The organism is Aminobacter sp. DSM 101952, from assembly GCF_001424795.1.
Classification (GTDB): Bacteria; Pseudomonadota; Alphaproteobacteria; order Rhizobiales; family Rhizobiaceae; genus Aminobacter; species Aminobacter aganoensis.
In genome coordinates, this window is record NZ_LMCL01000033.1 from 164,484 (window position 1) to 220,319 (window position 55,836).

At 65.3% G+C, this 55,836-nt stretch carries 53 protein-coding genes and 1 pseudogene (2 of these 54 running past the window's edge); 17 read left to right on the forward strand and 37 right to left on the reverse strand.

Annotation, left to right across the window (positions count from 1 at the left end; genetic code table 11):
* Positions 1-42: the final stretch of an SH3 domain-containing protein gene (locus ASC75_RS22585; RefSeq protein WP_055980806.1), read on the forward strand. The gene continues 516 nt to the left of window position 1, outside the view; only the last 42 of its 558 coding nucleotides appear in the window; the start codon falls outside the window, past its left edge; its stop codon occupies positions 40-42.
* A 111-nt stretch (positions 43-153) separates the two neighbouring features.
* Here the strand turns inward: ASC75_RS22585 and irrA are convergent, their stop codons facing one another.
* On the reverse strand, positions 154-579 hold the full coding sequence (gene irrA / locus ASC75_RS22590; RefSeq protein WP_055980811.1) for an iron response transcriptional regulator IrrA: 426 nt from the start codon (positions 577-579) through the stop codon (positions 154-156).
* A gap of 249 nt (positions 580-828) precedes the next feature.
* On the opposite strand from irrA, the gene fabA reads away from it, so the two are divergent.
* From fabA to ASC75_RS22610, 4 genes are all read left to right on the forward strand, one after another.
* Positions 829-1,350 carry a 3-hydroxyacyl-[acyl-carrier-protein] dehydratase FabA gene (gene fabA / locus ASC75_RS22595; protein WP_055980813.1) on the forward strand — a complete coding sequence of 174 codons (522 nt, stop codon included), beginning with the start codon at positions 829-831 and terminating at the stop codon, positions 1,348-1,350.
* Between the two features lie 30 nt (positions 1,351-1,380).
* Positions 1,381-2,604 carry a beta-ketoacyl-ACP synthase I gene (gene fabB / locus ASC75_RS22600; RefSeq protein WP_055980816.1) on the forward strand — a complete coding sequence of 408 codons (1,224 nt, stop codon included), beginning with the start codon at positions 1,381-1,383 and terminating at the stop codon, positions 2,602-2,604.
* A gap of 10 nt (positions 2,605-2,614) precedes the next feature.
* Positions 2,615-3,427: an enoyl-ACP reductase FabI gene (gene fabI, locus ASC75_RS22605; protein WP_055980819.1), complete on the forward strand. Its 813-nt coding sequence runs from the start codon at positions 2,615-2,617 to the stop codon at positions 3,425-3,427.
* Positions 3,428-3,619: 192 nt separating this feature from the next.
* Positions 3,620-5,158, forward strand: a complete 1,539-nt coding sequence (locus ASC75_RS22610) for a bifunctional diguanylate cyclase/phosphodiesterase (protein WP_055980822.1) — start codon at positions 3,620-3,622, stop codon at positions 5,156-5,158.
* Between the two features lie 2 nt (positions 5,159-5,160).
* On the opposite strand, the gene ASC75_RS22615 is transcribed toward ASC75_RS22610, so the two are convergent.
* The 10 genes from ASC75_RS22615 to rimP form a co-directional block, all read right to left on the reverse strand.
* Positions 5,161-6,177: a class I SAM-dependent methyltransferase gene (locus ASC75_RS22615; protein WP_055980825.1), complete on the reverse strand. Its 1,017-nt coding sequence runs from the start codon at positions 6,175-6,177 to the stop codon at positions 5,161-5,163.
* Between the two features lie 87 nt (positions 6,178-6,264).
* A complete protein-coding gene (gene pnp / locus ASC75_RS22620) occupies positions 6,265-8,412 on the reverse strand; it encodes a polyribonucleotide nucleotidyltransferase (protein WP_055980828.1) in 2,148 nt (715 codons plus the stop codon).
* A 370-nt stretch (positions 8,413-8,782) separates the two neighbouring features.
* Entirely contained in the window at positions 8,783-9,157 is a 375-nt protein-coding gene (gene rpsO / locus ASC75_RS22625; protein WP_280137974.1) for a 30S ribosomal protein S15, read from the reverse strand.
* A gap of 57 nt (positions 9,158-9,214) precedes the next feature.
* Positions 9,215-10,303, reverse strand: coding sequence for a magnesium/cobalt transporter CorA (gene corA, locus ASC75_RS22630; RefSeq protein WP_055980830.1), 1,089 nt, complete (start codon positions 10,301-10,303; stop codon positions 9,215-9,217).
* 62 nt (positions 10,304-10,365) lie between these two features.
* Positions 10,366-11,313 carry a tRNA pseudouridine(55) synthase TruB gene (gene truB / locus ASC75_RS22635; RefSeq protein WP_055980833.1) on the reverse strand — a complete coding sequence of 316 codons (948 nt, stop codon included), beginning with the start codon at positions 11,311-11,313 and terminating at the stop codon, positions 10,366-10,368.
* 1 nt (position 11,314) lies between these two features.
* The gene (gene rbfA, locus ASC75_RS22640; protein ID WP_055980836.1) at positions 11,315-11,722 is read right to left on the reverse strand and encodes a 30S ribosome-binding factor RbfA; all 408 of its coding nucleotides are present in this window, start codon (positions 11,720-11,722) and stop codon (positions 11,315-11,317) included.
* Between the two features lie 114 nt (positions 11,723-11,836).
* Positions 11,837-14,455: a translation initiation factor IF-2 gene (gene infB, locus ASC75_RS22645; RefSeq protein WP_055980839.1), complete on the reverse strand. Its 2,619-nt coding sequence runs from the start codon at positions 14,453-14,455 to the stop codon at positions 11,837-11,839.
* On the reverse strand, positions 14,452-15,102 hold the full coding sequence (locus ASC75_RS22650; protein ID WP_055981041.1) for an RNA-binding protein: 651 nt from the start codon (positions 15,100-15,102) through the stop codon (positions 14,452-14,454). The genes infB and ASC75_RS22650 overlap by 4 nt, the downstream gene beginning before the upstream one ends.
* 32 nt (positions 15,103-15,134) lie before the next feature.
* The gene (gene nusA, locus ASC75_RS22655) at positions 15,135-16,727 is read right to left on the reverse strand and encodes a transcription termination factor NusA (RefSeq protein WP_055980841.1); all 1,593 of its coding nucleotides are present in this window, start codon (positions 16,725-16,727) and stop codon (positions 15,135-15,137) included.
* Positions 16,728-16,778: 51 nt separating this feature from the next.
* A complete protein-coding gene (rimP, locus tag ASC75_RS22660) occupies positions 16,779-17,411 on the reverse strand; it encodes a ribosome maturation factor RimP (protein ID WP_055980844.1) in 633 nt (210 codons plus the stop codon).
* Between the two features lie 273 nt (positions 17,412-17,684).
* On the opposite strand from rimP, the gene ASC75_RS26530 reads away from it, so the two are divergent.
* Entirely contained in the window at positions 17,685-17,849 is a 165-nt protein-coding gene (locus tag ASC75_RS26530) for a hypothetical protein (protein ID WP_184117403.1), read from the forward strand.
* A 205-nt stretch (positions 17,850-18,054) separates the two neighbouring features.
* On the opposite strand, the gene ASC75_RS22665 is transcribed toward ASC75_RS26530, so the two are convergent.
* The 4 genes from ASC75_RS22665 to ASC75_RS22680 all read right to left on the reverse strand — a co-directional run bounded on the left by ASC75_RS22665 (position 18,055) and on the right by ASC75_RS22680 (position 22,443).
* Positions 18,055-19,611 (reverse strand): tripartite tricarboxylate transporter permease, encoded by a 1,557-nt coding sequence (locus tag ASC75_RS22665; protein WP_055980847.1) that lies wholly within the window; start codon positions 19,609-19,611, stop codon positions 18,055-18,057.
* 29 nt (positions 19,612-19,640) lie between these two features.
* Positions 19,641-20,129 carry a tripartite tricarboxylate transporter TctB family protein gene (locus ASC75_RS22670; protein ID WP_055980850.1) on the reverse strand — a complete coding sequence of 163 codons (489 nt, stop codon included), beginning with the start codon at positions 20,127-20,129 and terminating at the stop codon, positions 19,641-19,643.
* Positions 20,126-21,070 carry a tripartite tricarboxylate transporter substrate-binding protein gene (locus ASC75_RS22675; RefSeq protein ID WP_055980853.1) on the reverse strand — a complete coding sequence of 315 codons (945 nt, stop codon included), beginning with the start codon at positions 21,068-21,070 and terminating at the stop codon, positions 20,126-20,128. Before ASC75_RS22675 ends, ASC75_RS22670 begins: the two co-directional genes overlap by 4 nt.
* 308 nt (positions 21,071-21,378) lie before the next feature.
* Positions 21,379-22,443, reverse strand: coding sequence for an ABC transporter substrate-binding protein (locus ASC75_RS22680; protein ID WP_055981044.1), 1,065 nt, complete (start codon positions 22,441-22,443; stop codon positions 21,379-21,381).
* Positions 22,444-22,571: 128 nt separating this feature from the next.
* On the opposite strand from ASC75_RS22680, the gene ASC75_RS22685 reads away from it, so the two are divergent.
* On the forward strand, positions 22,572-23,246 hold the full coding sequence (locus ASC75_RS22685) for a response regulator transcription factor (RefSeq protein ID WP_055980856.1): 675 nt from the start codon (positions 22,572-22,574) through the stop codon (positions 23,244-23,246).
* Positions 23,246-24,637, forward strand: a complete 1,392-nt coding sequence (locus ASC75_RS22690; protein WP_055980859.1) for a sensor histidine kinase — start codon at positions 23,246-23,248, stop codon at positions 24,635-24,637. Before ASC75_RS22685 ends, ASC75_RS22690 begins: the two co-directional genes overlap by 1 nt.
* A 137-nt stretch (positions 24,638-24,774) precedes the next feature.
* On the opposite strand, the gene ASC75_RS22695 is transcribed toward ASC75_RS22690, so the two are convergent.
* From ASC75_RS22695 to ASC75_RS22765, 15 genes are all read right to left on the reverse strand, one after another.
* Complete coding sequence (locus tag ASC75_RS22695) at positions 24,775-25,476, reverse strand: tRNA (guanine(46)-N(7))-methyltransferase TrmB (RefSeq protein ID WP_055980862.1); 702 nt, start codon at positions 25,474-25,476, stop codon at positions 24,775-24,777.
* Between the two features lie 16 nt (positions 25,477-25,492).
* A complete protein-coding gene (metK, locus tag ASC75_RS22700; RefSeq protein ID WP_055980866.1) occupies positions 25,493-26,776 on the reverse strand; it encodes a methionine adenosyltransferase in 1,284 nt (427 codons plus the stop codon).
* A 257-nt stretch (positions 26,777-27,033) separates the two neighbouring features.
* Positions 27,034-27,453 carry a helix-turn-helix domain-containing protein gene (locus ASC75_RS22705; RefSeq protein WP_055980869.1) on the reverse strand — a complete coding sequence of 140 codons (420 nt, stop codon included), beginning with the start codon at positions 27,451-27,453 and terminating at the stop codon, positions 27,034-27,036.
* A gap of 140 nt (positions 27,454-27,593) precedes the next feature.
* Complete coding sequence (gene lnt, locus ASC75_RS22710; RefSeq protein WP_055980870.1) at positions 27,594-29,186, reverse strand: apolipoprotein N-acyltransferase; 1,593 nt, start codon at positions 29,184-29,186, stop codon at positions 27,594-27,596.
* Between the two features lie 85 nt (positions 29,187-29,271).
* Positions 29,272-30,342 (reverse strand): hemolysin family protein, encoded by a 1,071-nt coding sequence (locus tag ASC75_RS22715; RefSeq protein WP_055980874.1) that lies wholly within the window; start codon positions 30,340-30,342, stop codon positions 29,272-29,274.
* 27 nt (positions 30,343-30,369) lie between these two features.
* Entirely contained in the window at positions 30,370-30,882 is a 513-nt protein-coding gene (ybeY, locus tag ASC75_RS22720) for an rRNA maturation RNase YbeY (protein ID WP_055980877.1), read from the reverse strand.
* A gap of 18 nt (positions 30,883-30,900) precedes the next feature.
* Positions 30,901-31,938, reverse strand: coding sequence for a PhoH family protein (locus ASC75_RS22725; protein ID WP_055980880.1), 1,038 nt, complete (start codon positions 31,936-31,938; stop codon positions 30,901-30,903).
* Positions 31,939-31,967: 29 nt separating this feature from the next.
* The gene (miaB, locus tag ASC75_RS22730; RefSeq protein WP_055980884.1) at positions 31,968-33,368 is read right to left on the reverse strand and encodes a tRNA (N6-isopentenyl adenosine(37)-C2)-methylthiotransferase MiaB; all 1,401 of its coding nucleotides are present in this window, start codon (positions 33,366-33,368) and stop codon (positions 31,968-31,970) included.
* A gap of 48 nt (positions 33,369-33,416) precedes the next feature.
* Positions 33,417-34,217, reverse strand: coding sequence for a lysophospholipid acyltransferase family protein (locus ASC75_RS22735; protein ID WP_055980887.1), 801 nt, complete (start codon positions 34,215-34,217; stop codon positions 33,417-33,419).
* A 32-nt stretch (positions 34,218-34,249) separates the two neighbouring features.
* Complete coding sequence (locus tag ASC75_RS22740) at positions 34,250-34,738, reverse strand: N-acetyltransferase (RefSeq protein ID WP_055980890.1); 489 nt, start codon at positions 34,736-34,738, stop codon at positions 34,250-34,252.
* Positions 34,735-35,418, reverse strand: a complete 684-nt coding sequence (gene tsaB, locus ASC75_RS22745; protein ID WP_055980892.1) for a tRNA (adenosine(37)-N6)-threonylcarbamoyltransferase complex dimerization subunit type 1 TsaB — start codon at positions 35,416-35,418, stop codon at positions 34,735-34,737. Before tsaB ends, ASC75_RS22740 begins: the two co-directional genes overlap by 4 nt.
* A 287-nt stretch (positions 35,419-35,705) precedes the next feature.
* Positions 35,706-37,877 (reverse strand): malate synthase G, encoded by a 2,172-nt coding sequence (locus ASC75_RS22750; protein WP_055980896.1) that lies wholly within the window; start codon positions 37,875-37,877, stop codon positions 35,706-35,708.
* A gap of 150 nt (positions 37,878-38,027) precedes the next feature.
* On the reverse strand, positions 38,028-40,052 hold the full coding sequence (locus ASC75_RS22755) for a hydantoinase/oxoprolinase family protein (protein ID WP_055980898.1): 2,025 nt from the start codon (positions 40,050-40,052) through the stop codon (positions 38,028-38,030).
* An 89-nt stretch (positions 40,053-40,141) separates the two neighbouring features.
* Entirely contained in the window at positions 40,142-40,516 is a 375-nt protein-coding gene (locus ASC75_RS22760; protein ID WP_055980900.1) for a hypothetical protein, read from the reverse strand.
* 719 nt (positions 40,517-41,235) lie between these two features.
* Complete coding sequence (locus ASC75_RS22765; protein WP_055980903.1) at positions 41,236-41,418, reverse strand: hypothetical protein; 183 nt, start codon at positions 41,416-41,418, stop codon at positions 41,236-41,238.
* Positions 41,419-41,563: 145 nt separating this feature from the next.
* Here ASC75_RS22765 and ASC75_RS22770 point away from each other — a divergent pair, with 145 nt between their 5' ends.
* Both ASC75_RS22770 and ASC75_RS22775 read left to right on the forward strand, forming a co-directional pair.
* A complete protein-coding gene (locus ASC75_RS22770) occupies positions 41,564-42,028 on the forward strand; it encodes a hypothetical protein (protein WP_055980906.1) in 465 nt (154 codons plus the stop codon).
* Between the two features lie 108 nt (positions 42,029-42,136).
* Entirely contained in the window at positions 42,137-42,730 is a 594-nt protein-coding gene (locus ASC75_RS22775; protein WP_055980909.1) for a hypothetical protein, read from the forward strand.
* Positions 42,731-42,732: 2 nt separating this feature from the next.
* Here ASC75_RS22775 and ASC75_RS26235 read toward each other — a convergent pair whose 3' ends face one another.
* Positions 42,733-43,047, reverse strand: a complete 315-nt coding sequence (locus ASC75_RS26235; protein WP_156381362.1) for a hypothetical protein — start codon at positions 43,045-43,047, stop codon at positions 42,733-42,735.
* A 651-nt stretch (positions 43,048-43,698) separates the two neighbouring features.
* On the opposite strand from ASC75_RS26235, the pseudogene ASC75_RS22780 reads away from it, so the two are divergent.
* Positions 43,699-43,977 (forward strand): annotated as a pseudogene (locus ASC75_RS22780) (GIY-YIG nuclease family protein); the annotation flags it as partial.
* 495 nt (positions 43,978-44,472) lie between these two features.
* Here ASC75_RS22780 and lepA read toward each other — a convergent pair.
* Both lepA and ASC75_RS22790 read right to left on the reverse strand, forming a co-directional pair.
* On the reverse strand, positions 44,473-46,281 hold the full coding sequence (lepA, locus tag ASC75_RS22785) for a translation elongation factor 4 (RefSeq protein WP_055980912.1): 1,809 nt from the start codon (positions 46,279-46,281) through the stop codon (positions 44,473-44,475).
* A 52-nt stretch (positions 46,282-46,333) separates the two neighbouring features.
* Positions 46,334-46,978: a TetR/AcrR family transcriptional regulator gene (locus ASC75_RS22790; RefSeq protein WP_055980915.1), complete on the reverse strand. Its 645-nt coding sequence runs from the start codon at positions 46,976-46,978 to the stop codon at positions 46,334-46,336.
* A 235-nt stretch (positions 46,979-47,213) separates the two neighbouring features.
* On the opposite strand from ASC75_RS22790, the gene ASC75_RS22795 reads away from it, so the two are divergent.
* Positions 47,214-48,155, forward strand: a complete 942-nt coding sequence (locus ASC75_RS22795; protein ID WP_055980918.1) for a homocysteine S-methyltransferase family protein — start codon at positions 47,214-47,216, stop codon at positions 48,153-48,155.
* Between the two features lie 45 nt (positions 48,156-48,200).
* Here ASC75_RS22795 and ASC75_RS22800 read toward each other — a convergent pair whose 3' ends face one another.
* Together ASC75_RS22800 and ASC75_RS22805 are read right to left on the reverse strand one after the other, a co-directional pair.
* The gene (locus tag ASC75_RS22800) at positions 48,201-48,521 is read right to left on the reverse strand and encodes a hypothetical protein (protein ID WP_244487916.1); all 321 of its coding nucleotides are present in this window, start codon (positions 48,519-48,521) and stop codon (positions 48,201-48,203) included.
* 48 nt (positions 48,522-48,569) lie between these two features.
* On the reverse strand, positions 48,570-48,884 hold the full coding sequence (locus tag ASC75_RS22805; RefSeq protein WP_055980921.1) for a hypothetical protein: 315 nt from the start codon (positions 48,882-48,884) through the stop codon (positions 48,570-48,572).
* A gap of 275 nt (positions 48,885-49,159) precedes the next feature.
* On the opposite strand from ASC75_RS22805, the gene ASC75_RS22810 reads away from it, so the two are divergent.
* The 4 genes from ASC75_RS22810 to ASC75_RS22825 all read left to right on the forward strand — a co-directional run bounded on the left by ASC75_RS22810 (position 49,160) and on the right by ASC75_RS22825 (position 51,677).
* Positions 49,160-49,756 carry a GNAT family N-acetyltransferase gene (locus ASC75_RS22810; RefSeq protein ID WP_082496718.1) on the forward strand — a complete coding sequence of 199 codons (597 nt, stop codon included), beginning with the start codon at positions 49,160-49,162 and terminating at the stop codon, positions 49,754-49,756.
* Positions 49,757-49,793: 37 nt separating this feature from the next.
* Positions 49,794-50,543 carry a hypothetical protein gene (locus tag ASC75_RS22815; protein WP_055980924.1) on the forward strand — a complete coding sequence of 250 codons (750 nt, stop codon included), beginning with the start codon at positions 49,794-49,796 and terminating at the stop codon, positions 50,541-50,543.
* A 319-nt stretch (positions 50,544-50,862) separates the two neighbouring features.
* On the forward strand, positions 50,863-51,174 hold the full coding sequence (locus ASC75_RS22820) for a hypothetical protein (protein ID WP_055980927.1): 312 nt from the start codon (positions 50,863-50,865) through the stop codon (positions 51,172-51,174).
* A gap of 164 nt (positions 51,175-51,338) precedes the next feature.
* A complete protein-coding gene (locus ASC75_RS22825; RefSeq protein ID WP_055980930.1) occupies positions 51,339-51,677 on the forward strand; it encodes a hypothetical protein in 339 nt (112 codons plus the stop codon).
* Between the two features lie 56 nt (positions 51,678-51,733).
* Here the strand turns inward: ASC75_RS22825 and ASC75_RS22830 are convergent, their stop codons facing one another.
* Entirely contained in the window at positions 51,734-52,720 is a 987-nt protein-coding gene (locus ASC75_RS22830; RefSeq protein WP_055980933.1) for a carbon-nitrogen hydrolase family protein, read from the reverse strand.
* 270 nt (positions 52,721-52,990) lie between these two features.
* Positions 52,991-54,976: a PhoX family phosphatase gene (locus ASC75_RS22835; protein WP_055980936.1), complete on the reverse strand. Its 1,986-nt coding sequence runs from the start codon at positions 54,974-54,976 to the stop codon at positions 52,991-52,993.
* A gap of 239 nt (positions 54,977-55,215) precedes the next feature.
* Between ASC75_RS22835 and ASC75_RS22840 the strand changes: the two genes are divergently transcribed.
* Positions 55,216-55,836 carry the 5' portion of a phosphatase PAP2 family protein gene (locus tag ASC75_RS22840; protein WP_055980940.1) on the forward strand. The gene runs 66 nt beyond the window's last position, so the window shows 621 of its 687 coding nt (coding positions 1-621); it begins with the start codon at positions 55,216-55,218; its stop codon lies beyond the right edge, outside the window.

Below are 55,836 nucleotides of genomic sequence, written 5' to 3' on the forward strand. Positions count from 1 at the left end.
CAGGTCTGGGGGGCATACCCCGGCGAAAGCATCGAGAACTGACCGCCAGGCTCCGGTCATGCCGCGCGTTCTCGGAACGCGCGGCAATGCGATGCCCGCGAAGAAACCTGCCGATTATGAAGAAAGGCCCCGAAAACCGGGGCTGCCCGGAGATCAGGCCGGGCGCTTGGGCCGCAGCCTCACCACGATATCGACATTGGCGATCTCCATGCCTTCCGGCGGTTCCGGCAGGTTGGTGACGCAGACCGAATTCGATTCGATGTCGAAGATGCGGTTCTCACCCTCGACATAGAAATGGTGGTGGTCCGAGGTGTTAGTGTCGAAATAGGTCTTCGAGCCTTCGACCGCGAGGATGCGCAGCAGACCGGATTCGGTAAACTGGTGCAGCGCGTTGTAGACAGTCGCCAGCGACACCGGCACGCCGGCGCCGAGCGCCTCCTCGTGCAGCTCTTCCGCAGAAAGATGGCGATCGCCCTTGGCAAACAGCAGTTCGGCCAACGCAATACGCTGCCGCGTGGGCCTCAGGCCCGCATCGCGCACACGCGTTTCCACAGCAATACTGGCCTTGCGGGAATCCACTCGGTTTGCCTCGTCGAAGGTTGCCTTCGCCTCAAAAAAATCCGCCGGGCGCTTCTAGATCCGAATAGAACGCCGGCAAGCTATGCCTGACATATATTCTGTCGTTCAAATGCGATCAATAGCGCGCATTGACCCAGGCGGATGGGCGCGTTAATCGCAAACGCCGGTTTCCGGCTGCAAACAGTCTGTGCTAGTGAGAGCACACAGGAAGGGCGGCACCGCCCGAGAACTTATACGGGGAAGGTGTTCATGGCCGATCAGAAATCCAGCTACGGCTACGAAGAATTGCTGGCATGTGCCCGCGGCGACTTGTTCGGCCCCGGCAATGCCCAGCTTCCGGCCCCGCCGATGCTGATGTTCGATCGCATCACCGAGATCAGCGAAACCGGCGGCGAGTTCGACAAGGGCTTCGTCCGCGCCGAGTTCGACATCAAGCCGGACCTGTGGTTCTTCCCCTGCCACTTCATCGGCAACCCCATCATGCCGGGCTGCCTCGGCCTCGACGCCATGTGGCAGCTGACCGGCTTCTATCTCGGCTGGCTCGGCGAACAGGGCAAGGGCATGGCGCTCTCCACCGGCGAGGTGAAGTTCAAGGGCATGGTCACGCCTTCGGTCAAAAAGGTCGAATACGGCATCGACTTCAAGCGCGTCATGCGCGGCCGCCTGGTGCTCGGCATCGCCGACGGCTGGTTGAAGGCCGACGGCGAACCTATCTACAAGGCTACCGACCTGAAGGTCGGGCTCTCGAAGCAGGAAGCCTCGGCCGTCTGATCGGCCCCATACACTGGACCGGAGATTCTCATGAGACGTGTCGTCGTAACTGGCCTTGGCATCGTATCGTCCATCGGTAACAACGCCTCCGAGGTTCAAGCTTCGCTGCGTGACGCCAAGTCCGGCATCAGCTTTTCGGAGTCCTTTGCCGAGCACGGCTTCAAGTGCCAGGTCTGGGGCGCGCCGAACCTCGACACGACCGAGCTCGTCGACCGTCGCGCCGCCCGTTTCCTGTCGCAGGGCGGCATGTGGAACCATGTCGCCATGAAGCAGGCGATCGCCGACAGCGGCCTCGAAGAGAGCGTCATTTCCGGCAATCCGCGCACCGGCATCATCATGGGTTCGGGCGGTCCTTCGACCCGCACCATCGTCGAAGCCGCCGAAATCACCCAGAAGAACAACAGCCCCAAGCGCATCGGGCCGTTCGCGGTGCCGAAGGCGATGTCGTCGACGGCGTCCGCCACGCTCGCCACCTGGTTCAAGATCCACGGCGTCAACTATTCGATCTCCTCGGCCTGCTCGACCTCGGCGCATTGCATCGGCAACGCCGCCGAGATGATCCAGTGGGGCAAGCAGGACGTCATGTTCGCCGGCGGCCACGAAGACCTCGACTGGACGATGTCGAACCTGTTCGACGCCATGGGTGCCATGTCGTCCAAGTACAACGATCGCGCCCCGGTCGCCTCGCGCGCCTATGACGTCAACCGCGACGGCTTCGTCATCGCCGGCGGCGCGGGCGTGCTGGTGCTCGAAGAGCTCGAGCATGCCAAGGCGCGCGGCGCCAAGATCTATTGCGAACTGGTCGGCTACGGCGCCACCTCCGATGGCTACGACATGGTCGCCCCGTCGGGCGAAGGCGCCATGCGCTGCATGCGCCAGGCGCTGTCGACGGTGAAGGGTTCGGTCGACTACATCAACACCCACGGCACCTCGACGCCGGTGGGCGACAGCAAGGAAATGGGCGCGATCCGCGAAGTCTTCGCCGGGAATTTGCCCAACATCACCTCGACCAAGTCGCTGACCGGCCACTCGTTGGGTGCGGCGGGCGTGCAGGAATCGATCTATTCGATCCTGATGATGCAGGGCGGCTTCATCGGCGAGAGCGCCCATATCGAAGAGCTCGACCCGGAGTTCGAAGGCATGCCGATCGTGCGCAAGCGCATCGACAACGCCAAGATCGACACGGTGCTGTCCAACTCCTTCGGCTTCGGCGGCACCAACGCCACGCTCGTTTTCCAGCGCCTCTCCGCATAGGGACACCGACATGGACGGATTGATGAAGGGCAAGCGCGGGCTCATCATGGGCGTCGCGAACGACCACTCGATTGCCTGGGGCATCGCGCAGAAGCTCGCCGAACACGGTGCCGAGCTTGCCTTCACCTACCAGGGCGAGGCCTTCGGCCGCCGCGTCAAGCCGCTGGCCGAGAAGGTCGGTGCCGACATACTGGTGCCCTGCGATGTCGAGGACAGCGCTTCGGTGGCGGCCGCTTTCGAGACGCTCAGGGAAAAGTGGGGCGGCATCGACTTCCTGGTCCACGCCATCGGCTTTTCCGACAAGAACGAGCTCAAGGGCCTCTACGCCGACACCACGCGCGACAACTTCGTGCGCACCATGGTCATCTCGTGCTTCTCGTTCACCGAGGTCGCCAAGCATGCAGCAGCCCTGATGAACGACGGCGGCTCGATGATCACGCTGACCTACGCAGGGTCGGTGCGCGTCATGCCCAACTACAACGTCATGGGCGTCGCCAAGGCCGGCCTCGAGGCCAGCGTGCGTTATCTCGCCAATGACTACGGCCCGCGCGGCATCCGCATCAACGGCATCTCGGCCGGTCCGGTGCGCACGCTGGCAGGTGCCGGCATCGCCGATGCCCGCCACATGTTCTCCTACCAGCAGCGCAACTCGCCGCTCAGGCGCACAGTGACCCTCGACGAGGTCGGCGGTTCGGCGCTGTACCTGCTCTCCGACCTGTCGTCGGGCGTCACCGGCGAGATCCACTACGTCGATTCGGGCTATCACATCGTCTCGATGCCGACGCTGGACGAACTCAAGCAGATGGATGGCGGGCGCGATTGACGCGCCCGGGAATCGGATTCGATTTCCGCGAAGCCCCATGCGCCAGTTCACGCCCCTACAGCGTCTTTTGCGCGTCCGGGCGGACATGCGGCGCTGTAAAATCTCTCCCGACGTTAAAATTGTAGACAATCGCCGTAAGCGATCTTAACGAGCGAATCGGTAGTGATGCCACGCAAGTTAGGAAATTCACGCATGCCTGCCGTCAGGAATCCCCGTCGAAGCCCGTTGTTTCGGCTCGTCACCATCGCCAGTGCGGGGTTGGGCAGTTTCGTATTCGGCATGTGGGGGCTGAGGTTCGCCCTCGGCGCCAATGTCGGCGGCATGCCCTCGGATGTCGCTGCCACGATCATCGCCGCGCTTTGCGCGCTCGCCGCATCGATCGCGGCGATGTCGTTCTTTGCCGGCATCGACGAATCGGCCGACTATGTCTTCAACGAGACCCATTTCGACAAGCTGACCGGGCTTCTGGCGCGGACCGCGATGGTCGGCAAGATCGCCGAGGCGGCGTCAGCCACGGCGCGAACCGGCAAGCCGGTGTTCCTCATCGACGTCGACATCGACCGCTTCAAGCAGATCAACGACGCCATCGGCTACAGCAATGGCGACGCGCTGATCCGGGCCTTCACCGCGCGCCTGAAGGCCGCGCTGCCGCGCGACGTGGTGATCGGCCGCATCGGCGCCGGCGAGTTCGCCATCCTCAGTCCCGACCCAGCCTTGCAGGGCTCTCTCGAAGCCCTCATCGACCGCCTGATCCACGACCTGATGCGGCCCTACCCGCTGCCGTCGCACCTCCAGTCGGTCAACGTGTCTGTCGGCGTCGTCGCCATGCCCAAGGACGGCTACGACCCGGTGACGCTGCTGCGCCGCTCCAACCTGGCGCTGCAGAACGCGCGGGCCAGCGGCATCGGCGACTGGGCCGTGTTCCAGCCCGAGATGGGCCGCGTCGCCGATCACCGCCAGTGGGTCGAGTCGGAACTGCATGTCGCCTTCGAGCGCGGCGACTTCGACCTGCACTACCAGCCGCAACTCGACCTGCCGACCGGCCGCGTCGTCGGCTACGAGGCGCTGATCCGCTGGCATCACCCCGAGCGCGGCACGATCCCGCCGGGCGAGTTCATCTCGGTCGCCGAAGAAACCGGCATGATCGCGCCGATCGGCGAATGGGTGCTGCGCAAGGCCTGCACCGATGCCCGCCTGCTGCCGGAGGACTGCTTCGTGGCGGTCAACATCTCGCCGGTCCAGTTCATGACCCGCGACTTCGTCGGCATCGTCGAGAGGATCATCAAGGAAACCGGCATCGCGCCCAAGCGGCTCGAGCTGGAGCTGACCGAATCGGCGATGATGCAGGACCGCGACCGCGCCGCCCAGATCCTGAAGCAACTGACAGCGATGGGCATCTCGGTGGCGGTCGACGATTTCGGAACCGGCTATTCGAACCTCGCCTACCTGATCGACTTCTCGTTCCACAAGCTCAAGATCGACCGCTCCTTCGTCAGCCGCATGGAGACCGACAGCAATTCCGGCGCCGTGGTCTCGACCATCGTCGGCCTGTCCAGGGCGCTCGGCGTGCGCACCATCGCCGAGGGCGTAGAGACGGAAAACCAGGCCACCCTGCTCAGGGCGGCGGGCTGCCAGGTGGTGCAGGGCTATTTCTTCGGCCGTCCGGCGCCGCTGGTGCTCGGCGATGCCGGGCTTGTCGTTCCCGCCGACCGCACGGCCAGTGTACACTGAGGTCAGCGCTTGGCGGCGTAGACCCTGAAGGCGCTGTCGACGGCGATTTCCTGAACCGACGAGAATGTCGCCGCCAGCACTGGCTGGTAGGGCAGATGGCGGTTGGCCACCATGAACAGCCGCCCGCCCGGCTTGAGCGCGGCAGACGCCGCCCGGATCATGCGCTGGCCGATCTCGGGATCGGCATCGCGGTCGAGGTGGAAGGGCGGGTTCATCACCACCATGTCGTAGCGCCGCTCGACCGGCTCCTTGACCAGGTCCTGCCAGTGGAAGGCAGCCGCGACAGGTCCGTCGGGCACGTTGGCCCTGGCTGCCTCGAGCGCATCGAAATCGGCCTCGAACAGGTCGAGCGCCGTGAGGCCCGGGGCCCGTGCCGCAACCTCGGCGGCGACATAGCCCCAGCCGGCGCAGAAATCGGCAACCTTGCCCTTGATGTCGGAAGGCAGGTTGTCGACCAGCAGGCGCGAACCGGCGTCGACGCGTTCGAACGAGAACATGCCCGGTGCGGTGCGGAAGCGGCCCTCGACCAGTTGCCCGGGATTGTCCGCGCGCAATATTGCGGACGTGGCCTCAGCCTGTGCCGTGCGGCGGAACCAGAGCGCTGTCCCATGATACTTGGGCAGGTGGTCCTCGATCTCGACCAGCGAGCCCAGCCGCTTGCGCAGGCTGGCAATGCCGTCGTCCTTGCCGCCGGCAACCACGATCAGGCCCCCCGCCGCCACGCGCTCGATCGCCTCGGCGACACGCAGTTCGTTGAGGCCGCGGTGCCTGCCGGCAAGCACGAGGGCAACGTCGTAGCCGTCTTCCTCGGCGCGCGCCGCAACATCGTGTCCAGCGGCTGCCAGCGCCAGCACATGCGGCCTGAAGCCCTGAACCAGGGAAAGCTTTGCGTCGAAGCCCTGCGGCTTCCTGAAGCCCGGCTCGGCGCCGATGAAGAGCGCACGGGCGCCCTGCCCCGGCATCGCCAGAACCTCGGCCTCGAAGGGGTAGAACAGCGTCTTCAGTGCATCGCGGGCCATGGCCGATTTCCGGTGTTGTCTGGTCTACTCAAACGAAACGGGCGCGACCTTTCGGCCGCGCCCGCGTCATAACAGCTGTCGAGCCTATCAGGCTGCGGTTTCTTCGCCTTCGGCCTTCTTTTCCTTGGCGATTTCCTTGCCGGTGGCCTGGTCGACGACCTTCATCGACAGGCGGACCTTGCCGCGCTCGTCGAAGCCCATCAGCTTGACCCAGACCTTGTCGCCTTCCTTGACCACATCCGAGGTCTTGGCAACGCGGTCGTTGGCAAGCTGCGAGATGTGGACGAGACCGTCGCGCGGGCCGAAGAAGTTGACGAAGGCGCCGAAGTCAGCGGTCTTCACCACGGTGCCTTCGTAGATCTCGCCGACTTCCGGCTCGGCCACGATGGTGTGGATCCACTTCTTGGCCGCCTCGATCTCCTTGGCGTTCGACGAAGCGATCTTGACCGTGCCGTCGTCCTCGATGTTGATCTTGGCGCCGGTCTTTTCGACGATCTCGCGGATGACCTTGCCGCCCGAGCCGATGACTTCACGGATCTTGTCGGTCGGGATGTGCATGACCTCGATGCGCGGAGCGAACTCGCCGAGCTCCGAACGGCCTTCCGACAGAGCCTTGGCCATTTCGCCGAGGATGTGGAGGCGGCCGTCCTTGGCCTGGCCGAGCGCGATGTTCATGATCTCTTCGGTGATGCCGTCGATCTTGATGTCCATCTGCAGGGCGGTGATGCCGTTGGTCGTGCCGGCAACCTTGAAGTCCATGTCGCCGAGGTGATCCTCGTCGCCGAGGATGTCGGAGAGAACGGCGAAGCGCTCGCCTTCCTTGATCAGGCCCATGGCGATGCCGGCAACCGGCTTCTGCAGCGGAACGCCCGCATCCATCAGCGCCAGCGAGGTGCCGCAGACGGTGGCCATCGACGACGAGCCGTTGGACTCGGTGATCTCGGAGACGACGCGCAGCGTGTAGGGAAACTGCTCGGCAGCCGGCAGCATCGGACGCACGGCGCGCCAGGCGAGCTTGCCGTGGCCGATTTCACGACGGCCGGGCGAACCCATGCGGCCGGTCTCGCCGACCGAGTAGGGCGGGAAGTTGTAGTGAAGGAGGAACTTCTCCTTGTACATGCCGGTCAGCGCGTCGACATACTGCTCGTCTTCGCCGGTGCCGAGCGTGGCAACGACCAGCGCCTGGGTCTCGCCGCGGGTGAACAGCGACGAACCGTGGGTGCGCGGCAGGACGCCGACTTCGGAAACGATCTGGCGGACCGTCGAGAGGTCGCGGCCGTCGATGCGCGAACCGGTGTCGAGGATGTTCCAGCGCACGATCTTGGCCTGGAGTTCCTTGAACACGGTGGCGACCTTGTCGGACGACCACTTCGGAGCTTCGTCGCCTTCGGCGGCAAACGCTGCCTTGACCTTGGACTTGACCGCGTCGACGGCGGCGTAGCGGGCCTGCTTGTCGATGTTCTTGTAGGCGTCGCGCAGTTCGCCTTCGACGATCTTCAGCATCTCGGCTTCGAGATCGGAATTGTCGGGCGAGGTAAAGTCGCGCGGGTCCTTGGCAGCAACTTCGGCCAGCTTGATGATGGCGTCGATGACCGGCTGGAAGCCGCGATGACCGAACATGACGGCGCCGAGCATGACGTCTTCGGCCAGTTCCTTGGCTTCCGACTCGACCATCAGCACGGCGGCATCGGTGCCGGCGACGACGAGGTCGAGCTTCGATTCCTGCATCTCGTCGATGTGCGGGTTGAGCACGTATTCGCCGTTGATGTAGCCGACGCGCGCGCCGCCGATCGGGCCCATGAAGGGCACGCCCGAGAGCGTCAGGGCAGCCGAGGTGGCGACGATCGACAGGATGTCCGGATCGTTTTCGAGGTCGTGCTGGACGACGGTGACGACGACCTGGGTGTCGTTCTTGTAGCCGTCGGCGAAGAGCGGACGGATCGGACGGTCGATCAGGCGGGAGACCAGCGTCTCCTTCTCGCTCGGACGGCCTTCACGCTTGAAGTAGCCACCGGGGATCTTGCCGGCTGCGTAGGTCTTTTCCTGGTAGTTGACGGTCAGCGGGAAGAAATCGAAGCCCGGCTTCGGCTCCTTGGCCGAAACGACGGTGGCGAGAACGACGGTCTCGCCATAGGTGGCGAGCACGGCGGCGTCAGCCTGACGCGCGATCTTGCCGGTCTCGAGGATGAGCGGACGGCCGGCCCATTCGATTTCGACTTTGTGGTGATTGAACATATTTTGTCCTTCGTAGCGGGAGTGGCAAACACCGCTTTGCGGCGCGCCCATTCCCTGGTGTTAGGCACGGATCCCGGAAAACCACTGGGCTTTCCTGATGGATCATGTGCCTGGCTTCGGTTTGGCCAGCCACGGGCAAGACAACAAGAAGCTCGGTGGTGGATGTGGGCCGCGAAGGCGGCCGACCGAACGTCCTGCAATCCTGCCCCATGACCGTCCATGGGCGGTTCGGGCGCTTCCCTTTGGCGCTCCAAAACCTTTTCGACGCGACCGCACCCCTGTGGCAGGATCGGGCCGAGGGACCACCCGGTTGATGGCCCTGAATGCGCGACCGGCGGGCCCCCACAAGGAGAGCCCGCCGGTCAATTCGTCAGCGGCGCAGACCGAGCTTCTCGATCAGCGACTGATAGCGCGAGTCGTCCTTGCGCTTGAGGTAGTCAAGCAGCGAACGACGCTGGGAGACGAGCGCCAGAAGACCACGACGGGAGTGGTTGTCCTTCTTGTGGTCCTTGAAGTGCTCGGTCAGGTTCTTGATGCGCTCGGAGAGGATGGCAACCTGGACTTCCGGAGAACCGGTGTCGCCCTTGACGGTTGCGAATTCGCTCATGAGTTCCGACTTGCGCTCGGCAGTGATCGACATCGTGTTTTTCCTTTCGATCTTGAGGAAACGGGACGCCCACGGCCGGGATGTCGTCCAGCTGGGGCCGATGAACAAAGCGGCAAAAGACGCAATGTTGCGGCGCATATAGTGGAATTTGGCGGCAAATGCCAGCTATTTCGCAAGCCGGCTCCCGGCCGGGGTTCAGAGCCACTTGCGGCGTTTGAAAATCACCACCAGCGCGACGGCCACGAGGGCCATGAAGCCGAGTGCCGCCGGATAGCCATAGGCCGACTTGAGTTCCGGCATATGGTCGAAGTTCATGCCCCAGATGCCGGCAAGGAAGGTCAGCGGGATGAAGATCGCCGACACGATGGTCAGCACGCCGATGATCTCGTTGGTGCGCGCCTGCGACAACGACAATTGCATTTCGATCAGCCCGATCATGGTCTCGCGTTGCGACTCGACGGTTTCGGTGAGCCGGATCGCGTGGTCGAGCGTGTCGTTGAGGTAGACCTTGGTCTCGGCCGAGATGAAGGCCGCATCGGACCGGATGAGGGTCGTCAGGGCATCGCGCAGCGGCCAAAGCGTGCGCTTGAGCAGGTTGGTCGCCCGACGCAGGCCGTGCAGCTCGCCGATATGTTCCTTCGGCCGCGGCTGCGGCTGCGCGTTGAGCAGCTCGTTCTCGATCGCATCGACCTTGTCGCCGGTGGCATCGACGATCGGGAAGTAGCTGTCGACCACGGCATCGATCAGGGCATAGGCGAGATAGTCGGCCTTGCGATGGCGCAGCCGGCTTGGATTCGAGATGCGGATGCGCTGCCTGACAGGCTCGAACGGATCGCCCTCGCGCTCCTGGAAGGTGACGACGAAGTTCTCGCCGAAGAAGAATGAAATCTGCTCGTAGCGTGCGCTCTTGGCATCGTCGATCATCGAGAGCACGAAGAAGGCATGATCGTCGAAGAATTCGGCCTTCGGGCGCTGGCCGGCGTTGACCACATCCTCGAGCGCCAGCGTGTGCAGGCTGAAGATGTTGCCGATTTCCTCGATCAGCGCGATGTCGGCGAGGCCGACGCAGTCTAGCCAGATCAGCGGCCATTGCTCGCAAGCGGCTGCCACGTCGTCGAGGCTGGCGTTGTTGATGAATTCGCACGCGTCGGGCGAAATCAGCGTCAGGTTGAGGGCCGATTGCTTGGCGGACGGATCCGCGATCAACGTTCCGGGCGAGGCCCCCACGGGGGCCCGCCGCGCGTGTCGCGATGGACGTGTTGCTATTGTCTCAGCCTCTGCCATCGCGCTTCGCCTGCGGAATCATCTGGGACGATCCAATCGGAAACGGCGATTGCAGACAAGTGTCAGGCGGTGAAGACGCGCTTGGGCTTGAACATGCCCTGCTCGATGGCACCTATCGCCACCAGCCTGCCGCGCGCGATGGCACAGGCCTCCTCCGCCTCGACGGGGGCGTCGCGGCCGCGCACGATGACCGGGTTGCCGAGCCTGATCTTGTTGGCGGCCTCGTCGGTCACCGCGACCTGCGGCAGACAGTCGAGGGCGGCGGCAGTGTCGACCACGAACTCATCGATGGCGGTGAAATCCCAGCTGCCCTCCTCGCCATCCGGCTGGCCGGCGGCGCGAGCGGCTTCCAGCTCGGCGATGGTGACGAAGTCCTCGGCGGTGAAGGGATCGACTTCGGTGCGGCGGAGTTCGGAGATATGGCCGAAGCAGCCGAGATCGCGGCCCATGTCGCGGGCGAGCGAGCGGACATAGGTGCCCTTGCCGCATTCGATTTCGAAGACGGTGCGGTCGGTGGAGTTTTCGACGATGTCGAGCCGGCCGATCTCGACCTCGCGCGCCGGGATGTCGACCGTCTCACCCTCGCGGGCGAGATCGTAGGCGCGCTCGCCGGCGATCTTGATCGCCGAAAACTGAGGCGGCGTCTGCATGATGACACCGGTGTAGTTCGGCATGATGGCGCGGATCTCGTCCTCGGAAGGACGCTTGTCGGAGCTCTTGGTCACCGGGCCCTCGAGGTCGTCGGTGGAGCGCTCCTCGCCCCAGGAGACGGCAAAGCGGTAGACCTTGGCACCGTCCATGACATAGGGCACGGTCTTGGTGGCCTCGCCCAGCGCGATCGGCAGCATGCCGGAGGCGAGCGGGTCAAGCGTGCCGGCGTGGCCGGCCTTCTCGGCATTGAACAGCCACTTGATCTTGGAGACGGCCTCGGTCGAGCCCATGCCCACGGGTTTGTCCAGCACCAGCCAGCCGGAGACGGGCCGGCCTTTCTTCTTGCCGCGACGCGACATGTCAGTCTTCCTTGTCTTCTTCGCCGTCGAGGTCGCGCGCCACTTCGGGCGAGCGCAGCAGATTGTTGATCTTGGCGAAATTGTCGTAACTGGTGTCCAGCCGGAAGCGGAATTCCGGCATGTATTTCATCTGCTTGAGGGCGTATGAAACGCGGCCACGGATGAACTTGGCGTATTTATTAAGCGCCTCGATGACCGCATCGGGATCCTTGGCGCCGATCGGCGACACGAAGGCGGTGGCGATCTTGAGGTCGGGCGACATGCGCACCTCGGTGATCGAAATGACGGTCGTCTCGATCACCGGATCGATGATCTCTCCGCGCGGGAGCATTTCGGACAGCGCATGGCGCACCTGCTCGCCGACGCGAAGCTGGCGCTGGGATGGGCCGGAACTCTGAAAACGCGACATGGTCCTGAAAATCCATATGTCGCAGGAGACGGAATGGGACCGCGCGTCCTGCTGCACGAAAACGGACGGCGGCCGAACGGCCACCGTCCAAACGACTGGGCAAATGCCGGAGGCCTAGAGCCTCCGGGTCACCATCTCCACGCGGAAGCACTCGATAACGTCGCCTGCGCGCATGTCTTCGTAGTTCTGGAAGGCCATGCCGCACTCCTGGCCGACCGGCACTTCGGAGACTTCGTCCTTGAAGCGCTTGAGCGTCTTGAGCGTGCCTTCGTGGATGACCACGTTCTCGCGGATCAGGCGGACGCCCGCACCGCGTTCGACCTTGCCTTCGGTGACGCGGCAACCCGCAACCTTGCCGGTCTTCGTGATGTTGAAGACTTCGAGGATCTCGGCATTGCCGATGAAGGTTTCGCGACGCTCCGGCGACAGCAGGCCCGACATCGCATCCTTAACGTCATCCACGAGGCTGTAGATGATGTTGTAATAGCGGATCTCGATGCCCGACTGTTCAGCGGCGTGACGCGCCTGCGCGTTGGCGCGGACGTTGAAGCCGATGATCGCCGCACCCGAGGTTTCGGCAAGCGTGACGTCGCTCTCGGTGATGGCGCCGGCGCCCGAATGGACGATGCGGGCGCGCACCTCGTCGGTGCCGAGCTTGTCGAGAGCCGCGATGATCGCTTCGACCGAACCCTGCACGTCACCCTTGATGATGAGCGGGAACTCCTTGAGGCCGGACGACTGCAGCTGCGACATCATCTGCTCGAGCGAGCCGCGCTGCGTGGCGTGCTTGGCGACAGCCTTGTCGCGCGCCAGGCGCTGGCGGTACTCGGTGATCTCGCGGGCGCGAGCCTCGTTGTTGACCACCGCGAAGCGGTCGCCAGCCAGAGGCGTGCCCTGGAGGCCGAGGATCTCGACCGGCATGGACGGCGGTGCTTCCTCGAGATGCGTGCCGCGGTCGTCGACCAGCGCACGGACGCGGCCCCACTGGTTGCCGGCGACGAGGATGTCGCCCGGCATCAGCGTACCGGTCTGGACCAGCACGGTCGCGACCGGACCACGGCCCTTGTCGAGCTTGGCTTCGATGACGACGCCCTCGGCCGTACGGTCGGGGTTGGCCTTGAGGTCGAGAACTTCGGCCTGCAGCAGGATCGCCTCGAGCAGCTTGTCCAGGTTGGTGCCGTTCTTGGCCGAAACCTCGACGTCGAGCACTTCACCGCCCATTGATTCCACGAACACCTCGTGGCGCAGCAGCTCGGTGCGGACCTTGTTGGCGTCCGCCGAAGGCTTGTCGATCTTGTTGATCGCCACGATGATCGGCACGCCGGCAGCCTTGGCATGGCTGATCGACTCGACCGTCTGCGGCATGACGCTGTCGTCGGCCGCAACCACCAGGATCGCAATGTCGGTCGCCTGCGCACCGCGGGCACGCATCGCCGTGAAGGCGGCGTGGCCGGGGGTGTCGATGAAGGTGATCTTCTGACCGTTCTTCTCGACCTGGTAGGCGCCGATGTGCTGGGTGATGCCGCCGGCTTCGCCCGACTGCACGTTGGCATTGCGGATGGCGTCGAGCAGCGAGGTCTTGCCGTGATCGACGTGGCCCATGATGGTGACGACCGGCGGACGCGAAATCAGCGTTGCGCTGTGGTCGGCGATGTCGAACAGGCCTTCCTCGATGTCGGACTCGGCAACGCGGCGAACCGTGTGGCCGAATTCGCCGGCCACCAGTTCAGCCGTATCGGCGTCGATGACGTCGCCCGGCTTCAGCATCTGGCCCTGCTTCATGAAGAACTTGACGACCTCGACGGCGCGCTCGGACATGCGCTGGGCCAGTTCCTGGATGGTGATCGTCTCAGGAAGAATGACCTCGCGCACGATCTTCTCGCGCGTCTCCTGGTGCATCGCACGCTTGAACTTCTCCTGGCGGCGACGCATCGCCGACAGCGAACGCGAACGCGCATCGCCATCCGCGGAAGACAACGCCGTGTTGAGCGTCAGCTTGCCGCGACGACGGTCGTCCTCGGTCTTGGTCTTGGCCGGGCGCGCGATCTCGGGGGTCGCAATGCGGCGGATCGGCGTTGCCGCGGCGACGCCGGGAACGACGCGGCCCTTCGGCTTGTCCTCGTCGGGCACGTTGGCTTCGAGAGCGGCGGCCGGCGCACGACGGCGCGCCTCGTCCTCGGCGCGACGGCGCGATTCAGCCTCGGTCTTGAGACGGGCTTCTTCCTCGGCCTGGCGGCGCGCGGATTCTTCGCGCTCCTTGCGGCGGCGCTCGTCTTCCTCGGCACGGCGACGTGCGTCTTCGGCAGCGCGCAGGCGATCTTCCTGCTCACGCGCGACGGAGCCCTCGAGCGCGCGGCGGCGTGCATCCATCTCGCTGCGCGACAATTCATTCAGCACCATGCCCGAACGCTCGGGCTGCGGCCGCGGCGTCTCGCGCACGACCGGCGCAGGCGCGGGCGCTGCGGCCACCGGAGCTGGAGCCACCGGAGCCGGGGCAACCGGAGCTGCCGACTGGGGCTTGGGCGCAAATACAGCTGCGGCCGGCGCAGGCTCGTGCTTGTCGCCGGGCATGGAGAACTTACGCTTCTTCGTCTCCACGACGACCTGCTTGGTGCGGCCGTGCGAGAAGTTCTGGCGTACGGTTCCCTGCTCCGAGCCCGGGCGCTTCAGCGTCAAGGTCTTCTTCGGAGTGACGCTCAACGTGTTGTCATCGCCCGATTTGCTATCGCTCATTCCATATCCTCTGCGGCATCATCGTCGTAGGCAATCGCCGCAATCATTGCCAGATCATCCGGGGATCCGCCCCGATATCGGTCAAGCGCAACCATGCGCTTTGCGACCGCCTTGCCCGCGTCTCCCGCGAGGACGGCAGCATGTATCACATTTGTTGCCCCCAATGCCAAACCCAATTCGGCTTCCGAAAAAAGTTTGTAGGCAGGCGTTGCAGGCCCGCCTATATGCACTGTGGCCTTGCGGGCCTGGGTGATCTTGCGGACGCCGTCCTCGGCGCCCTCATAGGCATGGAGTACCAGAAGGGCCTTGCCGGCGCGCACCGAGGAGTCGACCTTGGCGGAACCGAGAGCCACGAGCCCGGCCTTGCGGGCAAGCCCGAGCACGCCGAGCGCCGATTTCGCGAGCAGGCCGTCGACCATGGCGCCCAATTCGGGCGGCACGACGACCGGCTTCTTGAAGGCGCGGGCAAACGCGCCTTTGGCGGCGGCCTTGTCGATATGTAGGCGGTCGGCAGTCACCCAGCAACCACGGCCGGGCAGATTTCTCTTGAGGTCGGGAACGACGGCCGAATCCGGACCGACGACGAACCGGATCAGATCATCCGGTTCGGCGGTCTTGCGCGTGACGATGCAGGTGCGATCGTTCATCTCGTCCAAGGGATTCTCCGGCCCGCCTCACATCACTCACCGGCGACGTCGGCAGGCTCTTCCTCGGACGCAACTTCGTCCTCGGTGATCCAGCCGGCCATGCGACGGGCAGCAACGACCATCTGTTCGGCGTCGGTGCGCGAGACACCGAAGTCGGCAAGCACGCCGGGGAAGAACTTCGTCTCGCCGTCCTTGCGTTCCTTCCAGCCAACGAGATCGTCGGCGGCGTAGCCGGCGAAGTCCTCGATCGTCTTCACGCCGTCGTCGCCCAATGCCACCAGCATCGCGGTGGTGATGCCGGGGATTTCGCGCAGTTCGTCCTGCACGCCGAGCGTCTTGCGCTTCTCGTCGTGCTCGGCCTCGATCTTTTCGAGATATTCGCGGGCGCGGGTCTGGATCTCGGAAGCCGTGTCCTCGTCGAAACCGTCGATCGAGGCGATTTCGTCGGCATCGACATAGGCGACTTCCTCGACGCTGGTGAAGCCTTCGGAGGCGAGCACCTGGCCGACCATCTCGTCGACGTCGAGCGATTCCATGAACAGGGTCGAACGTTCGACGAATTCCTTCTGGCGGCGTTCCGATTCTTCCTGCTCGGTCAGGATGTCGATGTCCCAGCCGGTCAGTTGCGAGGCAAGGCGGACGTTCTGGCCGCGACGGCCGATGGCCAGCGACAGCTGGTCGTCGGGAACCACCACTTCGATGCGCTCTGCGTCCTCGTCGAGAACGACCTTGGCGACTTCGGCCGGCTGCAGGGCGTTGACGATGAACGAAGCTGCCGAGGGCGACCACGGAATGATGTCGATCTTTTCGCCCTGGAGCTCGCCGACGACTGCCTGGACGCGCGAACCGCGCATACCGACGCAGGCGCCGACCGGATCGATCGAGCTGTCACGCGAAATGACGGCGATCTTGGCGCGCGAACCGGGGTCGCGGGCAACCGACTTGATCTCGATGATGCCGTCGTAGATTTCCGGCACTTCCATGGTGAACAGCTTCGCCATGAACTGCGGATGGGTACGCGACAGGAAGATCTGCGGGCCGCGCTGCTCGCGGCGCACGTCGTAGACGTAGGCGCGGACGCGGTCGCCATACTTGTAGTTTTCGCGGGGGATCAGCTCGTCGCGGCGGATGATCGCCTCGCCACGGCCGAGATCGACGATGACGTTGCCATACTCGACGCGCTTGACGGTGCCGTTGACGATCTCGCCGATGCGGTCCTTGTATTCGTCGTACTGGCGGTCGCGCTCGGCTTCACGGACCTTCTGGACGATGACCTGCTTGGCCGACTGGGCGGCGATGCGGCCGAAATCCATCGGCGGCAGCTGTTCGGCGATGAAGTCGCCGAGCTGGGCGTCGGGGTTGCGCTCGCGTGCCGACGACAATGCGATCTGGGTGGCGTAGTCGTCGACCTTTTCGACCACTTCCATCAGGCGCTGCAGCTTCATCTCGCCCGTGTTCGGGTTGATGTCGGCGCGTATATTGGTCTCCTGACCGTAACGCGAGCGCGCGGCCTTCTGGATCGCATCGGCCATCGCAGCGATGACGATCGACTTGTCGATCGACTTTTCGCGGGCGACCGCATCGGCGATCTGCAGCAGTTCGAGCCTGTTGGCGCTTACAACCATTGTCTTTCTCCCCGAGCTTCCAGCCGGACCTGGCCCAGCCGCACGGCTCTATCAATCTTCCGTTTCGGTTTCTTCGTCTTCAGGCCCGTCTTCGGGCTCGCCACGACGCTTCCGTGCTTCCTTGCGCGCCTGATTGTCCTTGCTCAGGGCATCGCGAATGAGATCGTCGGTAAGGATCAGCCGGGCGTCCGAGATCGTCTCGAAAGGCACGCGCACGGTCGGCTCCTCGCCGTAGGCCGCCTGGTCACGCTGGATCAGGATGCCTTCGTCGTCCGCCTCGGCGATCTTGCCGCGGAAGCGCTTGCGGTCGGCAACCACGACCGAGGTTTCCATCTTCACGAGATGGCCAATCCAGGTCGAGAAATCCGACTTGCGCACCAGCGGCCGGTCGATGCCCGGCGACGACACTTCGAGATGATACGCCTTTTCGATCGGATCATCGACATCGAGGGCAGGCGAAACCGCGCGGCTCACCTCTTCGCAATCCTCGACGGTCATCGTTCCGTCGTCGCGCTCGGCCATGATCTGCAGCGTCAGCCCGTTCTGGCCGGACAGCCTGACCCGGACGAGGCGGAAGCCGATCGCACGAAGGACGGGCTGAACGATCAGGGCGATGCGGGCGTCGATGCCGGTCTCGCGGATGATGCGGTCATCGCCTGTCTGTTCGACTGCGTTTTCGGTCATTGGTTCTCCAGACGGTCGGCAGGTAACAAAAAAGAGCGGGACCGGGTGGACCCACTCTTCGTCATACCGACCAAGAATTTGAGGCTGATATAGCCGAAGGTGGCGCGGCTTTCAAGTCCTGAGGCCGGTTGCGTCCACGACCGGTGAATTAGCCGACCAATGCAGCGGATGCATGGCAAGCATGCGCAGATGCCCCTACCGCTTCCCTTTGCGTCACCTATATTTGTTGCGCTGCACAAGAAATGATGATGCAGCGCAAAAGAGGATAGAGAGATGAACACCCGCAAGCCCCTTGGCCGCATTGGCGTACTGGTCCGCACCTTTGGTAGCGCCGTCGCTGCCGCAGCAGCCGTCGAGCGCGGTCATCGCCCCACCAACCAGGATCTGGTGATGCTCGGCATCGATCCGCGCCACTTCGACCGCATCCGCAAATACTGATCAGGCACTCAGGGTAGAGAGCGCACACCGCTGGTCGCGTCATTGGCGTATGCCGAGACGCTGGGCAGTCGGACCGTGCTCCGGAGCGGCAGGTTGTCTTGACCGTCGCTCTGTCCCTGGAGAACCCGTCTCCCCTGCGAGGCAAAAAAAAGCCGAGGCCGGAAATCCGGGCCTCGGCTTTTTTCGTTTCAGAGGCGCTGCGACATCAGTCTTCGCTTGCGCCGAGCTGGGCCAGCACCTTGCCGCGTCCGCGGGCGCGCAGGTACAGCGGCAGCAGAACCGCCGTTGCCGCCAACAGCAGCAGCACGATCGCGATCGGCGAATGCACCAGGATCATCGGGTCGCCCTGGCTGATGGCCAGGGCCCGGCGCAGTTGCTGCTCGGCCATCGGCCCCAGGATCAGGCCCACCACGACAGGCGCGATCGGATAGCCGAAGCGGCGCAGGCCGTAGCCGAGCAGGCCGAACGCCAGGAGCATGCCCAACTCGAACGACATCGGCCAGCTGAACAAGCCGAAGACGTTGAGCTGGAACACGGCCGAGTTGGCGCCGATGGTGCCAAGGGTCGCAAACAGCAGGATGCCGGCATAGAGCCATGGCGTCGGGATGGTCAGAAGCTTGATCCACACGCCGATCAGCGGCAGGTTGAGCACCAGCAGCATCAGGTTGGCGACCAGCAGCGAGGCGATAAGGCCCCAGACGAGCTGCGGGTTGGTGGCAAACAGCAGCGGTCCGGGCTGCAGGCCGAACTGCTGGAAGCCGGCGAGCATGATCGCGGCCGTCGCGGTGGTCGGCAGGCCGAGCGTCAGTAGCGGAACCAGCGTGCCGGCGGCAGAAGCGTTGTTGGCCGCTTCCGGACCCGCGACACCTTCGATGGCACCCTTGCCGAACTCCTCGGGCTTGGTGGTCAGGTTCTTTTCCACCGAATAGGACAGGAAGGTGCCGATTTCGGCGCCGCCGGCCGGCATCGCGCCGATCGGGAAGCCGATCGCGGTGCCGCGGAGCCATGGCTTCCATGACCGGCGCCAGTCCTCGCGGGTCATCCAGACCGAGCCCTTGATCGCCTGGATAGTCGAATCGCCACCCTTGCTGGCAGCGACGCTGAGCGCTTCGCCGACGGCAAACAGCGCCACGGCAAGCGTCGTCACCTCGACGCCGTCGAGCAGGTCGGGGATGCCGAAGGCAAGGCGCGCCTGGCCGGTCTGCAGGTCGATGCCGATGAGGCCGAGCGCAAGGCCGATGAACAGCGCCGTCAGCCCGCGCAGCGTCGAATCGCCGAAGGCTGCCGAAACGGTCATGAAGGCCAGGATCATCAGCGCGAAATATTCGGCCGGTCCGAAGGACAGCGCCATCTTGACGACGGTCGGGGCAATGAAGGCGAGGCCGATGGTGGCGAGCAGGCCGGCCACGAAGGAGCCGATCGCCGCCGTCGCCAGTGCCGGGCCGCCACGCCCGTTGCGCGCCATCTTGTTGCCCTCCAGCGCGGTGACGATGGAGGCGCTTTCGCCCGGCGTGTTGAGCAGGATCGACGTCGTCGAGCCGCCATACATGCCGCCGTAATAGATGCCGGCGAACATGATCAGCGACCCGGCCGGATCGAGCTTGTAGGTGACAGGCAACAGCAGGGCGACGGTGAGCGCCGGGCCGATGCCAGGAAGAACGCCGACAGCGGTGCCGAGCGTGACGCCGATGAGCGCATAGAGCATGTTGATCGGCTCGAGAGCCGTCAGCAATCCCTGCGCCAGCAGACCGAAGGTATCCATTTAGAGCCGCGCTCCCTTGTAAGTTTTGCTCAGAACACCAGGTGTTCGAGCGGGCCGGCGGGCAGCGAGAGCTGCAATCCCTTGGCGAAGATGACGTAGACGACAAAGGCCAGCACGATGCCGAGCGGTATCGTCTTCCACAGCGGGCCGCGTCCGAAGGCGCGCGCCGTCGCTGCGAAGAGCAGTCCCGTGGCGATCGAGAAGCCTGCCACCTTGAGCAGCAGCATCTGCGCGGCGAGACCGCCGATGATCCACAGGATCGGGCTGATTTCTTGTTTCTCGCGCTCGGGGAAGTCGCCGCGCAAGGCCTCGATGGCTGTCCAGATCGACAGGCCGAAGAAGGCGATGGCGATCACATAGGGGAACGTGGTCGGGCCGACGCGGGCATAGTTGGCGCCGGCGCCATGGCTGGCGGTGCTCCAGGCGATGACGGCGGCCACCGCGAAAAGGGCGGCGGCGATGGCAAGCGCCGCCCAATCGGGGCGGCGCTTTTCTTGTTGCTGGTTGTCCAGGCTCATTTCACCAGGCCGATGTCTTTCAGGATCGCGGCGGTGGACTCGGTGTCCTTCTTCAGCTGCGCTGCGAATTCGTCGCCGGCGAGATAGGTGTTGGCCCAGCCCTTGTCGGCGAGGATCTTCGTCCACGAGGCCGAGGTGACCATCTTGTCGACGTCGGCTAGCACTGCTGCCTTCTGCTCGGCCGAGATGCCAGGAGCGGCGGCGACCATGCGCCAGTTCTGGATCGAGACGTCCACGCCGCCTTCCTTGAAGGTCGGTGCGTCGATGCCTTCGACCTTGGCGTCGGACGAGATGCCGATGATGCGGAGCTGGCCGGCCTTGATCTGCTCGGCGAATTCGCCGTAGCCGGAAATGCCGACCGTCACCTGGCCGCCGAGAATGGCGGCAAGCGCCTCGCCACCGCCGGAATAGGCGATGTAGTTGACCTTGGTCGGATCGACGCCGACGGCCTTGGCAATCAGCCCGGCGGTGATGTGGTCGGTGCCGCCGGCCGAGCCGCCGCCCCAGGACACAGCACCCGGATCAGCCTTCAGCTTGGCGACGAGGCCAGCCATGTCCTTGATGTCGGAAGCGGCGGGAACGACGAGCGCCTCATACTCGCCGGTCAGGCGGGCAATCGGGGTGACCTGGTCGAGCGTGACCGGCGAAGCATTGGTCAGGATCGCGCCGACCATGACGTAGCCGCCGACGATGAGCTGTGCCGGATCGCCATTGGCCTGGTTGACGAACTGGGCGAGGCCGATGGTGCCGCCGGCGCCCGGAACGTTGTTGACCTGGACCGAGGCGGAGATCTTCTCGTCCTGGAGCGCGGTCTGCATCGAGCGCGCTGTCTGGTCCCAGCCGCCGCCCGGGGCCGCAGGTGCCATGATCTTGTAGTCGGCGGCCGCGGCCGGCAGGGCGATCGCGCCTGCGACGATGGTTGCCAATACGAACTGCTTCATTGCTGTTCCTCCCTTGCCCGCATGCGCGGTGCAGATGCTTTTCAGTTTCGAGGCCCGCGCCTGGGCAGCGTCTCGGATTTTCGGGGGAAGGAACCAGCCGGCCCAGGGGCCTGCCATCATAGCAGCGTTTCCCGGCCCCTCTGCTCGGCGAAAGCATCGCCGCCGGGTAGCCGTTAGCGGAAACGTGTTCGAAATCCTCCCGAACTTTCCGAGCCTCGCCGCCTCCAACGGTTGGGCCAAAACTTCCCTATCGCAGCAACCTGACATCAGACTGACACCGATGCAACAGCTTGGGAACATCGCCTAAATCAGGGGCTGCGCAGCGCCTCGTTCCAGCGCTCGATGACCCGCAAGCGCTTGACCTGGTCGAGATAGACCATCAGGCCCGGGCTGACCGGAACCGGGCGCAACTGCCCGCCGAGAACCTCCTGCATGCGGTTGGCGGTGTTCTCGCCCGAGACCTCCGGATTGACGGCCGCGATATGCAACTGCCGCGCCATCACCGTCTGGCCCTCGGCCGACATGAAATATTCGAGATAGCGGCGGCCGAGATCGGGAGACTTCGCCGCCGCCGGCACCAGGCCGATGCGCGACATCACCACCGTGTAGTCCTTGGGCAGGACGATGCCGACATCGGGGTTCCGCGCCGCCCAGTCGGCGGCATAGGAGCCGAGGATGTTGTAGCCGAGCACGAAACGGCCGTCGGCGATGCGCTCGAGGATGGCGCCGCTGGTCGAATAGAGCTTCACGCCGGCCGAACCCATGGTGCGGATCACCGTCCAGATGTCGGGATACTGCTCCTGGTCGCGCGCCATGAACATGAAGCCGACGCCGGAGCGCTCGATGTCGTAGGTGGCGATGCGGCCGTAGAACTTGTCGCCCTGGGTCTTGAGGAAATCGACGAACTGGCCGCGCGTCGCCGGCGGCGACGCATCCTTGAAGCTCGGCTTGTGATAGACGAAGACCGCCGGCTCGAAGGTCAGCGCATAGGCGGTGTCGCGCCAATTGGCCCAGCGCGGCCAGCGGTCCGACAGCGGCAGCCGGCTTTCCTGGGCATAGCCGTCATTGGCGAGCTTGACCTGAAGGTCCATAGCCGAGGAAAAGGCGATGTCGGCGGTGCCCTTGCCCTCGTCGGTCTCGGCGACGACGCGGTCGTAGATGTCGACTGTCTGCAAATCCTCGTAGCGGACGGCGACGCCCGGGTTCGCCTTCTGGAAGCCCTCGATCATCGGCCTGGCCAATGGCGCGTCGAGCGACGAGTAGACGACCAGCGTGCGGGCATCCGCGGCGCCGTCGAGCGCCGGAAAGACGGTGACTTCGGCCCAGGCGGGCGATGAGAGGCAGGCAAGAACGGTGAGTATGGCCAGGCGCATGATCGCCAGACCATGCAACAGCCAAGCCTGCCGCACAACGGCGAAGCGCCATCGGGGCGCATGACGGGCTCTGGACGTTTGCCTGGCGAATGGGCATCGTCCGATCGGGGCGGGCAAGGAGAATTCGGGTGCGCATTCTGGTGGTCGAGGACAATACGACGCTGGCCGGGGGGCTGGCGGCGGTGCTCAAGGGCAGCGGCTATGCCGTCGATGTCGTCGGCGATGGCGCTTCCGCCGTGGCGGTGCTCGCCACCGAGCGCTTCGACCTCGTCATCCTCGACCTCAACCTGCCGGAGATGGACGGGCTCGACGTGCTGCGCACGATGCGCGGGCGCCAGCACGATGCGGCGGTGCTGATCCTGTCGGCGCGTCATTCGCTCGACGAGCGGGTCAAGGGCCTCGACCTCGGCGCCGACGACTACATGGTCAAGCCGTTCGACGTCGGCGAGCTGGAGGCGCGGGTACGCACGCTGTTGCGCCGCCGCGCCGGGCTCAAGGCATCGACGGTGTCGTTCGGCGAGGTGACGCTGGACCTCACCACCCGCAGCTTCTCCTCGCACGGCGCTGCCATCGACATCCCGGCACGGGAACTGGCGCTGCTTGAAACGCTGTTCATGCGCGCCGGCAAGGTGGTCGCCAAGCAGGCCATCATCGAATCGCTCGCCGGCTTCGACGAAGACCTCAGCGCCAACGCCATCGAGCAATATGTCAGCCGCCTGCGCAAGCGGCTGGCGCCCTACGGGCTGACCGTGCGCACCGCCCGCGGCATCGGCTACTACCTCGAAAGGCTGCCCAGCCCCTGATGGCCCGGACCAAGACCTATTCGCTGCGCCGCCGGCTTCTGCTGTGGCTCCTGGTGCCGCTCGTCGCGCTCGGCCTCGTCGCCCTGGCCGACACCTACAACGAGGCGGTCGACACCGCCAATGCCGTCTCCGACCGCGTGCTGGCCGGCTCGGCGCTGGCGATCGCCGAGCGGGTGGTGGTGGCCGAAGACGGCGCGCTGGAGGTCGACATCCCCTATGTCGCGCTGGAGATGCTGACCTCGGCGGCGCAGGACCGCGTCTTCTACCGCGTCGACGGCCCCGACGGCTTCATCACCGGCTACCAGACGCTGCCCCTCATCGAAGGGCTGGAGCAGGAGGAAAGCGGCTATACCGACGCCAGCTTCCGCGGCGAGCCGATCCGGCTGACCTCGCTGTCCCGCGCCGCCTCGACGGGGGCGAGTTCGATCCCCTTCGTCGTCACCGTGGCCGAGACGACGATCGCCCGCACCCATCTGGCCCAGACCATCCTGCTGCGCTCGGCACTCCGGCTCGCCATCCTGATCGGCAGCGCGGCGGCCATCGTCTGGCTCGCCGTCACCTTCTCGCTCGGGCCGCTCTACCGGCTGCGCGACGCCATCGCCGAGCGCAACCCCGACGATCTCCACCCGATCGAACAATCGGTGCCCAAGGAGGTGCGCGGCCTGGTCGACACGGTCAATTCCTTCATGGGCCGGCTCGGCTCGGCGCTCGGCGCGATGCGCCACTTCACCGGCAATGCCAGCCACCAGCTGCGCACGCCGCTGACCATCATCCGCACGCAGCTTGCGCTCGCCTCACGCGCCCATTCGCTGGAGGAAGCCCGGCAGGCGGCGCGCGTCGGCGATGAGGCTGTCGCGCATGCCGAACGCGTCATCGCCCAGTTGCTGCTGCTCGCCAAGGTCGACGAAGCCGCATCGGACCGACTGAAGAACCTCGGAGCGGTCGACCTCACCGCGCTTGCCCGACAGCTGACCTCCGACCGTGTCACCCAGGCCCATGCGGCCGGCATCGACCTGGGTTTCGAAGGCGAGCATGCGCTGTTGGTGCGCGGCGAACCGATGCTGCTCAGCGAAATGATCCGCAACCTGATCGAGAACGTGCTCGCTTATGCCGGCCAAGGCTCGGAAGCGACGGTCAAGGTGCTCGAGCAAGGCGCCGACGTGCTGCTTGAGGTCGAGGACACCGGTCCGGGCATTCCGGCGTCGGAACTGGAGAGCGTGCGCCAGCGCTTCGTGCGCGGGCGCGAGGGCGACAAGCCCGGTGCCGGCCTCGGCCTGCCCATCGTCGAGGAAATCGCCTCACTGTTCGGCGGCCGGCTCGCGCTCTCCGCCGGCGCGGACGGGCGCGGGCTCAGGGTGCGGGTGGTGTTTGCCGGGGTGGCAGCTTCCTAGAATTGCCCCTCATCCCCTGCCGGACCTTCTCCTTGTCACGACGGGGAAGAAGGAAGGTGGTCGTAACGCTGACGCCCCCCTCGCCCCGTCCTTCACGGGGAGAGGGTAAGGGTGAGGGGCAATAGAGTGAGGCAACCCTAAACCCTGGCGAAAGTCAGATACGCCGGCGTCCGGTTTTCGCGGATCGCCTTGGCTTCGTAGCGGGTGCGGGTCCAGCCTTCGTAGGGCGTGTGCCAGTCGGCGGCATCGGCCGCCTGCCACTCGAAGGCAGGATGGGCGCGGCAGTGCTGCAGCGTCCAGTTGACGTAGGTGTCGATGTCGGAGGCAAAGCGGAACTTCGCGCCGCTCTTCAGCACGCGGGCGAAGCGGTCAAGGTTGACCGGGCTGACGAACCGGCGCTTCCAGTGCCGCTTCTTGCGCCACGGGTCGGGATACAGCAGGTCGATGCCGGCGAGCGACGCCTCCGGCAGCCAATCGAGCAGCTGCGTCGCGTCCTCGTCGTACAGGCGGATGTTGGCAAGCGGCTTGTCGACGAGGGCGGTGGTCATCTTGGCCATGCCGTTGACGAAGGGTTCGATGCCGATGAAGCCGTCGTCGGCATTGTTCGCCGCGATATGGCGAAGATGCTCGCCGCCGCCGAAGCCGATCTCCAGCCTGACCTTCGAGACCGGCGCCGCAAACAGCGTGCGCAGGTCCTCTGGGGCCGGGGTCTTGATGTCGATGCCCAGGCGGGCAAGCCCGCTTTCAAGCGCGAGCGCCTGATGCGGGCGGACAGGCTTGCCGCGCCGCCGCCCGAAGAAGGCTTCCGTCGTGCGGCTGCGGCGCGGTTCCTGTTCCATCTAACTTACAGTCGCCTCAGGCGGCGACTGCTTCCTTGCTGGCGACGGCGTCCTTGATCGCCTTGACCAGGTCGGTCTTCTCCCAGGAGAAGGAACCGTCGCGACCAGCCTTGCGGCCGAAATGGCCATAGGACGAGGTCTTGGCATAGATCGGCTTGTTGAGGTCGAGATGGCGACGGATGCCCGACGGCGACAGGTCCATGACCTGGCGCAGCGCGTCTTCGAGCACCGCCTCGTCAACCTTGCCGGTGCCGTGCAGGTCGACATAGACCGACAGCGGCTGGGCAACGCCGATGGCGTAGGACAGCTGGATCGTGCAGCGGTCGGCAAGCCGGGCGGCAACGACGTTCTTGGCGAGGTAGCGCGCGGCATAGGCTGCCGAACGGTCGACCTTGGTGGTGTCCTTGCCGGAGAAGGCACCGCCGCCATGCGGGGCTGCGCCGCCATAGGTGTCGACGATGATCTTGCGGCCGGTCAGGCCGGCGTCGCCGTCGGGACCGCCGATGACGAACTTGCCGGTCGGGTTGATGTACCAGTTGCAGTCATTGGCAATCTCGAGATCGCCAAGGGCTTCGCGGATGTAGGGCTCGACGACCTTGCGGACCTTGCCCGAATCCCAGCTGCCGTCGAGGTGCTGGGTCGAAAGCACGATCTGCGTGACTTCGTGGGCCTTGCCGTCCTGGTAGCGGACGGTGACCTGGCTCTTGGCGTCGGGGCCGAGCTTGCCGGCGTCGCCCTTGTTCTCGTGGCGGGCCGAAGCCAGCAGTTCGAGTATCTTGTGGCTGTAGTAGATCGGAGCCGGCATCAGGTCCGGCGTCTCGCGGCAGGCATAACCGAACATGATGCCCTGGTCGCCCGCGCCTTCTTCGCCCTGGCGGTCGGCGGCGTTGTCGACGCCCTGGCCGATGTCGGGCGACTGGCCGTGCAGCAGCACGTCGATCTTGGCGGTCTTCCAGTGGAAGCCGGCCTGCTCGTAGCCGATCGCGCGGATGGCCTTGCGGGCCACCGACTTGAACTTCGACGGATTGACGACCGGATGACCGGCGGCGTCCTTCACGATCTGGCCGTTCTTGTCCTTCTTCAGCAGCGTGTCGGGCACGCGAACTTCGCCGGCGATCACGACGCGGTTGGTGGTTGCCAGCGTTTCACAGGCAACGCGGACCTTCCACGGATCCATGCCGGTCTTCTTGGCCTCACGGTAGACGAGATCGACGATCTCATCGGAAATACGGTCGCACACCTTGTCGGGGTGACCTTCGGATACGGATTCGGATGTGAAAAGATAATTCTGCCGCGACACGGGATGTCCCCTCTTGGAAAGCGATCGGCGCTATGCCGATCAGTTTGGCGCGTCACGTGTTAGCGAAGCCTGCCGGAACTCGTCAAGCAGGCTTTCGTCGCGGAAGGCTGGTTATTGCAAGGGCGTGGCGACGGCGCACCGCCGCCGCTCTCGCGCATCGTTCGAGAATCGGAACCGATTTCCGGACGCACGATGCGCAGTTCAGGCATCTGGAGCGCCCTTTGTGCGCCCTAGCGGACGCGCGACGCTCCCCGGCATCACTGCTCTTCGTCGTCGGCCAGCACCTTCGCCAGTTCGATGACCTTGCGCCGCACCTTGGGGTTCGAGATCCGGGCAAAAGCGCGATTGAGCTGCAGGCCTTCGGCGCTCGAAAGAAAATCGACCACGAAGCTGGTGGAAGAGTCCTCGGCAAGCCCCTTGTGCTCGCCGCCATCGGCACCTGGAGCGTCTTCGAAGAAGAACGCGACCGGCACACTGAGGATCGAAGCGATGGCCTGAAGGCGACTCGCTCCAACGCGATTGGTTCCCTTTTCGTACTTTTGAATCTGCTGGAATGTAATTCCGAGACTTTCTCCGAGCTTCTCTTGGCTCATTCCCAGCATGTTGCGTCGCAGGCGAATTCGTCCGCCGACGTATACGTCGGTCGGGTTCGGTTTTTTCTTGTTCTCTTTTTCCACTGTCTTTCCTCGCCGGATTTTTCCAGCTTATTATTTGGGCAGATAGCCCCTTCAGGGCAATTTATAGCGTCCTGATATGAACGCCGATTGGCACAGCCTGAAGCCGCGCGGTGGCATATGAGTTTCTAACAATAGCAGTGTCAATTCGCCCTGAGCCTCTGTCTGAGCTTCAAGCCACTTGCCGCAACGGCAATAAGGAACATGATCAGGAAACCGTTAACGCGCGAAAACGGCGGCGAGGCAGCGCCGGAGGCGGCCACCGGAAGCGAGACATCGATGGTGCCGCGAACATTCATCGCAAGTGCATCCACAACTCGCCCGCTCGGGTCGACAATGCCGGAAATTCCTGTGTTGGCCGCGCGCAGGACCGGCAACCCGTTTTCGACCGCGCGGACCTGCGACTGCCGGAAATGCTGATAAGGACCCGGAGTGTCGCCAAACCACGCGTCGTTGGTGACATTCACCATAATCTGAGTTGACGCCGCGTCAACTGCAACGAGTGCGGGAAAGATTATTTCATAACAGATGAAGGCTGAGGCCTTGATCCCGCCCGGCAATGTGAACGGCCTCCGGTCCGTGCCGGCGACAAAATTCATCGGGCCGGCGACCAGCTGCGTCAGGCCGACACGCTCCATCAGCCCGGCGAAGGGGATGTATTCGCCGAACGGGACCAGATGGACCTTGTCGACCGCGTCGACGATCTCGCCCTTGTCGTTGATGCTGACGACGGAGTTGTAGTAGCGCGGGGCCTCGCCGCCGCCCGACTGGCCCTCGTCGCGGACGATGCCGGCCATCAGCATCTGGCCCTCGGACAGCATCTCGCCGATCGCGACCAGCGCATCCGGCCGCTCGGTGAACAGGAACGGCACCGACGTTTCGGGCCAGATGATCAAGTCCGGCTTCGGCGCACCCGGCTTCGGCGCTTCGGCCGACTGCTGCAGCATGCCGGCAAAGATGCGGTCGCGGACACGCCCGTCCCATTTCTCGCTGAGATCGATGTTCGGCTGGACGATGCGGACGTTGATCGTTCGTTCCGGCTTCGCTGCGGGCGCTGCCAGCCTGAGATAGCCATAGGCGGCGTGGGCGGCGACGAGCATCACGGCCAGCGCGGCACCGATCTTGAGATTACGCCGGTCGGCCAGCAGCGCCGGCATGGCGAAGACGAAGACCGCCAGCACGTTCATGCCGACGACACCGACGATGGCGACGCTCTGCATCAGCAGCGGCACCGGCATTGCGGCAAAACCGAGCGGGTTCCAGGGAAAGCCGGTGAACAGGAAGGTGCGCAGCCATTCGCTCAGGCCGAAGGCGAAGGCCAGTGCGGCAATGCGGCCGATGCCGTCGCTCCACAGCAGCCGCGCCAAGGCGGCTGCGAAACCGTGGAAGAAGGCGAGGATCAGCGGAATGCCGACGACCGCCAGGGGCAGCGCCCAGGCAAAACTGTCGGCCTCGACCAGCAGCGCGCCACCGACCCACCACAGCCCCGCCAGGAAATAGCCGAAGCCGAACCACCAGCCGGTCGCGAAAGCCGGTTTGAGCCGCCGCAGGATGCCCGCCGGCCTGTCGGCGACGGCGCCGTCGATGAGCCAGACCAGGATCGGGAAGGAAACGAAGCAGGCGGCGAAGAAATCGTAGGGCGCCTGGCCCAGAACTGCCAGGGCGCCGGCCAGGAAGGCCATCAGCGCCCTTTTCCATCCCCACAGCAGAATTATCCGCCCAGCAAGGCGCGCCATCCTGTCCCCTCGTCCAAGAATCACGGATCGAAGGTGTAGCAGCACCGCGTGGCGGCACCAAATGGCGGGCCGCCGAACGTCAGGCTCACGCCTGTTCCGCCTTGGCGCGGCGGCGGCGCTCGCTCTTGACGCTGTGGACGATGCGGACCCGCTTGACGCGGCGCGGGTCGGCGTCGAGCACGTGGAACTCGAAGCCCGGGATCGCCTGCACCACCTCGCCGCGGGCCGGCACGCGGCCGAGCGCGTTGAAGATCATGCCGCCGATGGTGTCGACATACTCGCTGTGCTCGCCGGCCGAGAACTCCTCGCCGAGAACCTTGGCGACCTCCTCGATCTCGGCCTTGCCGTCGACGACGTAGACGCCATCGCCGGCCTGGGTGATCATCGGCTCGTCGTCGTCATGCTCGTCCTCGATGTCGCCGACGACCATCTCGACGATGTCTTCGAGCGAGACCAGCCCGTCGGTGCCGCCATATTCGTCGATGACCAGCGCCATCTGGGTGCGCGTCGCCTGCATGCGGGTCATCAGGTCCGAGGCAAGCATCGACGGCGGCACGAACAGCACGGTGCGGACGAGATTGAGATCGCCGATGCTGCGCTTGAGGTCCACCTGGGCAAGGTCGAGCTGAGCGTCCGCGGCCTGCGCCTTGCGCGACCGGCCCTTCTTGACGCGGGCGCCGCGGGTGATGTGGGCCAGCACGTCGCGGATGTGGACCATGCCGCGCGGATCGTCGAGGGTCTCGACATAGACGGGCATGCGCGAGTGGCCGGACTGCTCGAAAACCGAGAGCAATTCGCCGAGCGTGGTGGACAGCTCGATCGCCTCGATGTCGGCACGGGGCACCATGACGTCCTCGACCCGCACTTCGCGCAGGCGGAGGATGTTGTTGAGCATGGCACGCTCGCCGGGCGAAAACGAATCGGCGTCGCTGCCCGTTTCGGCCAGCGCGTCGACGATTTCCTCACGGATATTGGTGCCGTTGCTGCGGTGCCGGAAAAGCCTGGTCAGCCGCTCGATGAAGGATGGCCGCTCGGCCTGCGTGTCGTGCGTCGTTGCTAACGGCGCACTGGTACTAGGTCCGTCCTCGGTCTGGTCGGAGGCCCTTGCCGCGGTTCCCGGTTCGGGCGTGGCGGCAGTCTCTATTTTGTCGTTCATCTTCTTCCGGTCGATTGCTCGTCCCTGTTACGCGTAGGGATCGGGAATGGCAAGCCTCGCCAGCGCCCGGCGTTCCAGCGCTTCCATCTCCTCGGCCTCCTCGTCGGTCTCGTGATCATACCCCAAAAGATGCAGGAGTCCGTGGATTATGAGGTGGGTGATATGGTTTTCGAGCGGCTTGCCTTCAAGCTCGGCCTCGCGCGCCACCGTCTCCCAGGCCAACACGATGTCGCCGAGCATCGGCGGCAGCGGATCGCCGGGCGCCACCGGAAAGGCCGGAAACGACAGCACGTTGGTCGGCTTGTCCTTGTCGCGCCATTCAGCGTTGAGCTTGCGGATCGCCGCGTCGTCGGTGAAGACGAGGCTCAGTTCGACGCCTTCGGCGGCTTCAACCCCGGCTTCCTGGAAAGCCGCAGGCACGGCGCGGTCGACCAAGGCCCGAAGTGCGGCCTCGCTCGGCCAGGCGCCCTCCTCGACCATCAGGTCGATGTCGAGACCGCCCACAGCGCCTGTGGGCGGCGGTAAATCCTTGTCAGGCATTGCCAAATTCGTTCCCGGTCAACCCTCGGTGCCAAGGCCGCGCGCGACCTTGCCGTCACGGTCGTAGGCCCTGACGATCTCGGCGACGAGCGGATGGCGGACCACGTCGGTGTCGTTGAAGCGCACCGTCACCGCACCCGGCACGCCGTCGAGGATGCGCAGCGCCTCGACCAGGCCCGACTTGGTGTTGGGCGGCAGGTCGATCTGGGTCGGATCGCCGGTGATGATCATGCGCGAGCCCTCGCCGAGACGCGTCAGGAACATCTTCATCTGCATCGAGGTGGTGTTCTGCGCCTCGTCGAGGATGACGGCCGAATGAGCCAGCGTGCGGCCGCGCATGAAGGCAAGCGGCGCGATCTCGATGACCTCGGCGGCAATGGCGCGCTCGACCTTGTCGGCCGGCATCATGTCGTAGAGGGCGTCGTAGAGCGGGCGGAGATAGGGATCGACCTTCTCCTTCATGTCGCCGGGCAGGAAGCCAAGGCGTTCGCCCGCCTCGACCGCCGGCCGCGACAGGATGATGCGCTCGACCATGCCGCGCTCGAGCAGCATGGCGGCGTGCGCCACCGCGAGATAGGTCTTGCCGGTGCCGGCCGGGCCGATGCCGAACACCAGTTCGGCGCGCTCCAGCGCCCGCATGTAGGCGTCCTGGTTGAGCGAGCGGGCATAGATGGTGCGCTTGCGCGTTGAGATCTGGGCGGCGGCCATCTTGCCCTTGCGCTCCAGCGTCGGCAGCGTCAGCTGGTCGTCGGGGGCGACCGCCATGCGGACGGCGCCGTCTACGTCGGACTGGGCCAATTCGCCGCCTTTCTGCAGGATGGCATAGAGATGATCGAGCGCCCGGCGTGCCTGCTCGGCGGCGGTGGCGCTGCCCTTGATGGTCAGCTGGTTGCCGCGCGAACGGATGTCGACGCCGAGTTTCTGTTCGAGACGGGCCAGGTTCTCGTCGAACTGGCCGTAAAGCGCACTGGCTAGCTTGTTGTTGTCGAAGGTCAGTACGATGTGCGCCATGTCAGACGCCCCGGAGGGCAGGTTCTTGAGTTCAGCAGCGCTCAACCGTCTCTCCTCATCTGCCGTACGGCCGATCAGACCGCTTCGGCGAACAGGCTGTTGGTACCTGTCTTCGTGATTCGCACATCAACAATGTCACCGATTTCGCCGGCCTTTTCATCAACAATAACCGGTTGTAACCAGGGTGATCGTCCGACGATCTGACCGGCCTGGCGACCTGGCTTCTCGATCAGCGTCGAGATGGTCTGCCCGACCAGCCCGTCGGCGAAGGCATGCTGCTGCTGGGTGATCAGCCGCTGCAGCCGCTGCAGGCGCTCGTCCTTGACCTTTTCCTCGACATGGCCGCCCATATCGGCGCCCGGCGTGCCGGGACGCGGCGAATATTTGAACGTATAGGCCGAGGCGTAATTGGTGGCTCGCACGATCTCCATCGTAGCCTCGAAATCGGCATCCGTCTCGCCCGGAAATCCGACGATGAAATCGCCCGACATGGCGATGTCGGGACGGGCAGTGCGGATGCGCTCGACCAGCCTGAGATAGTCCGCTGCCGTGTGCCTGCGGTTCATCGCCTTGAGGATGCGGTCCGAGCCCGACTGCACCGGCAGGTGCAGGTAGGGCATGAGGGCCGCAAGGTCGCGATGGGCGGCGATCAGTTCGTCATCCATGTCGCGCGGATGGCTGGTGGTGTAGCGCAGCCGGGCAATGCCGGGAACCTCGGCAAGGCGGTACAGCAGGCGGCCCAGGCCCCATTCCGTGCCGTCGGCGCCCTCGCCATGCCAGGCGTTGACGTTCTGGCCGAGCAAGGTGACCTCGCGCACGCCGGCCTCGGCCAGCCTTTCGGCCTCGGTGACGATCTGGGCGACCGAACGCGATACTTCCGAGCCTCTGGTATAGGGCACCACGCAGAAGGTGCAGAACTTGTCGCAGCCTTCCTGCACCGTCAGGAAGGCGGTGACGCCGCGCCTGGCGACTTCGGCCTTCCTCGGCTGCGGCAGGTGCTCGAACTTGTCTTCGAGCGAATATTCGGTCTCGACCACCTTCTGGCCGCCGCGCGCCTTCCTCACCACCTCGGGCAGGCGGTGATAGGTCTGCGGTCCGACGACAAGGTCGACCGCCGAAGCGCGGCGCAGGATCTCGCGGCCCTCGGCCTGGGCAACGCAGCCGGTGACGCCGACGATCATCTCGCGCCCGGCCTCGGCCCGCTCCGCCTTGAGCTGGCGCAGCCGGCCAAGCTCGGAATAAACCTTCTCGGCAGCCTTCTCCCTGATATGGCAGGTGTTGAGCAGCACTAGGTCGGCGTCCTCGATGGTTTCGGTCGCCGAATAGCCATCCGCTGCGAGCGCATCGTTCATGCGCTGCGAGTCGTAGACATTCATCTGGCAGCCATAGGTCTTGATGAAGACCTTGCGGTCGGCGCCGGCCGTTGCGGCGGCAGAGGCCGCCGGCATGATTTCGGAGATATCGTCGAGTTCCATGCGGCGCCTATTAGCGCCTTTCCACGGCAAAAAACAGACGCCTTGCGCCTACCGCGCCGGATGCGGCTCGGCCAGCGACTGCAGCATCATCGTGCGCACCCGCTCCTCCATCAGCCGCGTCGCTTCCTTGCGGCTCGATTTGGCCGAGAAGTCGATCGGCTCGCCGAAACGGATCTCGACGTCGAGCCCGCCTTCGGCGAGCAGCTGGCCGACATGCGGCACCAGGTCCATCTCGCCGATCCAGCTGGCGATCGGCCGGTGCTGGCGGCCCATCGGCAGGCCATGGATGCGGGTATAGGCAATCGACACCGGCTGGATGACGACATGCTCGGCAGCCCCCTCGGCGATTGCCATCGAGGCCGCGCCGAACAGCGTGCTCTTGAACGGCAGAAGCAGGTTGCCGTCGCCGGTGCTGCCTTCGGCGAACAGCACCATGGCGTTGCCGGCGGCAAGGCGCCGGGCGATCTCGCTCGCCTGGTCGCCCGACTTGCGCTTGCGCTCGCGCTCGATGAACACGGTGCGCTGCAGCCGCGACAGGAAACCGAAGACCGGCCAACCGTTCAATTCCGACTTGGCGATGAAGGTGACGTCGACCAGCGAGCCGAGCGCCATGATGTCGGTCCACGAAACATGGTTGGACGCGATCATCAGCGGTCGGGTTTCGACCATCTTGCCGACGATGCGGACGCGCATGCCGAGCGCCCGCAGCATGGCGCGATGCCAGATCTTGAGGATGAACGTTTCCGGCCACAGGCCGGTCTTCATCGAGATGACCTGGAGCGGCACCAGCACCAGCGAGGCCGCCAGCATCCAGAAGAGCGCAAGCCCCGTGCGGATCTTTCCGATCATGTAGCCCTCAACGCCCCCGAACGGGCCTCTGGCTAGCGAAGATCGAGCCGCATGACAAGCGCGCCGGTGGCGCCCTGCGCCGACTGGTAGTAGTTCGGGCGCTTGCCGACCTCGTGGAAGCCGAACTTGCGGTAGAGGCCGATCGCCGGCGCGTTGGTCTCGTCGACCTCGAGGAACAGCGCTTCGGCGCGCTGGGCGTGCAGTTCGCGCAGCACCGCATCCATCAGCCGCCAGCCGAGACCATGGCGGCGATGGCTGCGCGAAACCGCGATGGTCAGGATCTCCGCCTCGCCCGCCGCCAGCCTTGCCAGCACGAACCCCGCCGGCGCCTCGGCGCCGTGGCCGATCTGGCGCACGGCAAAGCCGAACACCGTATCCTGTTCGAGCAGTGCGGCGAACTCTTCGGCCGACCAGGGACGCACGAAGTCCTCGTGGTGCAGCGGAGCGATGGCAGCGCTGTCACCGATGGTCAGGAGTTCGAGCGCGTAGTCGCGCTTCAGCGGCCAGAACGGCAGTTTCATTTCTGTTCCCTCGGCAGCACGAAGCCGGCCTGCGGCTTGGCGTCCGGCGCTCTCAGGTAGACGGGTTTCGGCCGCTCGCCCGATTCCTTGGCGGCGGCAAGGCGGGCATAGGTGCCGATGTCCGACGTCGCCAGTTCCGGACCTAAGGCGAAGATGCGGTCGACCTTCGCCGCATCGGCGATCTTCCGCGCGGCGGTGCCCGCCAAGGCCACGTCGCCGGACATGGCGATTTCGATTGCCTCGGCCAGGGTCAGGACCGCCGGTTCGCGCAGCACGGCACCTTGCTCGTCATACAAGGCGGCGTGGATTTCCTCGCGGCCGGCATCGAGCGCGGCGAGAACGTTCCTCGGGCCGATCGCATCGCGCGTCTCGCGGGCCAGCGCCTCCAGCGTGGTGACACCGACGGCCGGGATCTTCAACGCCAGCGAGAACCCCCGCGCGGCCGACACCGCCACGCGCACGCCGGTGAACGAGCCCGGCCCGGTGGAAACGGCGATACGTCCAAGATCGGCATAAGCCTTGTCGGCCTGCGCCAGCGCCTCGTCGATGACGGCCATCAGGTGCTCGGCATGGCCCTTGCCGAGATAGCGCACGGACCGGCCAAGCTCGCGGCCTGCATCTGTGTCGTAGACGCTGGCGGCGCAGAGGCTTGCGGCACAGTCGATGGCGAGCAGGATCATGGTATTGGCCGCCGCCTTGAGTTGCTAATTGGGCGCTCCTTCGCACCCCCCTCTGCCCTGCCGGGCATCTCCCCCTCAAGGGGGGAGATCAGTCTCGCAACCCGCGGCGCCCATTCTGCAACGTCGCAAGGATAGTCCCTGCGATTTTGACGATTGGCCGCAGCGGCGATGACGGCGTGATCTCCCCCCTTGCGGGGGAGATGCCCGGCAGGGCAGAGGGGGGTGCGAAGGGACGCGTTCATGCGACGTAAATTACCACGGACTGCTTAGCATTCCGTTGGCAATGCTCAGCCTCTTTCCCTCGCCTTGAGCTCCAGCCTTCTCTTGTGGAGGACCGGTTCGGTGTAGCCGTTGGGCTGGGCGCGGCCTTCGAAGACGAGGTCGCAGGCGGCGCGGAAGGCGGTCGACTGGTCGAACTCGGGGGCCATCGGCCTGTAGAGCGGGTCGCCGACATTCTGGCGGTCGACGATGGCCGCCATGCGCTGCAGCGAATCCATCACCTGGATGTGCGAGCAGACGTCGTGGCGCAGCCAGTTGGCGATGTGCTGCGAGGAGATGCGCAAGGTGGCGCGGTCTTCCATCAGCCCGACGTCGTTGATGTCGGGAACCTTGGAGCAGCCGACGCCCTGGTCGATCCAGCGCACGACGTAGCCCAAAATGCCCTGCGCGTTGTTGTCGAGCTCGCGCTGGATCTCGTCCGGTGTCCAGTTGGGACGGACGACCACCGGCACCGACAGGATGTCGTCGAGACGCGCCTTGGGGCGGGACTTCAGCTCGGCCTGAACGGCGTGCACGTCGACCTTGTGGTAGTGGGTGGCATGCAGCGTCGCTGCCGTCGGCGACGGCACCCAGGCGGTGTTGGCTCCGGCGCGTGGGTGGGCGATCTTCTGCTCCAGCATCGCCGCCATCAGATCCGGCATCGCCCACATGCCCTTGCCGATCTGGGCATGGCCCGACAGGCCGCATTCGAGGCCGGTGTCGACGTTCCAGGCCTCGTAGGCATTGATCCACGGCGCCTGCTTCATGTCGCCCTTGCGCACCATCGGGCCTGCTTCCATCGACGAATGGATCTCGTCGCCGGTGCGGTCGAGGAAGCCGGTGTTGATGAACACCACGCGTTCCTTGGCAGCGCGGATGCACTCCTTGAGGTTGACGGTGGTACGCCGCTCCTCGTCCATGATGCCCATCTTGATGGTCTTGCGCGGCATGCCGACGAGGCGCTCGACGCGGTCGAAGATCTCGACGGCGAAGGCGACCTCCTCGGGGCCGTGCATCTTCGGCTTGACGACATACATCGAGCCTTTTCGCGAGTTGGCTTTGCGGCCGTTGGCGCCGACGTCGTGCAGGGCGATCAGCGCGGTAATCGCCGCATCCATGATGCCCTCCGGCACCTCGTGGCCGTCGCGGTCATGGATCGCGGGGTTGGTCATCAGGTGGCCGACATTGCGCACCAGCATCAGCGAGCGGCCGGGCAGCGAGACAGCGCCGCCATCCGGGCCGGTGTAGCTGCGGTCGCCATTCAGCCTGCGCGTCACAGGCTTGCCGCCCTTGTCGAAGGTTTCCGACAGGTCGCCCTTCATCAGGCCGAGCCAGTTGCGGTAGACCACGACCTTGTCTTCGGCATCGACCGCGGCGACCGAATCCTCGCAATCCTGGATGGTGGTGAGCGCGGACTCGAGGATCATGTCGGAGATGCCGGCCGGATCGGTCTTGCCGATCGCACTGTCGCGGTCGACCACAACCTCGACATGCAGGCCGTTCCTCACCAGCACCACGGCATCGGGATTCTTCTCAACGCCACGATAGCCCGCAAACTGCCTGGCATCGCGCAGCGCAACCGTGCCCGACGCGGTCGCAAGCTTCAGCGCGCCGCCTTCGACCGAAAGCCCGGTCACATCGCTCCAGCTGCCCTGTGCCAGCGGTGCGGACTCGTCCAGGAACGCCTTGGCCCAGGCGATGACCTTTTGGCCGCGCTTGGGGTTGTAGCCCCTGCCCTTCTCGGCGCCGTCGGCATCGGAAATCGCGTCGGTGCCGTAGAGCGCGTCGTAGAGCGAGCCCCAGCGCGCGTTCGCCGCGTTGAGCGCATACCGCGCGTTCATCACCGGCACCACCAGCTGCGGCCCGGCGACGGTGGCGATCTCGGGATCGACATTGTCGGTGGTCACTGAAAACGCCGGGCCTTCCGGGACCAAATAACCGATCTCGCTCAGAAACGCCTTATAGGCGGCCATGTCGTGCGGCGCGCCGTGCTTGCGGTACCAGGCGTCGAGCTTCAACTGGAAGTCGTCGCGCTTTTCCAGGAGCGCCCGGTTCTTCGGCCCGAGATCGTGCACGATTTCGGCAAAACCCTCCCAGAACGCATCCGCCGAAACACCCGTGCCCACCAGCGCCTCCGACACCACGAAGTCGTGCAACTCACGCGATATCGATAGGCCAAAGAGTTCGACGGTGTCGGTCATATCTTGCGCTCCAGAATTCCGGCGCCGCAGGGGCGTTCAAAACAAGGTTTTCGGGCGTTTGGCATGCAAAGCCCGCAGGGTCAATTCGTCCAATGTTGCAAGGCAGCATAGATTTGCCGCCCGGCGCGCCGCCGCAAATCGATTTAGCCGTCAAACCGCGATCCTGGGCCTTCCCGCGGCAATCGCCAGCACATGCGCCTCGATGAACATGCGCTGGCCCTCGACCGTCGAGACCTTGAAGTCGGCCGTCACCTCGATCTCGGCGGCATCGGTGCCGGCATCGCGCGCCTTGGCGGCGACGATGGCGCGCACCTCCCCCTCGGCCAGCGCCATTGCCGCGTCCTCGTCGACGAAGTCGCGCACGAGCTCGCCGACCGCCACCCTAAACAGCCCCTCCTTGGGCTGGCTGACGCGGGCCTCGGCGGTGACGCGGACCTGGCCGACAACCGCACCCAGCGCATTGGCGACGTCGGTGTCCTCGGGCACCACGCATTCGTTGCCGACCAGCGGCGGCAGGCCGGCATAATGCAGCGGGGCGGAAGCGCCGAGGCCGATCACCGGCCGGTCGAGCGCGACCGCGAAACGCGCGATGCCGGGATGGGAATCGACCGCGCGCTGCACCAGCGCATGTGCAACGGTCGCGGCACCATCGAGCCCGTCCTCGGCGAAGGCGGTCTCGAGGATGACCTCCGCCGACAGGCGGGTGAGCGTCGCCAGCACGCGCTCGGACAGCGCTTCCGGGCTCGCCGCGATCGGCTGGCCACGGCCGTCGCGCTTGCGGGCGAACAGCTCGGCGCCGAGGCGTGCGGCGGCCTCGTCCCAGTTCGCCTGGCGGCCGAGCACATGGGCGGCATCCGAGGGCGTGAAGCCGACGACATGGACCAGCCCGCGCGACACCAGCCGGTTGAGCGTGGCGTTCTGGGCATTGGAGGTGAGCAGGCGGTCGACCGGCAGCGGCACGGTGCCTATCTGGTCGTAGAGCCTGGCCTCGGGCGCGGTCAGGCCGGCGGCCAGGCGTTCCGGCACACCGGTGCGGACGGCGAAGCGGCCGTCGAGGCGTCCGGGATTGGGGGCGCGCAGCTGGCGCTCCAGCTCCGCCGTCACCGCCTCGCCATGGACCATGCCGGCGAGCGCCAGCGGCACGACGCGGCGCGGGCCGAGCGACATTCTGGGCTTCAGCCCGCCCTCTTCCAGCGCCACCTCGGAATCGCCGCCGAGGCCGAAGGTGCGCATGGCGACCGCCTCGACCATGGTGCGGAAGCCGCCGACGGTTGCGCCCTCGGGATCGAGCCGCGGGCGGCCATGGTCGAGCACGGCGACGTCGGTGGTGGTGCCGCCGATGTCGGAGACCACCGCATTGTCGAGCCCGGTCATGTGGCGGGCGCCGACGAGGCTGGCGGCGGGGCCGGACAGGATGGTCTCGATCGGGCGCTGGCGGGCGAATTCGGCCGAGACCAGCGCGCCGTCGCCGCGCACGACCATCAGCGGGGCATCGATGTTGCGCTTTTCGAGGAAGCCTTCTGTCGCGGCGACGAGGCGGTCGATCATCGAGATCAGGCGGGCGTTGAGCAAGGTGGTCAGCGCCCGGCGCGGGCCGCCGAGCTTGGCCGACAGCTCGTGGCTGGCGGTGACGGGCAGACCGGTTTTTTGCCGGATCAGGTCGCGCGCGGCGATCTCGTGGGCCGGATTGCGGGTGGCGAAATAGGCGCAGACGGCAAAGCCCGAGACGGATTTTTCGAGCTCGGGCAAGGCCGCCTCGAGCGGCGCGAGGTCGAGGGGCCGGGCATTGCCGTGGACGTCGTGGCCGCCCTCGCACAGCACCAGCGGGTCGGAGCCGAGCGCGGTCCTGAGCCCGTCGCGGCCAAGGTCGGCCTCGGAAAAGCCGATCATGACGAGCGCGACACGCCCGCCCTGGCCCTCGACAAGCGCGTTGGTGGCGAGCGTGGTCGACATCGACACCAGCTTGATGGCGGCGGGGTTGACGCCCGCCCGGTCGAGCACCGCGTCGACCGCGCCCGAAATGCCCTCGGCAAGGTCGTGGCGGGTGGTCAGCGACTTGGCCTTGGCCAGCACCGTGCCCTGCGGCGAATGCGCCTCCGACCACAGCACGGCGTCGGTGTAGGTGCCGCCGGTGTCGATGCCGAGGAAAAGCGGGGCGTGGTGGCTGGCGTGCATGCGCTGGTGTTCCGGAGTTCCTAATCTCCGTCCCGCTTAGCCGATATGCCGGCCAAAGGAAAATTGGCCAGCCGCCCGAAACGACGGGGTCAGCCATCGCCCCGCGCCTCGAGGCCGGCGACCATGCGGTCGGTTTCGGCGCGGATCTCGGCGCGCAGCTCCTCGACAAGGTCGGCATCGAGCGGCACGCAGGGCGGGATGAACGGCCTGAAGGGGAACGACCAGTCGTCCTCGGCGCGGCGGCCGGTGCAGCGGCCCAAGCGCCGGCAGCCGCGCAACGGGCAGGTGCGGACAAAACCGCGATGGGCGGCGAGCAGTTGGAACAGGCCGAGATAGATGCCCTTGGCCTCGGCATGCTCCCGCTGGTCGCGCAGCACGCAGGCCCATTGCGCGTCGGTTTCCGCGCGGCGCGGGAAATTTCTCGGCTCGAAGGTGGGGTGCCAGGATTTTGGTTGGTCGCTCATGGGGGCTCCTTGGGGTGGGGGTTTCCTTCTCCTACAGAGGGAGAAGGCAAGTGCCGGCCTTGCCACGCCCCGTTTCCGGTCTGGCCATTGAGAGGTGGGAAGACGGGCGGTCGCGGGGCCGCTCGGGTTGATAGAGGCGCGGTCTCGCGACCGCCCGTCCGGCGATTTCTGATCCCGTCCGTTCCGCTTCCGGGGCGCGGGCATTTTCGCCTGTGCCCCCACTAGCGCATCGTCCAGCGCACCCGGGCCGTAGTGCCCGGAGGGGAACCCTTGGACGGAACCTCCCCGGGCGGCGGGCTACGCTGGCCCATCGCCGGAGGCGCCGGCCCCTGCCCACGCAATCACCGTCATGACCGGTGTTCCCATGGCAGGGACGGGATGGAGTCTACGCGAGGTTTTCGGGTGGTGGAGAAAGGGGGCGTGGGTGTTCACGGGGGGTGGAGCCCGCAAATGGCCCACGCCGAGATCCTTCGCACCCCCCTCTGGCCTGCCGGCCATCTCCCCCACAAGGAGGGAGATTAATCTCGTCGCCCGCGGCGCCAACCTGCCAGGCGACAAGAATTTCCTTGCGCGGTCAGCGGCTTGGCGGAGACGCGATGACAGCCTGATCTCCCCCCTTGCGGGGGAGATGCCCCCGGCAGGGCAGAGGGGGGTGCGAAGGATCACGGCATCCCAGAAAATCGAAAATTCTTCAAACCCGTGGAGAACTTCTCCCTCGCTCAGCCCTGCGAAATCTGCTCGTCCTGCTCGACGGTGAGCGGTTTCACCCCTGCCGGCAGCGGTTCGACGGCGGGTTGTACGACCACCGGCCGGGGCGCGGCCACCGGCGCGGGGGGCACGGGCGCGCGGGCAGCGCAGGCGGGCAGGATGGCCAGGGCAAGGAGGACGGCGAACGATTTCATGGCGCGGCGTTAGGCGGAAGGTGTGGCGGGATCGCGGCGGCAGATGAGCCTGCCGCCTGGATTTGGTCAAGCCGCCCCTGACAACTGCTGACAGAAGCCTGTCAGGAGGGGTCGGCTAGTCTCGCCGGCAACTAGGGACGACGGCATGAGCGGCTTCGGCGATTTCGATTTCCTGATCGGCGACTGGACGGTGACCAACGAACGCCTGCGCGAACGACTGGTGGGCTCGGACGACTGGGAGACTTTTATCGCCTTCTCCCGCGTGGAAAAGGTGATGCAGGCGCCCGACGGCACCTTTGGCGGCAATCTCGACCAGATGGCGGTGCCCGAGCGCGGCTTCACCGGCATGACGCTGCGCCTCTACAACCCCGGGACCGGGCTGTGGTCGATTTACTGGAGCGACACGAAAAGTTTTCGGCTGTTTCCGCCAATGGTGGGACGGTTCGTGGACGGTCGCGGCGTGTTTTATGGCGACGATGTCGAGGGCGGGGTGCCGGTGCGCGTGCGGTTTTTGTGGACGGGCGGGGAGGAACCGCGCTGGGAACAGGCGATGTCTAGGGATGATGGTGGGACGTGGGAGGTGAATTGGGTGATGCGGTTTGGGAGGTGAGAGAACATGTCAAATCCGCTTTGAAACAAGCCGACCAACGTCCAACCGAATTCATCGAATATTAACCATTATATTCTTTTAATACTCATTATTATCGGGAGCTAGCCCATGGACGCTACGTATCACCTAAACGGCGGCTTCAAGCCAACGATGAAACGGTTTGCCGATCTGGCTGGTCCCGACTATTTTCCGACGCCCGCATGGGCGACCCATGCGTTGATGGAAAATGAGAATTTTGAAGGCGAGATATGGGAGTGCGCCTGCGGCGACGGCGCTATGTCCCGCGTCCTCGAAAAGCGCGGCAACCCCGTGCGAAGTTCAGATCTGTACGATCGCGGGTATGGTCAATCGGGCATAGACTTCACGCGAGCAACCGGTTTGGTTGACAATATCGTGACAAACCCGCCTTATAACAGTGCGGAGGAGTTCGTCCGCACTGGCGTTAGTATTGCGCGCAACAAATTTGCATTGCTGTTGCGACTAGCCTTCTTGGAAGGCGCAAACCGCGCTCGTACAATTTTCAGCGACTGCCCGCCGGCACGGGTTTGGGTCTTCAGTGAAAGAATAACATTCTACCCAGCCGGAGCAGTTCAAGCCGGCTCCGGCACAACAGCATATGCTTGGTTCGTTTGGGACAAGTCCGTTTCCGATGGTACCGAGCTAAAATGGCTGCAGCCCGGATACAAAGCGCGTTTCGCCTAAACTTATCTATTTTCGATGCGCAATCGCCCCATCGCTGTAATTTCGTAACCACCATTGACGGCAGCCAGAAGCCCCTCGGCTATATAATTTCCGGCAGTGTTGTGGTGCGATCGTATATTACGAACACGCTGCTCCCACACTTCTTCATTCGGACGAGTATCCGATTGCGCCTGATCCTCAGGTGTAAGCACCAATCGGCCCGGAATTTCCAATATTAGCTGCTGTACAGATGCACGACCATTAGGCCGCTCATATAGGATTTGCAACACCACAGCCGACAGTTCGGCTTCAGTTGTTCGGTTCTGCGCGTCTGGCATACGTCCCCCTACCCTGCTCCCACTCGTCGATTTTGTTGCATCTAGACGGAGCGACGTCAACGTCGTTTCATTTGATTTAGTTAGCTGCTATTCTTTAACTAACTTTGAGATGCGCAGCCTCACGGGCTGGTCAGAGGAATTTATCTTAGCGATCAGGGTACAGAGGTGCCTAGGAAACCGGACACAGCGCCCCAGCCGGTCGCCCAGATGCGATACGCAGGCGGGCTCGGCTCAAAAAGTGCAGCGGCCGAGCAAAAGCGCCTCGGCAGCCCTCATGGTGAGCCTGTCGAACCACGCGGGCGCTTGGCGCCACATCCCCAAACTCCATGGTTCGACAGGCTCACCATGAGGGAGTTGGGTGGGCGGCGCCCCAAAGCCCTCGTGGTTCGACCGTTCAGCAAGCTCACGGCTCACCATGAGGGTTTTGGACGGGCGGCGCCAAGTTCTGGATCGTCGCCACTGAGTGGGAGGGACGGTTGCGAGAGGCGGAGGCGCTCCAGTAGCCCTCATTCTCACCATGAGGGTTTTGGGGGAGCGCTGCGTTCTCGGCTCATTCTGCGAAAAGCTCAGGACGAACGCTTGCCGCGGCCAATTCTGCTTCAGTCCTGATAAAGTACATCTTCCGCGTTTTGCTTGAGGGAGCGTGCGCGCATGGAAGTCACCGTCTACATCCTGCGCTGCGCGGATGGCTCTTACTACACAGGCCTGACCAAACAGCAGATCGAGGCGCGGGTGTGGGAGCACAATGAGGGCGTTTATGACGGCTACACCGCCAAGCGTCGGCCAGTGGAGCTGGTGTTCACCGAAACATATGACCGGATCGTGGAGGCGATCGAGCGCGAACGGCAGATCAAGGGCTGGACGCGTGCCAAGAAGGAAGCGCTGATTGCGCTGGCCTATGACAGGCTGCCGGAACTGGCGAAGAACAGACAAGGGGTCGAGTTCACGCCGTGGTGGAAGCGGTCGGGCGAAGGCGATGATGAACCGGATTCGGATGGTTCGACAGGCTCACCATGAGGGCGGTGGGTGCGGCGGCCCCAAGACCCTCGTGGTTCGACCGTCCCAAGCTCACGGCAACCACGAGTGTTTTGGGTGGGTTGCGTAAAGTTCTGGGTCGTCGCGACTCAGAGGGAAGACGGCCGTGGCAGGCGAAGGCGCTCCAGTAGCCCTCATGGTGAGCCTGTCGAACCACGAGGGCGCAAGGCGCCATATTCTGGACGCCCCAAAACGTCATGGTTCGACCGTTCGACAAGCTCACGGCTCACCATGAGGGTTTTGGGGGAGCCCGTCATCGACGTGCACCGCTGATCTGCGACGAAGCTTGGTTGGTGAGGTAGCGCTGCCCCTCATCCGGCCCTGCGGGCCTAACCCCCACCCGGCGGCTGCGCCGCCACCCTCCCCACAAGGGGGAGGGTAAGGGCAGTGCTAGTTATCGCCCATCTTGAGCGCCTGGATGAAGGCCTCTTGCGGGATGTCGACCTTGCCGAACTGGCGCATGCGCTTCTTGCCCTCTTTCTGCTTCTCGAGCAGCTTGCGCTTGCGGGTGACGTCGCCGCCGTAGCACTTGGCGGTGACGTCCTTGCGCAGCGCCGAGATGGTCTCACGCGCAATGACCTTGCCGCCGATGGCGGCCTGGACCGGGATCTTGAACATGTGCTGGGGGATCAGCTCCTTGAGCTTCTCGACCATGACGCGGCCGCGCTTTTCAGCCGCGGTGCGGTGGACGAGCATCGACAGCGCGTCGACCGGTTCCTCGTTGACCAGGATCGACATCTTGACGAGGTCGCCTTCCTTGTAGTCGGTGAGGTGGTAGTCGAAGGAGGCGTAGCCCTTGGAGATCGACTTGAGGCGATCGTAGAAGTCGAACACCACCTCGTTGAGCGGCAGGTCGTAGACCAGCATGGCGCGCTTGCCGACATAGCTGAGGTCGGCCTGGATGCCGCGACGCTCCTGGCAGAGCTTGAGGATCGAGCCGAGATAGTCATCGGGGGTCAGGATGGTGGCGCGGATCCACGGCTCCTCGATGGAGGCGATCTTGACCACGTCGGGCATGTCGGCGGGGTTGTGCAGCTCCTTGGTCGAACCATCGTTGAGGTTCATGCGGTAGACGACGGAAGGGGCGGTGGCGATGAGGTCGAGGTTGAACTCGCGCTCGAGCCGCTCCTGGATGATCTCGAGGTGCAGCAGGCCGAGGAAGCCGCAGCGGAAGCCGAAGCCGAGTGCGGCCGAGGTTTCCATTTCGAAGGAGAAGCTGGCGTCGTTGAGGCGCAGCTTGCCCATGGCGGCGCGCAGGTCCTCGAAGTCGGCGGCGTCGACCGGGAACAGGCCGCAGAACACCACCGGCTGGGCCGGCTTGAAGCCCGGCAGGGCTTTTGCGGTGGGGCGCTTGTCCTCAGTGATGGTGTCGCCGACGCGGGTGTCGGCCACTTCCTTGATCGAGCCGGTGAAGAAGCCGAACTCGCCGGGGCCGAGCTCGTCGACCTGGACCATCTTGGGGGTGAAGACGCCAGTGCGCTCGACCAGGTACTTGGCGTTGGTCTCCATCATGCGGATGGTCTGGCCCTTCTTGAGCTTGCCATCGATGATGCGCACCAGCACGATGACGCCGAGATAGGTGTCGTACCAGCTGTCGACCAGCATCGCCTTGAGCGGCGCGTCGATGTCGCCCTCGCGCGGCGGCGGCAGCTGGGTGACGATCGCCTCCAGCACGTCCTCGATGCCAAGGCCGGTCTTGGCCGAGATGTGCACGGCCTGGGAGGCGTCGATGCCGATGACTTCCTCGACCTGCTCCTTGATGCGCTCGGGCTCGGCGGCGGGCAGGTCGATCTTGTTGAGCACCACGACGATCTCGTGGTTGTTGTCGATGGCCTGGTAGACGTTGGCGAGCGTCTGGGCCTCGACGCCCTGGGAGGCGTCGACGACGAGCAGCGAGCCCTCGCAGGCCGACAGCGAGCGCGACACCTCATAGGCGAAGTCGACGTGGCCGGGCGTGTCGATCAGGTTGAGGACGTAGTCCTCGCCATTGTTGGCCTTGTAGTTGAGGCGGACGGTCTGGGCCTTGATGGTGATGCCGCGCTCGCGCTCGATGTCCATGTTGTCGAGGACCTGCTCGGTCATCTCGCGCAGTTCCAGCCCGCCGGTGGACTGGATCAGCCGGTCGGCAAGCGTCGACTTGCCGTGGTCGATGTGGGCAACGATGGAGAAATTGCGGATGTGGTCGAGCGGTGTGGTCATGCGCCGCGCTTTAGCAGGGGCGGCAAGCGTTAACAAGCGCGGCTTTGCGACCTCAGGCGGTGGCGGGCTGGACCGGGCGGACGGCCTCGGCGGGACCAAACAGCATCTTGACGAAGCTGCGGAAGGCCAGGACCTGGTGCTCGAGGCGGCGCGGGTCGGCCATCAGCTTGGACATGATGATGCCGCCGTCGACGATGCAGGACATCATGTCGGCGACGGTGTCGAGGTCGACCGCCTCGCGCGGCGGGTGCAGCCGGGCGATCTCGTCGAGCGTGGCGCGGAAACGCGCATTCCAGCCCTGCACCGAACTGGCGGCGATGGCGCGGACCTCGCGGTCGAACATGCGCTCCTGGTAGCAGACCGAGGCGATGAGGCAGCCGGGGTGGCCATTGGGCAGGTCGGCCATGACCTCGGCGAGCAGCTTGAGGCCGATGAGGAAGGCCTGGAGCGGGTCGTCGGAGAGCTGGCGGCCGCGGCCGAAGACGTCGTCGAAGACGCGGTCGTTGGCCGCGACGTAGCGCAGCAGCATGGCGCGGGCGAGCTCGTTCTTGTCCTTGAAGTGGTAGAAGAAGCCGCTCTTGGTGATGCCGGCCTCGGCGATGACTTCATCGATGGACGTGGCGCCGAAACCCTTGGCGAGCACCGACATCTCGGCGATCGCGAGAATCCGCTCACGGGTTTCGAGGCCCTTGCCCATATCCGATCCGAAACGCTGTACCCGAGGTACGGTTTTTGGCCCCGGCAGAATATCACCGATGACGCATACGCCGCCACAGGCTTGGCCAAACCATTGGAATTTTTACCTGTTTCACGATGCGACGACCACCGCACCGCAAGATTTCTAGTTCCGAAGCAACGGCTGGGCGACACTTTCGCCATTCCCGATGCCGGGCCGTGCGGCAGGACGGGAACCGTTGGTATCGGAGACTAAGATGGCCAAGTACCGCAACGACCTGCCGCAGATGAAGGGCGGACTGTTCCTCAGCGACGGCGGCATGGAAACGACGCTGATTTTCCATGACGGCGTCGAGCTGCCGCATTTCGCCTCCTTCGTGCTGCTCGACAGCGCCGAGGGCCGGGCACGGCTGAAGGGCTATTACGAGAAATATCTCGACATCGCCCGCCGGCGCGGCACCGGCTTCGTGCTCGACAGCGCGACGTGGCGCGCCAACCCCGACTGGGGCACGAAGCTGGGCTACGGGGCGGAGGCGCTGAAGGCAATCAACGTCGGCTCGATCCGCCTGCTCGAAGAGCTACGCGACGCGTGGGAAGCACCGGAGACGCCGCTGGTGGTGAGCGGTGCCATCGGCCCGCGCGGCGACGGCTACAAGGCCGGCAACATGGATGCGCGGGAGGCCGAAGCCTACCACGCGGCCCAGATCGCCAGCTTTGCCGAGGCCGGCGCCGACATGGTGGCGGCCTATACGCTGACCAACATCGACGAGGCGATCGGCATCGCCCGCGCGGCGAAAAAGCTCGGCATGCCGTGCATGATCTCGTTTACGGTGGAGACCGACGGCAGGCTGGTGACGGGGAAGACGCTGAAGGAGGCGATCGAGACGACCGACCGCGAGACCGGCGCCTACCCGCTCTATTACATGATCAACTGCGCCCATCCGAGCCATTTCGCCCCGGCGCTGGCGGCGGGCGAACAATGGCTCCAGCGGGTGGCCGGCGTGAAGGCCAACGCCTCGGCCAAGAGCCATGCCGAGCTCGACAATTCGGAAACGCTGGACCCCGGCGATCCCGCCGATCTCGGCCGCCGCTACAGCGCGCTGACGCGGTCGTTTCCGACGATGCGCATCCTCGGCGGCTGCTGCGGCACCGACCACCGCCACATCGCGGCGATCTGCGAAGCCTGCCTGCCGAACTGAGGCACGGCGCCGCCGCGGCCCTCGCACAGGGCGAGCGGGCCGCGGTCAGGCCGTTCCGGCAATCGCCATGGAGCGGAGGTCGCGGCCCTTGCGGCGGGTGCAGGCGGCCAGCAGCGCCGAGCAGAGAATGTCGACATCGGTGCCTTCGCGCGGGCACCAGCCGCACGGGCAGGCAGCCGGCCCGGAGTGGGCATCCGCGGTCTCGCGGTAGATCGAACCCACGGCCTGGGCGGCGAGCCGCATGACGACCATCGGCGGCAGGCCCGTCTTGCGCATGACCTCGCAGAATTCGTTCATGATGGTGGCGCGGATATGCGCCTGGGCTTCCTCGTGCCGACGTTCGTTCTCGCTCAGGTGTGCCAACAAGAAAATCTCCAGATCAGAAACGTGTGCGCCCTCGGCGGGGCCTGTGATTCATCGGCCGGGAACGACGGCGGCTGCCACCAGCCGCAGGGCTTCGCGTGCCGCGTCGAGCTGGCGCATCGCCTCGAACAGCGCTTCCTTGTCGCGGCGGTGCATGTCGAGGGCATCGACAAACAGGGTGTTTTCGCCGATCTCGGGCTGCGGCAAGGCATTGAGCCGGCCGAGGCTTTCGTTGGCGATGCGCCGCGCGCTGTCGACCTGCGATTTCAGGGCTTCGACACGACCGAAAAGCGAGAGATAGCGGCCAATGTCCGTTTCGCGGCTGCCTGCTTCGGAAAAGCCCGCGCTGGGAGCGACATGCATCATCCGGTTCGCCTCCTGTGTTCGTCCGACACCATGACCGCGCGCCGAACGATGCGCGGCCATGGCAACCTAACCCGCCGCCCAGGATGAGCCAATACAAAACTGGACTAAAAATATCAAGTTTAAAAACATGACATTCCGGGATGGGTGACAAACGGCAAAGCCGACGTTTCCGCACTGCCCCCGGGCAGCAGCCCAAAGCGCGGTTGACTGGGCTGGCGGCGCGCGCTCCTATATGGACCGCAGCCGGGGGACGGCTGCAGAATGGAGGAGCGGTCATGGCCGAGAAGGCTGCGCACAGTGACGAAGGCCTGACCGCCGAGGCCCGCCCCGCCACCAAGGAAGACGCCGACATCCTGGCAAGGCTGGTGAACATGGCCGGCGACGGCCTGCCGCTGTATCTCTGGACCAAGATGGCCGAAGGCGGCGATCCCTGGGAGATGGGGCGCCAGCGGGCACGGCGCGAAGAGGGCAGCTTCTCGTACCGCAACGCCGTCGTGCTGGAGCACGGCAAGGTGCTGGCCTGCCTGATCGGCTATCCGATCGAGCCGACGATACCCGACCCCGACACGCCCGCGATGTTCGTGCCGTTCAACATGCTCGAGGCGCTGGCCGTCGGCAGCTGGTACGTGAACGTGGTGGCGACGCTGCCCGAGGCGCGGGAACGCGGCTTCGGCTCGCGGCTGCTGGCCATGGCCGACGCAATAGCCGAGGCCACCGGCTGCACGGGCACCAGCCTGATCGTCTCGGACGCCAACGCCACGGCCCGGCATCTCTATGAGAGCGCCGGATACCGCGAGATCGCTACCGAGCCCATGGTCAAGGAGGGCTGGACCGGCGCGGGCGAGAACTGGGTGCTGATGGTCAAGCCGTGAGGCGCTCCGACAGCCCTGCCCGCATGGACCCCCGGACATGACATTCTGCGACGACGCCATGATGGGCTACGACGCCGCGCGCCGGAGCTTCGGCCCAGGCGCGACACTGGATTTCGACGAGGCCTATCGCCTCGCCCACCTGCCGCTGGTGGCGCCGGGCCACCCGGACGCACTGGCCGGCAAGGATGGGACCGACTATCGCAACGGTCGATACGCGACGCCGCGGCATTCGCTGGTCGTGCCTGTCGATGCCGGGGAGCTGGGCAGGTCGAAGGCGTTTCGACGGTTCGAGGCGGAGCTTCGCTCGTTTTCGTTCAGCGACAAGATCGCCTGGCAAATCGGCCGCGAACGCGCTTCCAAGCTGCATGCGACGATCGTCGGCGGCCTTGCCGAAACTGATCTGGCGCGTTGCGCCGATGCCGCCGCGGCGGCTCTCGCCCGGCTGGGCGCACTCTCCCTGCGCATCGGCGGGCCGTTCCTCGGCCGGATCAACACCGGCCGCATCTACCTGCCGGTCTATCCCTGTTGCCGCGACGGCGAGGACGTGTTCGCGCTCGTCCAGCGGGCATGCGGCGCGCGGCAGACCCGCTTCTACGTGGTCGGCTGCTATCACTTCGCGGCGGCGCTGAGCGTTGCCGAGACGGCCGATCTGTCGGGGCTGGCGGAGCGGTGGCGCCGGCGCATCCTGGCCGAACTGCCGGTGACGTCGCTGGCAGTGATGGCGACGAACGACGACCTGGCGCTTTCCGGGCGGGTGGTTGCGGCAATCCCGGCGGGAGGTGGCTAGGCTGTCAATTGACCCTTGCGATTGCATTACACTGGGTCTGACGGCTGGGATTGCTACCGCGCGAAGGTGCAGTCGGAAGATACGGCTGCCGTTCTGGGCCGCCGTGCCCTTCATTGATGTCACGGCATGGCGACGTCGAAGTCGGCGCAGGGGATGGATTGCCGCATATCCATGTCCGGTTGTCGTGGCATGAAAGCAAAACTGGAGTTCGCCAGAACTTTTTCCCTATCCGGCGTGAACCTTCTTCCCCTGCCAGGACACACACGATCGTGGCGGCCGGAAAGCCGCAAGATCAAGGTGTCCCAGAGGAGAACCCGAAATGACGACCATGACCAACAGCATCATCCGTTCGTCGCTGATCGCGACGCTTGCCCTGTCGATGTCGGCCTTTGCCGGCGCTGCCTCCGCAGCCCAGCTCAAGGCCCGCGTGCCGGCACCACCGCCGCACCCGCTCGGCCTCAAGGCGCCGGGCGGCGGCGGACAGGCACAGGGCCATGTCGAGACGTGCAACAACAAGGCATCGTGCAACCTGATGATCGCCTATTGCGCCGGCCATGGCGGCGACTGGGAAGAAACCGGCACCCCCGGCCCGCAGGGCGAACCGCAGAAAGGCAAGTGTACCTATCCCTGATGGCATCAGGGGCTCCCAAGACGTGAAGCTGCCCGCCCTCCCGTCTCCGGACGGGAGGGTTTTTGCGCGGGATGCCGCGATAGCGTTGGACCGTGTCGCCGCGCTGCTTGACGTTGGGGCGGCATTCGGAGCAAATCGCGGGCATTCTCGGGAGCTTGCCTCACATGTCAGTTATCGGCCTTTCACTGATTGGTTTTTCGACCGTCATCTTCCTGATCGCCGCTATGGTGGCCAAGACCTGGGGCATCGAGCCGACCATCGGCAAGCTGGTGGTGACGCTGCTCCTCTATTCCCTCGGCAACCTCATCATGCTGCGCCTGGTGCGCGACTTCGGCATGTCGGTGTCGTTCTCGCTGTCGGCCGTCATCCAACTGATCGCCGTCAACCTCGTCGCCATCGTCTATTTCGGCGAGAAGCTGAGCGGCATCCAGGGCATCGGCGTCGGGCTCGCGGTCGTGGCCGTGGCGCTGATCACGCTCGGGCCGGCGCTGGCCGGGAAGTAAGGCCGCGGGCGATCGGGACCGGTCCGCCCGCAGTGGTCGGTGCCCTTTCCTAAAGTCTAGAAGCTGTCGCGATCGTCGCTACGCGGGTCGCCATTCACCAGATGCGGTTCGTAGATGCCCGAGCGAGCGGTGCGCCGCCAAGGGCGAGACAGGTTCTGTGCATCGCAAGAAATGTCCGCGACGGCGATGGCGGCAGAGCCATCCGCTGGGCACCGCGCGGCCCATCGACCACCCGATGCGATGATGCCGGACGGTGCCGTCGCGCTGTGCTGGGCGTGGACAGCGAAACTGGTCCAGTAGCTGTTGCTGGCCGCATGACCCTGCATCTCGGCAGAAAAACCATCGGGCAAAGCCCCGCCAGTGGTCGAGAACAGCACGCAATCGACATCGAGCCGCTCGTATTCGGCGAAGAGTTCCGGGAAGTGCGACTCCATGCCGAGCGTGCAGCCGAAGCGGACACCGTCAACATCGAAGGTGACCGGGATCGAGCCGGGCGCATACATGAACGAGACCTTGGTGTTGGACAGCATGCGCTCGTCATAGCGCGTCACCAGTTGCCCGCGGTCGGAGACAACGTACAGGGAGTTGTGCGGCCGGTTGGGCTCGGTGAGAGGGTGCACCGAGCCCAAGACCGTCCATAAGCCGAGTTCGCGCGCACATGTCCCAATGGCGTCCAGTTCCTCGCGCAAGACAGCCCATTCGAACCGGGTCCAATCGGATGGGCCGATGTGTTCGCGCCCGGTGCTGGACATGGTGCGTTTGTTGGGGGTGCAGGTCGCGCCCTCGGGGAAATGCACCAGCCGCGCGCCCAGCTGACGCGCCTCGAGCATGAGGCGGCGTATCTCTAACGCGGCACGGCGCAGGCCGGCGATGTCGCGGGGATCGTCGCAGGCAGTGGTCTGGGCGACGGCCAGACGCACGGACCTGGCCTGAGGCTGCGAGTTGCTGGATGGGCGGAGGTGCCTGAGTGCGGAGGTGTAGGACTCGCCTGTCCTGGCAGCACGAGCGCGCACGCGACGCTTGAAGTTTCGGTTTTCGGTCATCGTCGGGGCCTTTCACGTCTCGGACGGCGTTCCCCAGCAACCACACCCGAAACATCAGGACCAAGACAACGACCCGAGACAACTGTCCCTTTGCCTCCTGGGAGGACCATGCTGGGGAAGGTCCGGGGAGGTTGGGCGTGAGCCACGCACAGGCAAAAGATGCCGACGCGTCCCCGATTCGTCAACCGAAACAGATGCACGCAAGCACATCAGAGGCAGGGCAAATGGGGGCCAGGCGGCCCCCATTGTCGTGGCAAGGTTCGGTCGGGCTCAGACCGCGATCTTGCCGCCGCCCTGCCTGGTGATGGCGACGACGGCCGGGCGGACCGGCATGTCGGGCTTGAAGTCGGGCCAGCGGGTCGACAGGTCCTCGTAATAGGACGGGCGGCCGAAACCTTCCCAGTCCTCGCCGCCGTCGCCCGGATGCTGGACGGCGACGAAGGCGGTCTGGTCGTCGGGCGTGAACAGCGGGCCGCACATCTCGGCGCCGACGGGCACGCGGAAGAACAGCTTGGAGGTGGCGCGGGCCTCGCCTTCGGTGTCGACGGCCCAGAGACCGTCGGTGCGGCCGGTGGCCTTGGGCGAGTTGCCGTCGGTCGAGACCCAGAGGCGGCCGGCGGAATCGACGGCGCAGTTGTCGGGCATGCCGAACCAGCCATTCTCGGTGGTCGAGGTCGAGAACGAGGCGCCGACCTCGGCGATCGCCGGGTCGCCGCACTTGAGCAGCACTTCCCACTTGCCCCTGGTGGCGGTGAAGTCGCCGGCGTCCTCGATCAGCTCGATGATGTGGCCGAAGGCGTTTTCGGCGCGCGGGTTGGCGGCGTCGACCTGATCGGCCTTGCGCTTGGTGTTGTTGGTCAGCATGACATAGACCTTGCCGTTGACGGCGTTGGGCTGGATGTCCTCGGGGCGGTCCATCTTGGTGGCGCCGAGCAGGTCGGCGGCGCGGCGGGTCTCGATGACGACGTCGGCCTGGCTGACGAAGCCGTTGTCGGCGGTCAGCGGGCCTTCGCCCTGGACCAGCGGCAGCCATTCGAAGGCGCCGTCCTCGGCGAACCTGGCGACGTAGAGCGTGCCGTCGTCGAGCAGGTCGAGATTGGCGGCGCGGTCCTGCGCATTGAACTTGCCCGCGGTGACGAACTTGTAGACGTAGTCGAAGCGCTCGTCGTCGCCGAGGTAGAAGACGACGCGGCCGTCGGAGGCGACGATCGATTCCGCGCCCTCGTGCTTGAAGCGGCCGAGCGCAGTGCGCTTCTTGGGCAGCGAGGTCGGGTCGTTGACGTCGACCTCTACGATCCAGCCGAAGCGGTTGGGCTCGTTGGGCTCCTTGGAGACGTCGAAGCGGTCGTAGAACTTGAACCACTCATAGGTGCCTTCGGGCACGCCGAGGCGCTCGTAGTTGGCGGCTTCGGGGTGGTCGGCGGGCAGCTCGCCGCCGAAATAGCCGTGGAAATTTTCCTCGGCCATGATGTAGGTGCCCCAGGGCGTGACGCCGCCGGCGCAGTTGTTGAGCGTGCCGAAGACCTTGGTGCCGGTGGCGTCGGCATTGGTCTTGAGGCGGTCGTGGCCGGCGGCCGGGCCGGTCAGCTGCATCTCGGTGGTGGCGGTGATGCGGCGGTTGAGCTTGCCGTCGCGGACGACCTGCCACTTGCCGGCGTCCTTGCGGATCTCGACGATCGAGCCGCCATGGGCGGCCAGCTCGATGTCGACGCGCTTCTGGTCGGCGGAAGACACCTCGATCTTGCCGTCGACGAGCTTGACGATGCCCGGGAACATCAGGTGCTCGTTGGTGTATTCGTGGTTGACGACGAGCAGGCCGTGCTCGGACGAGCCTTCGAGCTCGATGTAGCCGACATAGTCGTTGTTGTAGCCGAACTGCCTGGCCTGGGCTTCCGCCGACTGGTTGAGCGGGTCGAATTCGGGCGCATCGGCGAAGATCGGATCACCCCAGCGCAGCAGCACGTCGGCGTCGTAGCCGGCGGCGACATGGTGCTTGTCGTCGATGCCGGCCGCGACCTCGTCGAAGGTGAAGGCCGAGCCGCCGGCGGCGCGGGCATCGTCGGCGAGGATGATGGCGATGGGGCTGACGGTGGCGGCGATGGCCGAGACGGCGAGCGAGCCCTGGAGGAAGCCGCGGCGCGAGAAGCGCCGGGCGATGATGTCGCCCATGGTGCGGTTGTCGGTCGGGTTGTGGCCGGGGCCGTCATTGTCCTCGAGCATCGACGTGCGGAACTTCTGATCGTGGGGCTGGCTCATCTGGTAACCTCTGGCGGGTGTTCGGCTTGGGGTTCGCCGAGACCGCTAGTTGCCGCGCATAACAGCAGCATGACAGTGTGGCCGAAAATCCGCCCTGCCGCCAAACGTGACCGGCGCGAGCGCGCTGCGACCTTTTGCATGCATGCCTTTTCTTTGGGAAAGAGCTCCCCACTTGTTCCGAACTTGTTGCGAACGGGCCCGGAAGCGGCCATCCCAAGGTGGAAGGGAACGGCACGACGATGCATCAGAGCTTGTGGAACAGGATCGAATTCTCGCTGTTGGCGGCGGGTATCATCATCGCCGGCGGGCTGTGGGGCTTCGTCGAGCTGTCCGAGGTGGCGCGCGACGCGGCGCCGCACGCCTTCGACACCGACATCCTGCTGTTCTTCCGCGAAGCCGGCAACCCGGCCGACCCGATCGGCCCGTCATGGCTGGAAGAGGCGATGCGAGACATCACCGCGCTCGGCAGCGCCTCGGTGCTGATCTACATCACCGCCATCGTCGTCATCTATCTCGGCATGACCCGGCGCTGGGGTCCGGCACTGTTCGTGTTCGCCTCGGTGGCCGGCGGCCAGGTGCTGTCGAGCCTGCTCAAGCTCGGCATCGACCGTCCCAGGCCCGACCTGGTGCCGCATCTGGCGCAGGTCTACACGATGAGCTTTCCCAGCGGTCACGCGATGCTGTCGGCGGTGACCTATCTGACGCTGGGCGCGCTTCTGGCGCGGTTCCTGCCGGGACGGGCGACGACGATCTTCGTCTTCGCCGTCGCCATCCTGACGACCCTGATGGTCGGCATCAGCCGCATCTATCTCGGCGTCCACTGGCCTTCGGACGTGCTGGCCGGCTGGTGCGCCGGCTTT

What these genes read in the sequence shown, in the direction of transcription:
- fabA (WP_055980813.1), top strand. Translation starts at nt 829, where the DNA reads ATGGCCGATCAGAAATCCAGCTACGGCTACGAAGAATTGCTGGCATGT.
- fabB (WP_055980816.1), top strand. Translation starts at nt 1,381, where the DNA reads ATGAGACGTGTCGTCGTAACTGGCCTTGGCATCGTATCGTCCATCGGT.
- fabI (WP_055980819.1), top strand. Translation starts at nt 2,615, where the DNA reads ATGGACGGATTGATGAAGGGCAAGCGCGGGCTCATCATGGGCGTCGCG.
- ASC75_RS22610 (WP_055980822.1), top strand. Translation starts at nt 3,620, where the DNA reads ATGCCTGCCGTCAGGAATCCCCGTCGAAGCCCGTTGTTTCGGCTCGTC.
- ASC75_RS22615 (WP_055980825.1), bottom strand. Translation starts at nt 6,177, where the DNA reads ATGGCCCGCGATGCACTGAAGACGCTGTTCTACCCCTTCGAGGCCGAG.
- pnp (WP_055980828.1), bottom strand. Translation starts at nt 8,412, where the DNA reads ATGTTCAATCACCACAAAGTCGAAATCGAATGGGCCGGCCGTCCGCTC.
- rpsO (WP_280137974.1), bottom strand. Translation starts at nt 9,157, where the DNA reads ATGCGCCGCAACATTGCGTCTTTTGCCGCTTTGTTCATCGGCCCCAGC.
- corA (WP_055980830.1), bottom strand. Translation starts at nt 10,303, where the DNA reads ATGGCAGAGGCTGAGACAATAGCAACACGTCCATCGCGACACGCGCGG.
- truB (WP_055980833.1), bottom strand. Translation starts at nt 11,313, where the DNA reads ATGTCGCGTCGCGGCAAGAAGAAAGGCCGGCCCGTCTCCGGCTGGCTG.
- rbfA (WP_055980836.1), bottom strand. Translation starts at nt 11,722, where the DNA reads ATGTCGCGTTTTCAGAGTTCCGGCCCATCCCAGCGCCAGCTTCGCGTC.
- infB (WP_055980839.1), bottom strand. Translation starts at nt 14,455, where the DNA reads ATGAGCGATAGCAAATCGGGCGATGACAACACGTTGAGCGTCACTCCG.
- ASC75_RS22650 (WP_055981041.1), bottom strand. Translation starts at nt 15,102, where the DNA reads ATGAACGATCGCACCTGCATCGTCACGCGCAAGACCGCCGAACCGGAT.
- nusA (WP_055980841.1), bottom strand. Translation starts at nt 16,727, where the DNA reads ATGGTTGTAAGCGCCAACAGGCTCGAACTGCTGCAGATCGCCGATGCG.
- rimP (WP_055980844.1), bottom strand. Translation starts at nt 17,411, where the DNA reads ATGACCGAAAACGCAGTCGAACAGACAGGCGATGACCGCATCATCCGC.
- ASC75_RS26530 (WP_184117403.1), top strand. Translation starts at nt 17,685, where the DNA reads ATGAACACCCGCAAGCCCCTTGGCCGCATTGGCGTACTGGTCCGCACC.
- ASC75_RS22665 (WP_055980847.1), bottom strand. Translation starts at nt 19,611, where the DNA reads ATGGATACCTTCGGTCTGCTGGCGCAGGGATTGCTGACGGCTCTCGAG.
- ASC75_RS22670 (WP_055980850.1), bottom strand. Translation starts at nt 20,129, where the DNA reads ATGAGCCTGGACAACCAGCAACAAGAAAAGCGCCGCCCCGATTGGGCG.
- ASC75_RS22675 (WP_055980853.1), bottom strand. Translation starts at nt 21,070, where the DNA reads ATGAAGCAGTTCGTATTGGCAACCATCGTCGCAGGCGCGATCGCCCTG.
- ASC75_RS22680 (WP_055981044.1), bottom strand. Translation starts at nt 22,443, where the DNA reads ATGCGCCTGGCCATACTCACCGTTCTTGCCTGCCTCTCATCGCCCGCC.
- ASC75_RS22690 (WP_055980859.1), top strand. Translation starts at nt 23,246, where the DNA reads ATGGCCCGGACCAAGACCTATTCGCTGCGCCGCCGGCTTCTGCTGTGG.
- ASC75_RS22695 (WP_055980862.1), bottom strand. Translation starts at nt 25,476, where the DNA reads ATGGAACAGGAACCGCGCCGCAGCCGCACGACGGAAGCCTTCTTCGGG.
- lnt (WP_055980870.1), bottom strand. Translation starts at nt 29,186, where the DNA reads ATGGCGCGCCTTGCTGGGCGGATAATTCTGCTGTGGGGATGGAAAAGG.
- ASC75_RS22715 (WP_055980874.1), bottom strand. Translation starts at nt 30,342, where the DNA reads ATGAACGACAAAATAGAGACTGCCGCCACGCCCGAACCGGGAACCGCG.
- ybeY (WP_055980877.1), bottom strand. Translation starts at nt 30,882, where the DNA reads ATGCCTGACAAGGATTTACCGCCGCCCACAGGCGCTGTGGGCGGTCTC.
- miaB (WP_055980884.1), bottom strand. Translation starts at nt 33,368, where the DNA reads ATGGAACTCGACGATATCTCCGAAATCATGCCGGCGGCCTCTGCCGCC.
- ASC75_RS22735 (WP_055980887.1), bottom strand. Translation starts at nt 34,217, where the DNA reads ATGATCGGAAAGATCCGCACGGGGCTTGCGCTCTTCTGGATGCTGGCG.
- ASC75_RS22740 (WP_055980890.1), bottom strand. Translation starts at nt 34,738, where the DNA reads ATGAAACTGCCGTTCTGGCCGCTGAAGCGCGACTACGCGCTCGAACTC.
- tsaB (WP_055980892.1), bottom strand. Translation starts at nt 35,418, where the DNA reads ATGATCCTGCTCGCCATCGACTGTGCCGCAAGCCTCTGCGCCGCCAGC.
- ASC75_RS22750 (WP_055980896.1), bottom strand. Translation starts at nt 37,877, where the DNA reads ATGACCGACACCGTCGAACTCTTTGGCCTATCGATATCGCGTGAGTTG.
- ASC75_RS22755 (WP_055980898.1), bottom strand. Translation starts at nt 40,052, where the DNA reads ATGCACGCCAGCCACCACGCCCCGCTTTTCCTCGGCATCGACACCGGC.
- ASC75_RS22760 (WP_055980900.1), bottom strand. Translation starts at nt 40,516, where the DNA reads ATGAGCGACCAACCAAAATCCTGGCACCCCACCTTCGAGCCGAGAAAT.
- ASC75_RS22765 (WP_055980903.1), bottom strand. Translation starts at nt 41,418, where the DNA reads ATGAAATCGTTCGCCGTCCTCCTTGCCCTGGCCATCCTGCCCGCCTGC.
- ASC75_RS22770 (WP_055980906.1), top strand. Translation starts at nt 41,564, where the DNA reads ATGAGCGGCTTCGGCGATTTCGATTTCCTGATCGGCGACTGGACGGTG.
- ASC75_RS22775 (WP_055980909.1), top strand. Translation starts at nt 42,137, where the DNA reads ATGGACGCTACGTATCACCTAAACGGCGGCTTCAAGCCAACGATGAAA.
- ASC75_RS26235 (WP_156381362.1), bottom strand. Translation starts at nt 43,047, where the DNA reads ATGCCAGACGCGCAGAACCGAACAACTGAAGCCGAACTGTCGGCTGTG.
- lepA (WP_055980912.1), bottom strand. Translation starts at nt 46,281, where the DNA reads ATGACCACACCGCTCGACCACATCCGCAATTTCTCCATCGTTGCCCAC.
- ASC75_RS22790 (WP_055980915.1), bottom strand. Translation starts at nt 46,978, where the DNA reads ATGGGCAAGGGCCTCGAAACCCGTGAGCGGATTCTCGCGATCGCCGAG.
- ASC75_RS22795 (WP_055980918.1), top strand. Translation starts at nt 47,214, where the DNA reads ATGGCCAAGTACCGCAACGACCTGCCGCAGATGAAGGGCGGACTGTTC.
- ASC75_RS22805 (WP_055980921.1), bottom strand. Translation starts at nt 48,884, where the DNA reads ATGATGCATGTCGCTCCCAGCGCGGGCTTTTCCGAAGCAGGCAGCCGC.
- ASC75_RS22810 (WP_082496718.1), top strand. Translation starts at nt 49,160, where the DNA reads ATGGCCGAGAAGGCTGCGCACAGTGACGAAGGCCTGACCGCCGAGGCC.
- ASC75_RS22815 (WP_055980924.1), top strand. Translation starts at nt 49,794, where the DNA reads ATGACATTCTGCGACGACGCCATGATGGGCTACGACGCCGCGCGCCGG.
- ASC75_RS22820 (WP_055980927.1), top strand. Translation starts at nt 50,863, where the DNA reads ATGACGACCATGACCAACAGCATCATCCGTTCGTCGCTGATCGCGACG.
- ASC75_RS22825 (WP_055980930.1), top strand. Translation starts at nt 51,339, where the DNA reads ATGTCAGTTATCGGCCTTTCACTGATTGGTTTTTCGACCGTCATCTTC.
- ASC75_RS22830 (WP_055980933.1), bottom strand. Translation starts at nt 52,720, where the DNA reads ATGACCGAAAACCGAAACTTCAAGCGTCGCGTGCGCGCTCGTGCTGCC.
- ASC75_RS22835 (WP_055980936.1), bottom strand. Translation starts at nt 54,976, where the DNA reads ATGAGCCAGCCCCACGATCAGAAGTTCCGCACGTCGATGCTCGAGGAC.